We start from the raw sequence: 55,530 nt of genomic DNA on the forward strand, positions 1-55,530 counted from the left end.
CGGTCATCATCCTGACGACCAACCTCGGTACCCGTGACGTGGCCAAGGCCGTGTCGCTGGGCTTCCAGGCCTCCGAGGCCGAGGAGTCGTCGTACGAGCGGATGAAGATCAAGGTCAACGACGAGCTCAAGCAGCACTTCCGCCCGGAGTTCCTCAACCGCATCGACGACACGATCGTCTTCCACCAGCTGCGGCAGAGCGAGATCCTGCAGATCGTCGACATCTTCACCGCGCGGATCGAGGGCCAGCTCAAGAACAAGGACATGGGCCTCGAGCTGACCGACACCGCCAAGAAATACCTCGCGGCCAAGGGCTTCGACCCGGTCCTCGGCGCCCGCCCGCTGCGCCGGACCATCCAGCGCGAGCTGGAGGACACCCTGTCCGAGCAGATCCTCTTCAACGAACTGCGCCCCGGCCAGATCATCGTGGTCGACTGCGAAGGCGACCCGGAGAAGGTCGAGAAGGCCAAACTGGTCTTCCGTTCGGCGGATCGCGCCGTGACGGTCCCGGACACCGTGCCGGCCGACCTCACCGAGGAATAGCCGCTTCCGGACGGAGTGGCCGGGTCACCCGGCCACTCCCCCGGGTGCGACACTGAGCAGTGACTGAGATCTATCCTCCGATCGAACCGTACGCCGCGGGCATGCTCGACGTCGGCGACGGCAACGCCGTCCACTGGACGGCCTCCGGCAACCCGGACGGCAAGCCCGCCCTGGTGGTGCACGGTGGGCCCGGTTCCGGCAGCAGCCCCGGCGCCCGCCGCCTCCTCGACCCGGCCCGCTACCGGATCGTCCAGTTCGACCAACGCGGATGCGGCCGGAGCACCCCGCACGCCGCGGACCCGGCGACCGACATGCGCCACAACACCACCCGGCATCTGATCGCCGACATGGAACAGCTGCGCGACCACCTGGGCATCGACCGCTGGCTGCTGCACGGCGGCTCCTGGGGTTCCACGCTGATCCTCGCGTACGCGCAGCAGCACCCCGAGCGTGTCTCCGAGATCGTCATCGCGGCCGTCACGATGACCCGCCGCTCCGAGATCGACTGGTTGTACCGGGGAGTCGGCCGCTTCTTCCCCGAACAGTGGGAACGTTTCCTGGCCGCGGCACCCGGCACACCCCGCGACGGCGACATCGTCGGTGCCTACGCCCGGCTTTCCGAAGACCCCGATGCGAGGGTACGGGAGAAGGCCACCGCCGACTGGTGCGCCTGGGAGGACGCCGTCCTGTCCGGGGAGACCGGGGGCGCGTCGAACCCGTACAGCGACCGGCCGTCCGCCGCCCGGCAGGCCTTCGTCCGGATCTGCGCACGCTACTTCGCGCACGGCGCCTGGCTGGACGAGGGCGCCCTGCTCCGGGATGCCGGCCGGCTGACCGGCATCCCGGGTGTCCTCGTCCACGGGCGCCTCGACATGGGCGGTCCGCTCATCACGGCCTGGGAGTTGCACCGGGCCTGGCCCGGTTCGGAACTGATCGTGGTGGAGAGCGCCGGCCACCTGGGCAGCCCCACGACCCGCGATCATGTGCTGCGCGCCCTGGACCGTTTCGCCGCGCTCCCTTGATGCCGCCGCGCTCCGGCCGCCGGCGGCGATGGTGCCTCGTGTCACCGGGTGCGGGCCGTGATGTCCCCGTGGGCGGTGGTGGCGCGGATGGTCAGTGCGGCGGACGCGCCGACGGTGTTGCGCAGGCCGTTGTGGACCCGCCCGTAGGCGGTGCCCGCGTCCAGCGTGGCCGACGTCTCCGGGGCGGTGCCGACGGTGATGTCGCCCTGCTGGGTGCTCAGCGTCACCGCGCCGGTGACCGCCTCGTCGATGCGCAGGTGGCCCTTCTGGGTGCTGATCTCGGCGGGCCCGCCGAGCCGGCCGACGGTGATGTCACCGGCCTGCAGGGTGAGCCGGGCGGCCGCGGTCTCGTCAAACTTGACCGTGCCCTGGGCGACGTCGACGGTCACGTCGCCCAGGCGCCCGACGCCGCGCACGTCCGCGGCAGCCGTCGTGGCCTCGACACGGGAGCCGGCCGGCAGCTGGACGGTCACCTCGACGGAACCGGACGAGCCGAGGAACCGGTTGGCCGGCTCGGCGGCGGCGACCCGCAGCACGCCCTCGTGGAAGGTGACCTGGATCCGCTCGGCGGCCCGAACGTCCCGGCTCTTGCCGGCGTCGGCAGGCCGGACGTCCACGACGGTGTCGGCCCGCTCCGCGGCGATGATCTGAACCCGGCCGGCCGGGATGCCGAAAACGGCGGCGACCGGGGCGGGGGTGGCGAACGTCTGCATTGTCGTCTCCTTCGATCAGTTCTTGTCGGCAGTTCTTGTCGGCAGTTCTTGCCGGCAGTTCTTTCTGACAGAGGAAACGCTACGTTGCCTTCTCCCATATCGAAACGAACATCTTCCACGGAGTTGCCGTTTCAGCAGCTCAGAGCAGTGCAATCGTTGCAACGGTCCTATTCTCAACGCAACGATCCCCATCGGATCGTTGCAATGGATGAGAATCGAACGCTACGGCGGCCGCCCCGCTCGAGATTCACCCGGCCACCGCGCGCTCCACCGTTTCGCGACGGCAGATCAAGGACAGAAGACCCCGATCATCGGGTACGGGAGATAGCGTTCGCCCAACGAACGGGGGTTCGCCATGAAATCCACTCTCCACCGTAGGGTCAGCACAGTGGTCACGGCCGGTGCGCTGGTGTTGGTCGCCGGGGGCGTCTCGGCGGCCACGGTGCACGCCAAACCACTCCGGGCCGAGGTCGCCACCACCGATCAGGTGCTGGCCAAGCCACTCCGGGCCGAGTGAAGCCGCTCGACACGGCGCCTTCCTCCCCGGACCGACGACAGCCTCTCGACGCGGAGCCTTCCTCGGGCCGGGTGACAGCCTCTCGACACGGGGCTTCCCTCCCGGCACCTCGACGTGGTGGTGACCGGGCCCGGCCATCGCCTCCGATCGGGGTGTGAAGGTCGGACTACGATCCGGTCATGACATCTCCCGCGGTGGCCGACGGTTACCGGCTCGTCGACGGGCCGCCGCCCGTCGACGACTACCTGGTGATCCGGGAACGGTCCGGCCTGAGCCCGCGGCGTCGCGACCAGGCCGAGGCTGCGGTCCGCGGGTCCTGGGCGGCGAAACACGTCGTCGAGGAGAGCAGCGGGACCCCGGTGGCGATGGGGCGTGTCCTGGGCGACGGCGGGTGGTACTTCCACATCGTCGACATGGCCACCCTCCCCGAACACCAGCGCCGGGGCCTCGGTGCGGCGGTGATGGCCGCACTGCTCGCCGACATCCGCAGCAGCGCACCTCCGGGCGCCTACGTCAACCTGCTCGCGGACCCGCCGGGCCGAGCGTTGTACCTGGCCCACGGCTTCACCGACACCGCCCCCTACTCGATCGGCATGGCAAGACTCGTCTGAGTGGCGCTTCTCGACCCTGTCACCCGAAGGCGTCTCGCAGCGTCACCCGGAGGCGTCTCGCAGCGTCATCCGGAGGTGTCTCGCAGCGTCATCCGGAGACGTCTCGCAGCGTCATCCGGAGACGTCTCGCAGCGTCATCCGGAGGTGTCTCTCGGATCACCCGGAGACGTCTCTCAGCGCGACTCCTCGGCGGCGCCTCTCAACGCTGGTGCCAGGAGGTTGACGATCGTCAGGGCGGACTACTCGCAGCCGACTGGATCCCCGCATTGCAAGGAAGCCGGGCAGGCAGCACGGAAGCCGAACGCGGCAGAGGGAGCCGGACCGACAGCGAGGGTAACCGGGCGCAGCAGAGGGAGCTGGACAGACGGCGAGGGGACCGGACACAGCAGAGGAAGCCGAACCACGGCAAGGAGTCAGACGGACCGGCCCTGCGGCGCATGGTCCGGCGGAACCCAGCTGTCCGCACGCGGAGTCGACCGGGCTCGACGGTCGGAGCGTGGAGCCGACGCGGCCCAGCCTGGATCAGGCCGGCTCGGTGGCGAGAGACCTTCGCCGGGCGGGACCGACACCGCCCGCGCTTTGTCAGGAGAAACCACAGCGACCCGGTCCTCGGCGGGCCGACCAGCTCCGACGTGACCACCGCCGGACGGAACCGAACGCTCACAGCTCCCGGCAGACGGATCCAGTCGGACATGACCGTCGACGGGTGAAGCCGGACGGGCCGACCCGGGTGAGCCCGGTGCCGGGTCGGCCGCGGGCGGAGCAGCTGCCGGGTCGGCCGACCCGGGTGAGACCGCTGCCGGACCGGCCGACCCGGGCGGGGCCGCGGGCAGACGGCCTGACGGGGCTGTGTGGACCTGAGCTCCGTCGCACTGCACCGTCAGCACGGTGCAGGCGTGCGCCGACTCGCCGTCGATCAGGACCGTGCAGTCGCCGCAGGCGCCGTCGGTGCACGCGGGCTCGCCTCGAACCACCGTGACCAGGGGCGTCGTGAGGCTGACGTCGACGGCGACCGGGATCCGGTCAAGGGTCAGGTGCACCCGCATCACGCCTCCTCCCGCGCCTGGGTGAGCGCCCGCCGGGTCATGGCGCGCAGCAGCAGGCGCAGGTGGGGCCGGTCGGCCGCCGGCAGGTGCAGGAACGTCGCGTCCTCCTCGGCGGCCCGTTCCGCGGCCGTCGTGATCGCCCGGTCGCGGAACGGGCCGCCGATCAGCGCACGTTCGGCGGCCCGTGCGCGGACCGGGCAGGGGCCGGCGTTCACCAGGCCGATCGCCGCGTTCACCACCACGCCGTCGGCGACGGTGACCGCCGCCATCGCCGCGGTTTCGGCGTAGACGGCCCGGGGGCCACGCACCTCGGCGTAGCCGGTGCCGGTCCGGGGTGGCAACGCGTCGAGGTGCAGGCCGGCCAGCAGTTCGTCGGGTCGCCGGACGGTGCTGAACGGGCCGGTGAAGAAGTCGCCGGCCGCCACCGGGCGGATCCCGTCCGGTCCGGCGAGTTCGAGCCGGGCGCCGAGCATCGCCGCCAGCACGGTCCACTCGGCGGCCGGATGCGCATAGGCCAGACTGCCCAGCATCGTGCCCCGCGCCCGGATCGGCGGATGCCCGATGTGCCGGACGATCCGGCGCAGCAGTACACCCAGCCGCCCACCGACCGCCTCCGTCTCGAACGTCCGGTGCCGCACGAGTGGCCCGATCCGCCAGCCGGTGCCGGTCTCGGCGAGCGAGTCGAACGCCGCCACCCGGTTGATGTCGACCAGCCTCGCCGGCTGGTTGGCGCGGCGGGCCAGGTCGAGGACCAGGCTCTGCCCTCCGGCGAGGACGGCCGTGTCGCCGTCGGCCAGGGCGGCGATCGCCTCGTCCGGCTCCTTCACCACGATGTAGTCCTGGACGGTTCGTCCGGCCACGGTCTCCTCCATCCCGACAGGTGTGCGTGGAGGTCTGCCCGGCTCCGGCGAAAAGATGCTCACTCGAACAGGTGATTATTTCGCCGTTCCCCGGTGCCGCGGCGCCGCTCTGCCGGACGTCGGCGTCACCGGTTGCGCCCTCCGGCCGCCACCGGACCCACGTCGACCGTAAACCCGTCCCCAGGGGCCGGGTGAAGCCCGCTTCCGCTCGTACCCCGGATGTTTGGTCTTGTCGGGTGTGCGGCGGGGCCCGGAACCGCTTCCGCGTTATGGAGCCGTTACCCACACGTATTTGACGGGGCCGATGCGTCGGCGTTGACTCTGAGCAAACGTGATGGTTCCCGTCTGAATGTGTTCGGTTCGGCCCGGCAGCGAGGGATCGCGCGGGCCGGACCCCTGCGTGAGGAGACCGACCAGATCATGCGAAGCGACACCCTGACCTGGCCGGCCGTGTACGCCGCCACCGACGACCTTCGGGTGCATCACGAGTTCGGCCGCTCCGTGACCGTCCTGTCCGGATCGTCGCCGCTGTTCACCTACACCTACACGTCGGAGCCGGCCCTGCATCCGGTCCGCTCGCTGTCCGGCGACATGATCACGCCGTACGGGGTGCGCTGGACTCCCCCGGCCATCCGCCGGCACCCGAGGCTCCGGCCGTCGACCGGGCGGCGTGCCCTCACCGAACTGTCCACCGGCGGCCGCACGGTGACCGCCGCGCACCGGCTGGACTGGGGCGATCCGGACGGCCGGCCGGTGCTCGACGAGTGGCGGGCGCTGACCGCGCGGCTGGCGGACGACGACCGGTGGATCCTGCTGTTCGAGAGCACGCTGACCAATGTGTCCGGCCGTTCGTACAGTTTCGACGCCGCCACGAGTGGCCCGCGCCGCCGCCGAGCAGACGCCGGCGTCGAAGCCGGAGACTGGGACGGGCCAGGTCTGGTACGCGTCGGAGACGACGTCAACCCGTCGACCGAGATCACCGTCGCCGACGGCCGCACGGTCGCGTTCCGGCACGCGCTGGTCATCGGCCCCGGCACGCCGGACCTCCTGGCCGCCCTGGGCCGGACCGCCCTCGACGAGATCTGAGACGAGGTTCCGGCCCACTCCGCGAACGGAATCGGGGTCAGCTGACCGCCGCCATGGTCGTTTCCGGACGCCAGCCGTGCCACGGCGTCCGGTCCACCGCCGCGGCGAACTCGGCCGTCCAGCGCGGATCGCAGTACCGGGAACCCGGCCGCCCATTACCCGCGAAGTGGAGCACGGCCGCCAACCGGTACGGGCGGAACGTGAAGTAGTTCCACTCGTCGTCGATCCGCCGCCATCGCTGCTGGAAGACCACGTTCAGCCCGTACTGCTCGTGCGTCGACCAGCGACCGGAGGCGATCAGATCCGCGGCGGCCATCGAGCAGTGCTGCACCGCCGACCGACCGGCGTCCACCGCCCGCCACGCCTCCAGGTCGATCAGCATGACACCCGCGTCGAAGGTGCCGTCCGCACCCAGCGGGTCGTTGACCGCACCGACCGGGGCGCCCCGCAGGTCGAGGTCCCAGAGCCGGCCGAGATCCGCGCGTACCAGAGTGTCCGCATCTAAATAGATCACCCGGCGGTCGGTCAGCACCGACGGCAGCAGGCACCGGAAGTAGTGCGGCCGGGCCACCAGGTCGTCCGGGTCGCGCCGCGTCACGTCCTGCCACCGCAGTTCGACCGGTCCGGCCGCCACGGCGACCTGGTCCCGATCCGTCTCGGACACTCCGGTGTGCAGCACGGTCAGCGTCACGGGCCGCCCGGAGCGCTGGGAGCGTCCGAGGCTCTCCACCAGCACCGCCAGGAAGGGCAGATGTCCGCGGTCGACAGCGGTCACGAGCCGAACGTCCCGCTTCTTGAACATATGAGAAATATATCCGCCGAAATTCGCTTAAGCGCTCAAACACCAGATCACGGACCGCCGCCGGGCTGCGCGGTCTCCCCGTACCGGACCTCTGCCGTGTCCGCCGCGGGGCGGACGAGCCACCTACACTCCTGCGGGTGATTGAAGACCTCACCGACCGTTTCCTTCGTGACATGGCTCGCCTCGACCCGTGCACGGCCGTGGTCGAGGCCGGCGAGCAGGAGGTCGACGGGCTCACCGACTACAGCCCGGACGGCCATCAGGCCCGCGCCGACCTCGCCGCCCGCACACTGCGTGACCTGGCGGAACTCCCCACGACCGGCCCGCTGCACGCGCATCTCACCGAGCGGCTGCGCACCCGTGTCGCCTTCCACGAGGCCGGCGAGGATCTGCGGGAGTTGCACGCCGCCGCCACCGGGCCGTTCGCGCTCATCCGTCAGGCCGTCGAGGCGGCGGTGCCCGGCCGCGACACCGGGGGCGCGGCCTTCGAGGACGGCTGGGCCCGGGTCCGCGCGCGCCAGGCCGCGATTCCTTCGGCCCTTGCGGGGTACGCGCAGAGTCTGCTGCTCGCCGCCGACCGCGGTAACCTCCCGACCCGACGCCAGGTCGAGCTGGTGACGCAACGCTGCCGCACCTGGGCCGGCGACGACATCGCGCTGGTCCGACGGTACGGCGACGGCCCACAGCGGGCGTCGCTCGAGGCGGCCGCCGCGGACGCCGCTCACGCGTACCAGAAGATGAGCGGGATCCTGACCGCTGACCTGGCACCGCGGGCGCGCAGCGCGGAGGCTTTCGGGGCGCACCGGTACGGGCTCTGGGTGCGGACGTTCCTCGGCGCCGAACCGGATCTGGACGAGCTGTACGACTGGGGCTGGGACGAGTTCACCGCGATCGAGGCGGAGCTGATCGCCGAGGCGAAGGCGCTGGGCGGGACCGTGCCGGAGGTGCTGGACCGGCTGGACGCCCCGGACGCTCCGGGCACCGTGCACGGCCGGGAGGCGTTCGGCGGATGGCTGCAGGAGCTGCTGGAGTCCACGATCGAGCGGCTGGACGGCACCCATTTCGACATTCCGGCGCCGCTGCGGCAGCTCGAGTCGCGGGTGACCACCACGGGCGGCATCGCCTACACCGGGCCGTCGCGTGATCTGACCAGACCCGGCCGGGTCTGGTGGAACCTTCCCGAGGGGCAGACGAGTTTCCCCACCTGGATCGCCTACAGCACGGTCTACCACGAGGGCGTTCCCGGACATCACCTGCAGATCGGCGCCGAGGTGTGCCGAGGCGGGATCGGTCAGCGGCTGAACCTGCTCGGCGGGTTGGCGGGCTGCCAGGAGGGCTGGGCGCTGTACGCCGAACGACTGATGGACGAGCTCGGCCTCCTCGACCAGCCGGGGGCCCGCCTGGGTTATCTGTTCATGCAGTTGCTGCGGGCTGCCCGGGTCGTCCTGGACATCGGCCTGCACCGGGGACAGTGGTCGCCCGACGACGCGCTGCGGCTGCTGCGGGACCGCTGCCACCAGGGCGAATATGCGTCTTCGGAGCTGGCGCGTTACCTGGGCCGGCCGGCGCAGGCATTGACCTACAAGGTCGGTGAGCGGGTGTGGCTGGCCGGCCGGTCCGCGTTCCCCGGTGATCGGCGGGCGTTCCACCGGCGGGCGCTGGAGGTGGGCTCGCTGGGTCTGGAACAGTTGGCGAGTTCATTGTCTTCATAAGTTCCGGCTTTCTTGTTACATCCACGAACGTCACTCTAACCTGATCCGAGGAAAGCGCTTTCCCGCAGCATCCTTCTGTCGACGCCAGGTCACGACTGCCACCGGATCGGTGCCGGCGGATGCCACGACAAGGACAGGTGAGGCGAACATGAAACGATCGGTCGCACTGCGACTGTCAGCAGGCATCGGCGCGGCCGCCGCAGCGGCCGCCATCACGATCGCCGCGGCCACCCCCCAGCCCGCGCTGGCCGTCGGCACCGCCACCGGCTACGCGTCGGCGAACGGCGGCACCACCGGCGGCGCGGGCGGCACCACCGTCCGGGCCACCACCGGCACCCAGATCCACCAGGCACTGTGCACCCGGGCCAGCAGCAGCACCCCGATCACCATCGAGGTGCAGGGCACGATCAACCACGGCAACACCACCAAGGTCTCCGGCGACAGCTGCAACACCGCCGCCGACAAGATCGAGCTCAAGGAGATCAGCAACGTCACCATCATCGGGGTGGGCACCGGCGCGATCTTCGACCAGCTGGGCATCCACGTCCGCGACTCCAGCAACATCATCATCCAGAACGTGACCGTGCGGAACGTGAAGAAGTCCGGCTCACCGATCTCCAACGGCGGCGACGCGATCGGCATGGAGAGCACGGTCCGCAACGTCTGGGTCGACCACGTGACCCTGGAGGCGTCCGGCGGCGAGGACGAGGGATACGACGGCCTGTTCGACGTCAAGGACAACGTCCAGTACGTCACGCTCTCCTACGCGATCCTGCGCAACTCCGGCCGCGGCGGCCTGATCGGCTCCAGCGAGACCGACACCGCCAACGGCTACATCACGTTCCACCACAACAAATACGAGAACATCGACTCGCGTACGCCGTTGCTGCGCGGCGGCATCGCGCACATCTACAACAACCACTACGTGAGCCTGAACGAGTCGGGCATCAACTCCCGGGCCGGCGGCCGCGCCAAAGTCGACAACAACTACTTCCAGAACTCGAAGGACGTGCTCGGCACGTTCTACACCAGCGAAGCCGGATACTGGCAGGTCAGCGGCAACATCTTCGACAACGTGACCTGGTCGTCGCCGGGCAGCGAGAACAACCCGGCCGGCCCGAACCCGGTGTCGAACACGACGGTCAGCATCCCGTACGCGTACACCCTGGACAACGCCTCCTGCGTCCCGACGGTCGTCGCCCAGACGGCCGGGGCGAACACCGGCCTGAAGACGTCGACGGGCACCTGCGCGACCACCACCTCGTCGCCGTCGACCTCCCCGACCGGGTCCGCCTCCCCCACCGGCTCGGCCTCCCCCACCGGTTCCGCCTCGCCGACACCGACCGCCACCAGCGGTACGAACCTGAGCATCGGTGCCGGATCGGACGGCTCGTCCAAGGCGAGCGGCACCAGCTACGGTGACGTCCGCGACGGCAGCCTGACCACATACTGGTCACCCACCGCGGCGACCGGACAGATCTCCATCAAGTGGTCCACGGCCACCCGCATCTCCCGCGTGGTGATCCGTGAACCGTCCGGCACCAGCGGCACGATCGGCTCCTGGCGCCTGCTGAACACCGACACGGGCGCGGTCCTGGCCACCGGTTCGGGCGCGGGCACGATCAGCTTCACCGCCGCGTCCCTGACCAAGGTCACGTTCGACATCACCAGCTCGTCGTCGACGCCGCGGGTGGCCGAGTTCGAGACCTACGCCTCCTGAGCAACCTTCACCCCTGATACGGCCGTGCGCGATGGCTACCGATTCCCAGCCGTCGCGCACGGCGCCCCTCAGGTTCTTGACCATACGGTCAAGAACCTGCTAGTTTTGCTGGGCACGCCGCGCTGCGGAAATGGCGTGAGAATCGACTTTCGTCATCCCTTCCTTCAGCATGCCCGGAATCGAGGAAACTAGCGATGAAAAGCAACGAAGAGATCGTTCGTGAAGCCTACCGACTGGCCGAGGGCGACATCCTCGACAGCAACGGTTTCCGCGCCCTTTTCACCGAGGACGGAACGTTCAACGACATTCCGAATGCGATTACCTTCCGCGGTGACCAGATCCCGCAGGCGCTGACAGGATTGGCCGCCGTCTTCCCCGACATCCACCGCGAGCTGCTCGGGGTGCACGCGATCGGCGACGTGGTCGTGGTCGAGCTCCGCATCCAGGGAACACACCGCGGCGGGTTCCCGACCCCGGTCGGCGAGATCCCGCCGACCGGCAACCGGATCGACGTGCCGACCGCCGACTTCTGGTTCCTCCGCGAGGGAAGAATCGAGAGGTTCGACTGCTACAACTCGGCGAACGTGTTGCTCGCCCAGATCGGCGTCACTCCCGACTTCACTGCCGCCATCAAAGCCGCCGCATAGTCATAGATCGCTTCGGGGCTGTCGCATATTCAGCGCATTCCTTCGTATTCGGATATGAGCCGCACAGGCATATCCCACCTCGCCGCAAAAAGCACCCGAGCCCGTGACCGTCAAAGGCTGATTTCTGGCTCAGCTCCGACTCAGCTCCGACTCGGCCCCGGCTCAGCCCCGACTCAGCCCCGGCTCGCCTCACGAGACGCGCCGAGTCTGGGGAAGGACAACGTGGCGCCCCTGCCGACGGTCGACCACCCGGCCTGCCGAAGCCGCAGAGTCCACCCGTGAGCTGTCGACGGCCAAGACTCCGTCCTGACCGTCAGTTCCCGACCAGCTCAGCCGTCATCCACGGTCCTACCGGGCGGCGGGCGGCGGGCAGCGGGCAGCGGGCAGCGGGCAGCGGGCAGCGGGCAGCGGGCAGCGGGCAGCGGGCAGCGGGCAGCGGGCAGCGGGCAGCGGGCAGCGGGCAGCGGGCAGCGGGCAGCGGGCAGCGGGCAGCGGGATGACCATAGACAACGGCTCTGACCTGCCAGCCGTCCCCCACGGTTGCTTTCCGCTCATCAACCGACCGTCAACGACGGCTCCGGGCTACCCAGCCGTAGCCCATGGTCGGTTGCGGGTCTCAGATGGACCGTGGCCGACGGCTCAGCCGGCTGAGCCGTCGGCCACGGCTGCCCTGGATGCTCACCTCAGCCGCCAACGACGGCAGGGGCGAGTCGGCCGTCGTCTACGGCCCCTCGAGCAACCGTCACCCCCGTGACCCCCGACAAACTCGGCCCTCACCGACGACCCCGCCCAGCCCACGGCTGCCCAGCCCACGGCCACGGCCACCCAGCCCACGGCCGCCCAGCCGACGCCATACGACCGCTGGCGACGGCCGGGCAACCCGAACACCGGCGGCAATCCATCGACGACTCACGCCAGACGGCACTGCGGACAGCAATGGTCGTCGACTACAGCTCCCGACAACGATCGTCCAGCCCTGGACGACGGCTGAACACTCGAGGCCGAACAACGACGTACGGCAGGCAGGCGCGACCGACCGGCCGTTGATCATGGCTAGGCGGGAGGGACGCGACGCGCGACTGACCTTCAAGCCCAGCTCAACGCGAAGTACAGGGTGCGACCGCCTTCAACCACTGCTCGACCACCCCCAGCTCGACGTGACCTGCGACGTGTGGCCGGCCCTTGACTGTCGCTCGACGCGAGGCGCGACATGCGGCGGTGGCGTGTGGCCGACCATCGACCGCGGCTCGGCGGGAAACGCCGCGCGAGGTGCGGCTCGGCGGGAAACGCCGTGCCAGGTGCGGTTCGGCGGGAAACGCCGTGCGAGGTCGGCTCGGGCACCGGGGCCGCGAAGGACCGCCGCTACAGGTCGGACAGCCAGCGATGGCCCGGGTGCACCCGGGCCAACAGCTCGGACAGCGTGGCACGCTGCGCCGGGGACAGGCGCGGAACGGCCGCGGTGAAGTCGGCCTGGTCCTTGCGGCGCGCGTGTTTCGCCTTGAACAGCAGGACCAGTTCCGGGGCCAGGTAGGGGATGCCGTCAGCCGTGTGGTGGATGATGTCGCGGTACGGGAACCGGACCGTCTCGTCGCGACGGCAGATCCACGTGTCGCCGTCGTGGGGTTCGCGGAACACGTCCAGCAGATAGTCCCCGGTCGCGGGGTCGCGCAGCCACGTCTGGTGGGTGCCCGCGATCTCGCCCTCCGTGGCATTCTCCCAGATCCGGCCGTTGCCCACCGCGTCGAACACGTACCCGGGCAGCCGGCCACGAACGTCGGCGAACCGCGCGGCCGGAACGGCGATCTCGACGTCCCCATGATCGCGTGTCTGCCTGCCGTGGAACAGGTCGAGTGCCCAGCCCGCCGCCACGTACCACGGTGTCGTCGTGCCGGTCAGGTGCCGGGCCACCTCAGCCGGGGTCCAGCAGGACGACCACCGGGCGTCGAGGGCGTCGATCTCCGCCGGCGACAGCAGGACGCCGCGGGCGGGCAGCTGCGAACTCACCCCGGAAAGTTAACAAAGTCCATCTGCTTCCACTGTGGACGCTATCTTGGCGCGATGGACTTCGCTCGTTACGCCGCGGACAACGCGGTTCCGCTGGCCACGCTAGACCCGCACGCGCCGTTCGACGATCTCGAACCGTTCGCGGATCCGCTGGCGGGCGCCCGGGTCGTCGCGATCGGGGAGAACTCGCACCTGGTCAGCGAGTTCTACCGGCTGCGGCACCGGCTTCAGCGGTTCCTCACCGAGCGTCTCGGGTTCGGCGTCTACGCGCTGGAGTCCGGGTTCACCGAGGGTCTCGCCGTGGACGCCTGGGTGCGCGGCGAACGCCCGGTCGAGGAAGCGATCAACGAAACCGGCATCACGTACAATATGGGCAAAAATCGGGAATTTCGAGAGCATCTCGAATCGTTGCGCACGGCCACTCCCCCGACCCGATTCTTCGGTCTCGACGTGCCCGGCTCGACCACCTCGCCACTGTCCGCTCTCGAGAGCATCCACCGCTACCTGCAGAAAGCCGACCCGGACGCGATTGTCACCGTCGAACGGCTGATCACCGCGATCAGTGTCTTCGCCGGCGAGCATGCCCTGCCCGCCTACGCCGCCTACGGCGCGCTGACCCCGGACGACCGGAACCGGATCACCGCCGACTACGCGGAGCTCGCCACCCGCTTCGACGCGCTGGAGTCCGACTACCGGGAGGCCACCGGCGACGACGCCTACGCCACCACCCGTCACGAACTGCGTCTCGCCCTGCTGCTGGACCAGGCGATGCGCCAATACATCGCCGCGACCGAGGGCGTCCACCCGAAGCTCGCGCCCCGCGACCGGGGCATGGCCGAGACCGTGTTCTGGCTGCTGGACCAGCTCGGACCGGACACGAAGATCATCGTCGCGGCGCACAACAGTCACATCCAGCGGACGCCGCTGCAGACCCCCGCCTTCGCGCTCTCCGCGGCCGGGCGTCATCTTTCCACCAGACTTCATGACGGGTACGTGGCAATCGCCGTCACCTGCACCTCCGGCACGACGGTCGCGCACCGGCCGGACGCGGACGCCCCCGGCGGCGTGGCGATCACCGGCGCCGAGTTGGCCGCGCCGGAACCGGGCAGCGTCGAGGAGCCCCTGGCCGGGCGGCTGTGCGCTCTCGACCTGCGTCCCGCGCGCACGGCCGGACTCACCGGCGCCCCGGACCGGATCCGGGTCCTCGACCGCTACCAGCCGACCCCGGTCGTCGACGCGTACGACCTGGTCGTCAACATCCCGTCGATCCACCCGACCGCCCAGGTCACCAACTCCTGAGATGGAACGGCTCTCGTTCGGGGCGGCGGCCGCCGACTACGCCGCACACCGGCCGGATTACGCACGGGACGCGGTGCGCTGGGCCGTGAACCCGGCGCCCGGCACCCGGGTGCTCGATCTGGGCGCCGGAACCGGCAAACTCACCGCCGTCCTGGCCGCGACGGGCGCCACCGTGACCGCGGTCGAGCCGGACCCGGCGATGCGGGCCGAACTGACCCGGGCACTCCCCCGGGTGACGGCGCTCGCGGGCAGCGCCGAGTCGATCCCGCTGGCGGACGGCGCGGCCGACGCCGTACTGGCCGGCAATGCCCTGCACTGGTTCGACATGACCGTCGCCGGACCGGAGATCGCCCGGGTCCTCGCACCCGGCGGCGTGCTGGCCGGACTCTGGAACGTCGTCGACGACCGCGTCGCCTGGGTGGCCGGCCTGGCGCGGGTCGCCGGTCCGGACGTGATCGGGCCACGGGACACGCCGGCCGCTTGGCGGGACGCTACTTCAGGCGTACCCGGGGAAGGATCGTGGTTCGGTGACGTCGAACGGGCGATGTTCGGGCACGGGCAGCGCCGCACGGCTGACGCCCTGGTGGCGACACTGGCCACCAGGGCGGGAGTCTTGACCATGCCGGAGGTGCGGCGGCGGATGGTGCTCGACGGGATCCGCGGCTATCTGGCGTCGCGGCCGGAGACCGCGAACGGCGAGTTCACCCTGCCGATGCTGACCTGCGTGATCCGGGTCCGCCGCCGCTGACGACGGCTCAGGCCTCGGCGTGGGCCTTGCGCAGCGCTGCCAGGAAGTGCTCGGCGGACTGGGCGCCGGAGACGCCGATCCGGTCGTTGAGGACGAAGAACGGGACGCCACTGATGCCCAGCTGGCGGGCCTTGCGGATGTCCGCGTCGACCTCGGCGCCGTACTTCTGGCTGTTCACCACGTCGGTGGCCTCGGCGGCGGGCACGCCCACCTCGGTCGCCAGCCGGACCAGGGTGTCCGGGTCGTCGACGACGGCGGCGTCGGACAGGTGCGCCTTGAGCAGCGCCTCGTGCATGGCGTCACCGAGGCCGTGCTGGCCGGCCAGGTGGGCCACCCGGTGCGCGTCGCGGGTGTTCACCGAGCTGGCGTTGCCCAGGTCGTAGCTCAGGCCCTCGGCCTCGGCGAGCTGGGTGACCTGGTGCTGCATGGCGCGGACCTGGGACGGCGGGGCGCCGATCTTCTTGCCGAGCATCTCGCTGACCGGCTCACGCTGTCCCTGCGGGATGGTCGGGTCGAGCTGGAAGCTGTGCCAGGTGATGCTGACGTCGTCCTTGTGCTCGAAGCGCTCCAGCCCGGACTCCAGGCGGCGCTTGCCGATGTAGCACCAGGGGCAGACGACATCGGACCAGACGTCGATGCGGATGGTCACCAGCACACTCCGTTCTCACAGACCGGGGCGTCGTCGGCGCCCTCAAGGATGATCAGCTGCGGCAGCTCCTCCACCGGCGGTTCCTCCTCGAGGACCGGGGTGGTGGTCTCCGGGATCTCCGACATGGCCGCTCCTCGGCTTCGGGGTATTCTGACCCACAGGTCAAGTTACCCGGCAACAGTAGCAGGCATCTTGACCACGGGGTCAAGATAAGGGGGGTCATGCGCGCCGACGCACAGCGCAACGCCGACAAGCTGCGCACCGCCGCGACCGCACTGTGCCGGGAACGCGGCCTACAGGTCTCCCTCAAGGAGATCGCCCGGCACGCCGGCGTCAGCCACGGCACGCTCTACAACCTGTTCGGCACCCGCGAGGCCCTGATCGACGAGGTGATCGGCGACATCGCCGCCAAGCGTCTCGGTGACGCCGCCCGCCGCGCCCAGGCCTGCGACGACGCGTGGGAGGGTTTCGCCGGATACGTGACCGAGGTCTGCGAACTTCAGGCCACCGACCCGGCCCTGGGCGACGTGCTGACCCGCCGCTGCCCCCAGGCCGTCCGCCTGATGGCCGTCTGCGACAACACCGCGGCGGCCGCCGCGAGCATCATCGACCGGGCACGATCAGCGGGTACGCTGCGCGCCGACTTCACCACCGAAGACCTGATCTTCTTCCTGGCGTCGAACGCGGCGCTCGCCCGCGCGGCGGAGTCCACCGGCGCGCCCGGCTGGCGGCGCAGCGTCGCGTTCCTGCTGGACGGGCTGCGCACGGCGGCCGCCCACCCGCTCCCCACCGCCCCACTCAAACCAGCCCAGCTCCACCACATGCTGGTCGGCGAACCGGCCGCGAGCTGAGGAAATCTGCGCGCAGGTTTAGCGTTTGGTAGCAGGCGCTATCAAGGGGTGCGCAACCACCCATCTCCCCCCTTCTCCCCTCAGAAGCACCCCGGGACCGGATGACCTCTTCCGGGAGGGAGCCCAGAAGTTGATCATTTTGGGAGCGCTCCGAAGGGGGGTGGGGGTTAGCAAGATCCACAGGGCGCATCAGTAAAGTCATGCCATGCCTAATCCCGGAGACATGATCGGCGGCCGTTACCGGATGGACGGCCGGATCGCCGCCGGCGGTATGGGTGAGGTCTGGCGCGCCACCGACACCGTGCTGAACCGCCCGGTCGCGGTGAAGACCCTGCTCGCCGGGTTCACCGGCGACCGCAGCCTGCTCACCCGCTTCGAGCACGAGGCGCAGACCATGGCCGCGCTGCGGCACCCCGGCGTCGTGCAGGTCTACGACTACGGGTCGAGCGGCAACCAGGCGTTCCTGGTGATGGCCCGGGTCGACGGCGACGCGCTCAACAACCGGCTGGCCGAGCGGGGCCGGCTGAGCGTCGCCGACACCATGTCGATCATCTCCAAGGCGGCCCGCGCGCTGGGCGCCGCCCACGAGGCCGGGATCGTGCACCGCGACGTCAAGCCGGGCAACCTGATCATCGAGCCGAACGGCAACGTGGTCCTCGTCGACTTCGGCATCGCCCGGTCCGCCCAGTCGGTCGACCTGACCGGTGTCGCCGAGGTCATCGGCACCGCGCTCTACATGGCCCCGGAGCAGGTGGCCAAGGAGACGATCACGCCGGGCGTCGACATCTACGCGCTGGGCTGCGTGGCCTACCACTGTCTGGCCGGGCGCCCGCCGTTCACCGGCGAGACCCCGGTGGCGATCGCCATGCAGCACCTGCAGGACCACCCCGCGCCGCTGCCGCCGGACGTGCCGCCGGCCGTGCTCGCGGTGATCGCCACGGCGATGGCCAAGCAGCCGCAGGAGCGGTTCCCGACCGCCGAGGCGATGGCCGAGGCGGCCGAGGCCGCGGCGAACGGGCGTCCGCACCCGTCGACGCGGGCGTTCGGCGCTCCCGGGGCCGGATACCGCACCGGGACGCAGGGCTTCGGCGGGGCGACCCGGCCGCAGCAGCAACAGCCGTACGGTCCGGGGCCGGGCTACAACACCGGATCGCAGGGCTATCAGACCGGATCCCAGCAGCGCCCGGGCTACCAGACGGGCTCGCAGCAGCGACCCGGTTATCAGACCGGTTCCCAGCAGCAGCCCGGCTATCAGACCGGTTCCCAGCAGCGCCCGGGCAACGCCCCGTGGGCCGCGTCGGCGGCCGTGCCGCCCCGGCCCGCCGCCCAGGGCGGGGCCTACCAGACCGGTTCGCTGGCCGCGCCCGGATACGACGACGGCAACGACTACCGGCGTGGCGGCGCAGGGTCGGACACCGCGCAGCGCTGGCCGATGGTCCTCGCCGGGGTGGTCGTGGTCGGCCTGCTCGGCATCGGTGTGGCCGCCTTCGCCGGCGCGTTCGACGGCACGGCCGACCCGGTCGACACGCCGCCCGCCGTCGTCACCACCACGACCGACGACGAGCCGACGACCGAACCGCCGCGCCAGGACGACTCCGGGAACGACGAGGACGACTACACGCCGACCACCAAGCCGACCAAGAAGAGCCCGAAGCCGACGACCCCGCCGACCACGGAACCGACGACCGAGCCCCCCACCACGGAGCCGACGACCGAGCCCACCACCGAGCCGACCACCGAACCGACGGAGGGTGACGGGGGCGAGGACGGCGGGGACGGCGGCACCGGCCAGAACCAGAATCAGAACGGCTGACCGTCGCGCAGCGCACCGAGCAGATCCGCGAGCGGCGCCTCCCGGGCGGAAGCGAAACCCGTTCCCGCCCAGAGATGCGCCGTTCCGGTGTCGCCGGCCGCGGCGGCCGCGGCCCGCAGTCCCGCGGTCAGGTGGTGCACCGCGGGATAGGCGATCGGGGCGTCCGCGGAGTACTCGTCGATGAACCGGTTCCGCAGGCCGCGGGCCGGCTGACCGGTGAACGCCCGGGTCACCGCGGTCTCGGTGAACTCCCCCGAGGTCAGGGCGGTCCGGTGTACGGGCCGGGTGCCGGCCTCGTCCGCGAGCAGGAACGCCGTGCCGCACTGGACGGCGGCGGCACCCGCACGGCGGAGGGCGGACACCTCGGCGGCCGTGCTGACACCCCCGGCGACGACCACCGGGACGTCCGTCACCGCCCGCACCTCGGCGAGGACCTGCGCCGCCGTCGAGTCGCCCCGGTAGGACTCCGGGTGGGTGGTGGCGGAGTGGCCGCCGGCCGTGCCCGCCTGGGCGATCAGTCCGTCCGGCGCCACCCGCAGAGCCTCCACCGCCTCCCCCGCCGACGTGACGGTGATCAGCACCGTGGAGCCCGCCCGCTGCAGGGCGCCGACCACGGAGGACGGCGGCACCCCGAACGTGAAAGTGACCAGAGGCGGTGCGTAGGCGACCGCCACCTCCACCTTCCGGGTGAAACCGTCGTCGTCCTCTTTCGGCAGGGGTGGGAGGGGTAGCTCGTACCCGATGAATTCCTTCCGCAGACGGAGCCGGAAGCGCTCCAACGGCCCGGTGTCGCTCGGCGGTGGCGTCGGCACGAAGATGTTGAGCCCGAAGGGCGAACCGGCCACCGCCCGCAACTCGTCCTCGACCGCGCCCGGCGTCTTGTATCCGGCGGGGAGAAAGCCCAGCGCACCGGCGCTCGCCGCGGCGAGGACGAGTTCGGGAGTGGACGGGCCGCCCGCCATCGGGGCTACCACGACCGGGGGGATCTGCAAGCGCATGGAACGACACTATTTGCTTCGGCGCGCGATCCTTGAAGGCATGCGCAACCCGTTCCCTGTCCGGACCACCGGCCACCGCATGCCGCGTCCGCGCCTGTCCGCGCACCGCACCGCCGCGGACATGATCGCCTCCGCCGTCGCGCCGCTCGGGCCGGCCTGGCACGTGGTCGGCTGGCCGGATCCGCGACGCCCCGGCGAGGACGTCGAGTTCCTCGTGGTCGGACCGGTCGGCCTCTTCCTGGTGACCGTGGTCGATCACGGCACGGCGCGGGCCAGCGTGGCCGGTGACGTGGTGCAGATCGATCAGGAGCGCCCGCCGTACGTACCGCGGGTGCGTAAGGCCGCCCGTCTGGCGCAACTCACCCTCTCGGAGGCGGTCTCCCGATCGGTTCCGGTCACCGCGGTGCTGATGTTCGCCGGTTCCGGGCTGCTCAGCGTCTACAACCTTCCGGCTGACTGCCTGCTCAGCACGGAGCAGGAACTCCACCGTCTGCTGCGCGCCGGCGGCACCCGGATCGGACCGGAGACGGCCCGGAAACTGGCGCGGGTGGCAACTCATCTGGCATCTTCCGGATCTCGGGCGATTCGACCCTGACATCTCTGGGTAGGAGATCAGTTGTCCTGATTTGCCGGATCGAGGAGGTCTGATGAGTGCAGTCGCCAACCCCGCCACCGTGCAGGAGTGTCTGCGGGTCGGTACGGGTTTCTCGCAGGGTGACCGGAACTGGATCACCGAGCTGTTCGAACCGCTGGACACGCGGCTTGCCTCGTTCCATGCGGACGCCACGGAGCTCGAGATCTCGGTGAAGGATCGCAACGCCGCCGGGCAGAAGGTGACGCTGGAGTGCTGGATCAGCGGCCGGGACAAGGTGGTCACCACCTCGTCCGAGGACGACCTGCACGCGGCGATCATGGATGCCCGCGACGACCTGCGGCGACGACTCAACGACGCGAAGACCAAGCAGGAGCCGCGCCACAACCGTCACCTGCGTGAGGTCGCCCAGCCGGAGCCTTCCGAAGAACTTCTCTGATCGTGTACGCGGAAACGACCGCGGCCGCCTCTTCCGGCGGCCGCGGTCGTTTCGTGTCACTGCGTCTTCACCGTGTCCTTGATCCAGGACGCGATGTTGTCGGTCCGGGCGGCGCTCTCCGTCGCGGAGTGCGGGCAGCTCGGACCGTTGCTGACCACGGCCACCAGCACCGGGGCGCGGTGCTTCTTCTCGATGAAGTACGGGCCGCCCGAGTCGTACGGGCACGGGGTGGTGTCCGCGGCGGGCGCGTAGCCCTTGACCCCGACCACCGTGTCCGTCACCTCGACGACCTGCAGCTTGCCGGTGAGCAGCCGGGTGGACGGTGTCGGGTTCACACTGGTGGTGGACCCGTACCCGGTGAGCCGCAGAATGTCCCCGACGTCGGCCGGGGACGTCCCGACCTTGATCGGCTTGATGCCGCGGACCGGCCGTTCCAGCTTGGCCAGCGACACGTCGGCGGTCTTCGACTGCCGGACCGCCACCACCTTGACCTCCACCCCACCGCTGCCGGTGAGATCGGTACGGCCGACGGTGGCCGTGGTCAGATCGGCGACCGGGTACTCCTGCCGCACCCCGTCGAAGGTGCGGAAACAGTGCCCGGCGGTGATCACCCACTGCGGTGCGACCAGGGCGCCGGAGCAGGCGCTGTTCCGGCGGCCCCCGTCCGCGGTGGGGATGCCCGTCATCGTGAGTTTGGTGGAGAACCGGTACTTACCGTCCGGCACCGGCTCCCCGTTGGCGATGGCGTGTGCCGGCGCGGCGACGGCCCCGAGGATCAGGGCCGCCCCCGCGGCGATCACACTGGCTTTTCGCAACATTCATCGACCGTAATGCCAGCGAGCAAGATCGGCATCTGGAGTTGGTCCACTACGGACGGTCAGCAAGCGTGTGACGAGGGACGATGTGAACGAGTACGTGACGGCCGGCTTCGTGGCCGGCGGTCTGTGGCGGCCGCCCCGGGTGCCGTCACCGGTGCTGGCGGTGGAGGTGCCGACCGGGCGGGCCGCGGAGATCGCCGGCTGGTTCGACCACCCGCACCCGGTCCGCGACAACCTGACCGCCCGCACCCCGCCGCTCGCGGGGCAACACCTGGGGTTCGAGGTTCTCGGCCACGAGGCGATGGGCGGGCAGTTCCACACGTGGCTCTGCTACAACAAGGAGCTCCGCGTCGGCGCGCACGGCCTGCTCACCACCCTCGACGAGGCGGACCGGACCGCCGCGCTCGGCGACGGCGACGACCAGATCACCTGGTTCGCCGTCCGCCTCACGGCGGTTCAGGGTTTCCGCAGCATTCGGTGAGCACGGCCAACTGCCGGAAGGCCCGGAGGACCAGTTGCGCATAGCCGTGGGTCTGCAGCGCCCCGGGCACCAGTGAATGGCCGAAGACACGGATGCAGGTGGCACCGGCCTCCCAGTCCGCAAGCGTCTTCTGCTGCACGGCCAGGCCTGTCGACGCCGGCCGCCAGTCGGTCATCCGGTCGAAGGATCGGGACGCCCGTGCGACCAGCGCCTGGGTTCCGCGTCGCCCGCGCCGAGGGCACGGGCGATCGCGTCGACGTCATCCGGGCTGAGCGAGCCCTTTCCCCGTCCTTCCCACCGCTACCGTCACCAGCGGTGCCGCCGGCTGGCTGTCGATCGCCGCGGGCAGCAACATCCCGGCGGACGTCCTCACCGCGGGCAGCAACATCCCGGCGTCCGCCCTCACCGCGGGCGGCGCCTTCGCGGGCGCGGTCGGACTGCTGCCGGCCGTGGCGCACTACGCCCGCGGATCGTGAGCCTCACGGCTTCCAGCCGGTGACCGCCGCCCACTCCTCGGCAACCGTGACGACCAGGTCCACCACCGGGTCCTTCAGGTCGGTGTAGACGTCGACGTCGGGGATCTCGGCGGCCAGAGACTGCTTGAAGCGGGCGTACGCCGGCACCGCCCGCGGGTGGGCGCGGAACCAGTCGCGGAACAGCAGGGCCAGGCGCTCGTTCGGGGAGCCGGCCAGGCGGCAGTGCAGGTTGACCGGGGGCAGGCCGGGGGTTCGACGGTTCCAGTAGCGTTTCACCCAGAGCGACTGCGGGTCGTCCGAGCCGGCCGGCACGTGATCGTGCTGGTACGGCATCCGGGTGAAGCCGAGCGTCGTGAGCGGCCCGTCGAAGGCTGCCGCGGCGGTGTTCAGGTCGGCGACGCTCAGCTGCAGGTCGTAGATCGGTTTGGCGGCCATGCCGGGGATCGAGGTGCTGCCGATGTGTTCGACGCGCAGGGCGGCCGGGCCGAGCAGGGCGGCGATCTCCCCGGTCAGGGCGGCGGCGCCCTGCTGCCACTGCGGATCGTGATCGACGACGATGGGTGTGGACACCCCCAGCACCCTAGACATGTTTCGTCGTCAGGGTGCGAAGCCCGTCCGCGTGGTGATTTCAGGCGCGCTGGACGCCCCAATTCACCACACCCGTGGCGGTGTGTTGATTACGGGCGCGCTGGACGCCCCAAATCACCACACCCCTGGTGGTGTGGTGAATACGGGCGCGCTGGACGCCCCAAATCACCACACCCCTGGCGGCGTGGTGAATACGGGCGCGCTGAGCGCCCGAAATCACCACAGAGGCAGACCCTGACTGCGAAAGACGTCCAGCGTGCCGTCCTCATCCGATCACGACTCGCTCCGGGCCGTGGCGCGGCGATGCGGGTCCGCATCCCGCATCCCGCCGCCGGCCGAACCGGCAAGCCGATGATCGTTACCATGCCCGGATGGCTCTGCACGACGACCAGCTGGCCGCGATCGCCGACGTCGCCGCGATCGGGGCGCCGGTGTGGCTGCGCGGCGGCTGGGCGATGGACTTCTTCCTCGGCCGGATCACCCGCGAGCACCGGGACGTGGACTTCTTCGCCTGGGCCGCCGACGCCCCGCGGATCATCGAGAAGATCACCGCGATGGGGTACGCGCTGCTGCCGGAACCGCCGCACGACCAGCAGCTGGACTTCCTCCGCGACGGCGTGGACCTGAGTTTCGCCCTTGTGGACCGGGACGAGGCGGGACACGTGGTGGTGGCGGGCGGCCCGTGGGCGGGCGAACGGTGGCCGGACGGCATGCTCGACGGGCCGGCCGCGACCCTCGGGGGCATCCGGTTCGCGGTCGTCGACCCGTACGCCCAGATGGAGATCAAGCGACGCATGCCGGAGTGGGTCCCGGGTCTGCCGAGGCGGCCGAAGGACGCCGAGGATGTCGCCCGGCTGGCCGCGGCTCTCGGGGTTGTCGCAACCGATTAGTTGCTATACCGTCGGTGACATGGCATTCCCCGACCGGATCGAGCGCACTCTGCACCTGCCGCACCCGCCCGAAAAGGTGTGGGCGGCCCTGACCACCGCCGCGGGGCTGGGCGCCTGGTTCGGCCACTCGGCCGAGGTCGACCTGCGCGTCGGCGGGCTGATCAAGCTGGCGTGGGACAGCGGCGACGCCGCGACGCTGACCATCGAGCGCCTCGAGGAGCCGCGGTTCTTCGGCTACACGTGGCGGATCCAGGGCCTGCCGGAGGGCGATCCGCGGCGCACCTACGTCGAGTTCACCCTGCGGCCCAGCGTCGCCGGGACCACGCTGATCGTGGTCGAGACCGGCTTCGCCCAGTTGCCTGACTCCAGCGCCCACGCGGGCAACACCCAGGGCTGGCGGCACGAACTGGGCGAGTTGGTGGCATACCTTGACGGACGACTCTGAATTCGTCGCCCAGGAGGTCTTCACCGCGCTGGCCGACCCGACCCGGCGGGCGATCCTGGCCGCGCTCTCCACCGGCGGCCCGGCGACCGCGACCGACCTGGCCGGGAGCCTGCCGATCAGCCGGCAGGCCATCGCGAAGCATCTCGGCCTGCTCGCCGACGCCGGCCTGATCACGGCGGTGCGGGGTGAGCGGCGCCGGATCCGCTATCGGCTCGACTCCACACCGATGAGGGTGGCGCAGCGGTTCCTCGCCGCGCTGGCCCGGGACTGGGACGGCCCACTGGCCGCCCTGAAGGAGCATCTAGATGACGATATTTCCGGACATCGTGACGCGGGCGGAGTGGCAGAAGGCTCGCGCGGAACTGCTGATCCAGGAGAAGGACCTGACCCGGGCACGTGATCGGGTCAACGAGGCCCGGCGCCGGCTGCCGATGGTACGCGTCTCCGACGACTACCGATTCTTCGGCCCGCATGGCGCGGTCACGCTCGGCGACCTCTTCGACGGCCGTGACCAGCTGATCGTCCACCACTTCATGTTCGCTCCGGACTGGGAGACCCCCTGCCCGAGCTGTTCCTCGGCCGCCGACGGCATAGCCGGCCTGCGCCTGCTGCACGCCCGCAACACCACCCTGGTGGCCGTCTCCCGGGCCGCCTACCCGAGGATCGCCGCCGTCCAGCAGCGGATGGGCTGGACCTTCCCGTGGTACTCGTCGGACGGCGAGAGCTTCAACCGCGACCACCTGGCCACCCGCGACGACGGCGAATGGCCCGGGATCAGCGTCTTCCTGCGCGCCGGCGACGAGGTCTTCCACACCTACTCGACCTACCTGCGCGGCATCGAGGAGTTCCACAACCAGTACCCGTACCTGGACCTGACCGCCCTCGGCCGCCAGGAACACTGGGAGAAACCGCACGGCCGCGCCACTCCCCTGGGCCGCCAGGTGGGCGGCCCAGGGATGCGACTGCCTGACGAGTACTAGCCCGCCTCCGGGTGCTCCGTGACGTTCTGCAGGTAGAGCGCCTCACCCAGCTTCTCGATCAGCGCGAGCTGAGTCTCCAGGTAGTCGACGTGGTGCTCCTCGTCGGCCAGGATGTCCTCGAAGATCCGCGCCGACGTGACGTCACCGATCGACCGCATGTACTCCAGGCCCCGGCGCAGGCGGTCGACCGCCTCCACCTCGACCTTCATGTCGCACTCGAACTGCTCCTTGACCGTCTCGCCGATGCGCAGCGCGAACAGCTTCTGGTAGTTCGGCAGGCCCTCGAGGAACAGGATCCGGTCGGTGAGGACCTCGGCGTGCCGCATCTCGTCGATGGACTCCGCTTTGGTGTGTTTCGCGAGCACGGTGTATCCCCAGTTCTCCTGCATCTTGCCGTGCAGGAAGTACTGGTTGATCGCGGTCAGTTCCGCGGTCAGCTGCTCATTCAGGAACTCGATGACACGAGCGTCACCTTGCATGCCGATTACCCCCGTTAGGATTGCTCGGGGAAATCGTACATTTCTGGCAAACTAGGCGACGGCAGAAAGCGGCGTGTCGGCGGTTTCCTCCTCGATCAGGTCAGCGATCCGGTCCAGGCAGCTGCCGCATCCCGTCCCTGCTCCGCAGGCGTCACCGACCGCTTCCTCGGAGCGGGCGCCGCAGCGGATCGCGTCGCGCACATCCCGTTCCCGGACGCGGTGACAAATGCAGGCGAACATAGGGCAGCGTTCCTTTGTTTTCGGTAAGCCTTACCTTTCTGAGGCTGCCCTAACGTGACGAATCCCGCAAGATCCTGAATTGCGACGTGCAACACCTGTGAGCGTTTCGGTCACCCTGGGTGAGAATCAGAAAACCCCTTTGGGGGTACGACCTACGCACTCCCGGAAAAACCACACCTCCCGTGGCTGACTCGCGAGCGGCTGCCCACTCACGGTCCGTGCCGCGTCCTCCGGCGGCTGTGGGCGGTCACCCTACGTGGCTCGCCGCTACGCGGGAAGAGCCGGGTAGTCGGTGTATCCCCGCTCCCCGCCGCCGAAAGCGGTCTTCCGGTCCATCTCGTTGAACGGCCCACCAGCCGCCAGCCGGGCCGGCAGATCCGGGTTCGCCAGGAACAGCGTCCCGAACGCCACCAGATCGGCCAGACCGTCCTCGATCAGCGCCAGACTCTCCGGCCCGGTCGGCTTCGTGTGCGGGTTCAGGATGAACGCACCGGCCCACCGGTCCCGCAGCCGCCGGGTCAGCCCCCGGTCCGGGCTCTCGATCAGGTGCAGGTAGCCGATGCCCGCCGCGGTCAACTCGTCGAGCAGCGTCGCGTACAACTCATCGGTGTTCTCCTCCACGATGTCGTGGTACGACCGGTCCGGTGAGATCCGGAACCCGACCCGGTCCCCGCCGATCGCCGTGGCCACCGCCCGGGCCACCTCAGCCCCGAACCGCACCCGCCCCTCGATCGAGCCGCCCCACGCGTCGTCGCGCAGGTTGGCGTTCGACGACAGGAACTGCTGGATCAGGTATCCGCTCGACCCCTGGATCTCCACCCCGTCGAACCCGGCCGCGATCGCGTTCCGGGCCGCCCGCGCGAAACCCTCGACGACCCGCGCGATCCCGGCCTCGTCGAGCGCGACCGGCACCGGAAACCCGACCGCCCCGGCAGCGGTGTAGACCTTCCCGTCCGCGGCGACCGCCGACGGCCCGACCGGCAGCAGCCCGTCCGGCAGCAGACTCGGGTGACTGATCCGCCCGGTGTGGGTGAGCTGCGCGAAGATGACACCGCCCGCCGCGTGCACCGCGTCGGTGACCGTGCGCCATCCCGCGACCTGCTCGTCCGAGTGCAGCCCCGGCGTGTCCGCGAACCCCTGCCCCTCGGGCGACGGCTGGGTGCTCTCGGTGACGATGAGTCCCGCGGAGGCCCGCTGCGCGTAGTAGGCCGCCTGCAACTCCCCGGGCACCCGCCCCTTCGCCCGGCTGCGTGTCATGGGCGCCATCACGATCCGGTTGGCCAGCTTGAGGCCGCCCAGATCAAACGAGTCGAACGCGTGAGCCATCCGTCGATCCTCCACGGGTATGGTCGGGTCCCCCAACCTAGCCTCCAATGATCAACAGCTCGTTTCCCCTCGGGGAACGGTCGGCCGACCTGTCCTGCCTGCAGGGCCGGGCCCGGTTGTCCGCCTACGGGATGATCGTCCCTGCGCTGAACGAGCGTCAGGCCGCTGCCGGCGGGGGCGGGAGCTCCAGCGCCGCCAGCCGCGACCGGTCGGTCAGTGAGGTGATCCGGGTCATCCGGCCGTTCTCGACCGTGCAGCGCATCAGGCCCACCGGCTGCCCGGCCGGGTTCCAGGCGAGGATGCCGGCCTGCCCGTCGACCAGGACACGGCGTGCCCGGAATCCGGTGCGGCCACCCCGCTCGACTGCCCGGACGACCTCGGCGCTGCCGGTCCGGACCGTGACCGCCCGCGCCCCGTGGGTCTCCCAGATCACGTCCGGGTCGAGCACCTCGAGCAGCGCCGCGAAGTCCCCATCCCGGGCCGCGGCGAGGAACGCCTCGACCACCGCCCGCTGACGGCGCCGGTCCGCGGCCGGGCCGGTGGCCGCACCCCGCACCTTGCGCCGGGCCCGGCTGGCGGTCATCTTGGCGGCGTCCGCGGATCTACCGATCACCGGCCCGATCTCGGCGAACGGCATCGCGAACAGATCGTGCAGCACGAACGCGATCCGCTCGTCCGGTCGCAGCGACCCGAGCACGGTCAGCAGCGCCAGCCCGAGCGCCTCGGCCCGGATCGCGTCCCCTTCCGGATCGTCGTCGGCGACCACCGCGACCGGCATCGTGAACGGCACCTCGGCCTTGGCCGACCGGGACCGCAGATGGTCGATGCTGAGCCGCCCGACCACGGTGGTCAGCCAGGCGGCCACGTTGTCGATGCTGCCCGGCTCCTGCCGGGCGAACCGCAACCACGCCTCCTGCACCACGTCCTCGGCGTCGGCGCGGCTGCCGAGCACCCGGGCCGCCACCGCCGTCAGCCGCTCCCGGTGCCCCTCGAACTCGTCGGCCATCGTCTGTTACCTCTCCTCGTCGGCTCCCGTCATCACTGCGACGAGCCCGGCGGGGCTCAGGTAACCGCCCGAGGAGGACCCCGTGAACACCCTTCTATGGATCATCACCGGCCTGCTGGCCGCCGCCTTCACCATCGGTGCACTCAGCCAACTGCTCCTGACCCGGGAGAAATACCGCACCCTGGGCCGCGGCCAGCACTGGGTCGACGACTTCGACGCCACGCAGCTGAAAACCATCGGCGCCGTCAAACTCCTGGGCTGCGCCGCCCTGATCGTCCCGCCCCTGACCCCGGTAGGAGCCTCAGCTCTGGCCCTGTTCATGGCGGGCGCCGTCACCACCCGCTTCCGCCGCCACGAGTGGACCTACCTCCCCGGCGACCTGGCGTACCTGTCCCTGTTCCTCTTCGTAGCCTGGGGCCGCTTCTCCACAGGCAGCAGCTAGACACCTTTCGTCGTCAGAGCACGAAGCCCATCCGCGTGGTGACTTCGGGCGCGCTGGACGCCCGAACTCACCACACCCGTGGGAGCGTGTTGATTACGGGCGCACAGCACGCCCAAACTCACCACACCCATGGAGGCGTGTTGACTACGGGCGCACAGCACGCCCAAACTCACCACACCCATGGAGGCGTGTTGATTACGGGCGGGAGGGGCGGCTGAAGTCACCACGCGGAACCTGATGACGAAAAGTGTCTGGCCTCCCGCCTGTGTGCATGTGCGGATGCGCCTGTGTCACCGGCGGAGCAGGGACCGCTTGAGGCTCTCCGGCATCGGATCGTCGACCAGCGGATCCGGCCGGTCCGCCCAGCGGGTCCACACGCGATCGCAGGCGCGGCACCACAGCGGTGTCTTGCAGACGCGCTTCTGGTCATCCTCGCGAAGGCACAGAAGAAACCCGAGCAGCCGCAGATTCCCCTCGCAAACCGGACAGGTTTCATCCTGCTCCACGGGGTCTGTCACGCCGCCAGCGTGGTCCAGCCTTCGCCGCCCGTCAAGCCGAAACGGCCGTCAAGCCGAAACGGCCGGGCCGGAGTTCGCGACCAGGGCCAGCGCAGCATCGATGTCCGCGGCGACGTGCGTGGGGCGGTACGCCCGTTCGGTCCACTCCCGCCCGTTCGCCACCCAGACGGTGGTCAGCCCCAGCGCGGCGGGTCCGGAGACGTCGGCGCCGGCCGAGTCGCCGACCATCCACGCGCCGTCCAGCGGCACACCCGCCCGCCGCGCCGCCAGCTGGAAGATCTCCGGCGAGGGTTTGCGGCAGCCCGCCTCCTCGGAGATCACCCACGCGTCGGCCAGCCGGTCGAGGCCGGAGTTGACGAGCTTCGCGTGTTGCTGCGCGGTCCGCCCGTTGGTGACGATCACTTTCGGCCACGGGATGGCGCGCAGGGCCGCGGCGACCGCGGGGGCGAGCGTCACCCGGCCCGCCCCACCGTCGTCGAGCAGCCGTGTGACGGCCCGGCCGTCCACTCCGGGAAACCGGGCGTTCATCGCCTCGGCCACCGCCGGGCGGGGTGTGAACCCGCTGCCGTCCACCTCCATCACCCACCCGAGGTCGCCGGGCGGCAGGTCGTACTCGTGCAGGAACGCGACGACCGCCTCCCGGAACGCCGCGTCCCGGTCGATCAGTGTGTTGTCCAGGTCCATCATCAGCAGTGCCACGATCCCCGCCTCGTCCTCCGGCCCCGCCGCCCGGAGCGGCCACCCCGAGTCTCACCCGTGGTCCGGCCGGGCCGGTTCCGGCGCCACCATCATGGCCCCGGCGACGCCGGCGACAAGTGCCACGGATCGATGCGTGAGCGGCGGTAGCAAGCGTTCGTAGACAGTGTCTACGCCCGGATCGGGTGCCCGAACTCCTTCGCCAGCGCCTCCAGGTCGGGTTCGCCGTACGTCGTCACCATGTCGGCGAACCGAACCGCCTTGTCGGCGCCGAAGCGGGCCACGCTCGCCGCGAAGGAGGCCGCCGTGACGAAGCCGGGGGTGCCGCCCTTGCTGTGGAACTTGTCGGCGTACATCACGATCTCCTCCTCCGGGGTGTCGGCGAGGTAGTCGGCCACCGGCAACGGCAGGCCCTGCTGTACGACGTCGTCGCACGTCACGCCGACGCCGGTGTGGTGGGCGCAGAAACGGCTCAGCACGTCCGGCAGTTCCAGCCCGTGCAGCCACTGCTCGCCGAGCACGCCGTGCCGCACGTAGTGCTCGCCGGCCGCCAGGCGGTAGACGCCGATGTCGTGCAGCAGCGCGCCGGCCCGGACCAGGGCGAGGTCGACGCCGGGCGGGGCCACCTGTTCGGCGATGCGGCAGACGATCCGGCAATGGGTCCAGACGAGGTCGAACGCCTCGGCACTGGGGGCAGCCTGTTCGTGCAGCTCACGGATTTGCTGGTCACTGGGAACGATCACCATCCCATGATCCCAGACCGTACGGGGCAACGAGGAATTTACATACATGAGACCGTGGCGGGCATGGCCCACCTCTCTCGCATCGGCGAGGCGGCCGCGATCAGTACCGCCGCGATCGTCGCCGCCGCCGTCGCCGTCCCGACCGGAGCATCCGCCACCCCATCGATCACCTGGTCCGCCTGCGCCGAGACCGAGCTGTCCGGTTTCGACTGCGCGGCCTACGAGGTGCCGCTCGACCACGACGAGCCGCGCGGCGCCACCACCACGATCGCCCTCGCCCGGCGGCCCGCCGACGATCCCGCGCACCGGATCGGCACGCTCTTCGTGAACCCGGGCGGTCCGGGCGGCGCCGGGCGCGGCATGGTCACCCGGGCGGCCGACATCGCCTCGCCCGCGGTGCTCGCCCGTTTCGACCTGGTCGGTTTCGACCCGCGCGGCATCGGGGGAAGCGACCCGGTGCAGTGCCATCCGACCGAGGAGGAGGCGGCCGCCGTCCTGGACCGGGTCACCGGTGTGCCGCTGACCGCGGCCGAGATCAGCGAGACCCTGGCTGCCCGGTACGAGTACACCGAGGCCTGTAAGGCGAACATGGGCCCGCTGCTCACCCACATGAGCACGGTGAACGTGGCGCAGGATCTCGACCGGCTGCGCCGCGCGGTGGGCGACGACAAATTGACCTACCTCGGGTTCTCCTACGGGACGCTGCTCGGCGCCACCTACGTGAACCTGTTCCCGCAGCGGGTCCGGGCGGTCATCCTGGACGGCAACGTCGACCCGGAGCAGCGCACCGATCACCGCCTGGAGAACAAGTTCGACCGGGCCGGCGGGTTCGAGATCGCCCTGTCCGGTTTCCTGGCGGCCTGCGACGAGGCCGGTGCGGCCTGCCCGTTCGCGGGTGACGCCCGGGTGAGGTTCGACGCACTGCGCGAGCGGTTCCGGCAGGGTCCGGTGACGATCCCGGGACTCGGCGAACGCACGATCGACGATTTCACCGAGTTCATCGGGGAGACGCTGTACGACATGGCCGAGTTCCCGGAGACGGCGGCGACCCTCCAACTGGTGTACCAGGTGGTGTTCGGCCAGTCCGCCAGGAAGATCACCGACGTCACCTTCCCGAAGTCGTCCGGACTCCCGTCGGACGACGCGTACGGGTTCAACTCGCTGGACGCCTCGCTCGCGGTGAACTGCTCGGACAACCCGCTGCCCCGGAACCCGGCCGCCTATCCGGCGATCGCGGACCGGTTCGAGGCGGCGCACCGCACGTTCGGGCGGGCCGAGGCGCTGAGTGAGGCCGGCTGTGCGAACTGGCCGCGGATCACCGAGCGTTATCACGGCCCGTGGAACAAGCGGACCGCGAACACGGTGCTGCTGCTGAACCCGACCTTCGACCCGGCTACGCGGTACGACTTCGCGCTCCGGATGAACCGAGAGCTCGGCAACGCGCGGCTGCTGACGCTCGACGGGTTCGGGCACACCACCCGCTACAGCCAGTGTGTGACCGACTGGAAATCCCGCTATCTGCTGAACGGCGACGTGCCCCCGGCGGGCACTCGGTGCACTCAGGACACCCCGCCTTTCCCGGGCTAACCAGAAAGAACACCCCGCGGCGCCGGCCCTGACAGGGCCGGCGCCGCTCTGCGTTCACAGCGTTCTTTGAGCTTCCTCTGAGGTTCGCAAACCTACCCAGGCCCTAGGAAAGGGCTTACCGTAACCATTCAAGTTCATCGATGAGTCACCCGCTGTTCACCTTGAGTACCAGGAGGTCGCACCACTATGCCCCGGCTCGCACTCTTTGCGATAGACCTTGTCGCGGTGTCCATCCTGGTCTTCGGCCTGTACTTCCCCCGTCACCGCCGCCGTGACCTGGTCGTCGCGTACCTCGGGGTGAACGTCGGCGTGCTCGCCGTCGCCGGCTCGCTGAGCTCCAGCACCGTCGGTGCGGGCCTCGGCCTCGGCCTGTTCGGCGTACTCTCGATCATCCGGCTGCGCTCGACCGAACTCGACCAGCACGAGGTGGCGTACTACTTCTCGGCCCTCGCGCTCGGCGTCCTCGGCCCGCTCAGCGGCGGTCCCGCCTGGCTGGCCCCCTCGCTGATGGGCCTGATCCTGGTGGTGATGTTCCTCGGCGACCACCCGCGGCTGCTGCGCACCTACCACCGGCAGACGCTGGTGCTGGACACCGCGATCGTCGAGCAGACGGCACTGATCGCCAAACTCGAACAGGTCCTCGGCGCCCGCGTCCACAAGGCCACCGTGGAACGGGTCGACCTGGTCAACGAGACGACCATCGTCGAGGTGCGGTACTCGTACCCCCAGAACCGCAAGGCGGACGCCCTGGCCGGAGCGCACCGATGAAGGTCCTGGATCCCATCTCGCTGGCCGAACTCACCGAGAAGGCCGCACTGCAGACCCGGGTCGACCGCAAGTACGTGCTGCCCCGCGACGCCGCCCTGCAGATCATGGGAACGGTCGATCCGCGGACCCGGGTGCTGGAGATCGGCGGCGAGCGCGCCTTCCGCTACCGGTCGGTCTACTTCGACACCCCGGACCTGATCAGTTTCCGCCTCACCGCGCATCGCCGCCGGCGCCGATTCAAGGTCCGGACCCGGACGTACGTGGACTCGGCCGCCTGCTGGTTCGAGGTCAAGACCGAGGGGTACCGGGGCGGAACGGTCAAGGACCGGCTGCCCTACGAGCTGGACCACCAGGACAGCGTCGAGGCCGGGCTCCCGTTCGTCGAGGAGATCCTGGGCAGCGCCTATCCGCTGGTCCCGACGCTGGTCACGCACTACCGGCGGACCACGCTGTACCAGCCGGCCGGGAACTCGCGCGCCACCGTCGACGTGGACCTGAGCTGGACCTGCGCCGACGGCATCGGCCTGTTCCTGCCGGACATCGCGATCGTCGAGACGAAGACCAGTTCCGCCGCTTCCCCGATCGACCGGTTGCTGTGGGCCCGTGGGCACCGCCCGGTCAGCATCTCCAAATACGCCACCGGGCTGGCCGCGCTGCGCCCCGAGCTGCCGGCCACCCGATGGAGTCGCACTCTGAGGCGACATTTCCGCTAGTCACCATCCACGTAAGGAAGAATCGTGCGAAGACTCCCCCATCTCGCCGCCGTCAGCGCCGCCGCCCTCGCCGTCCTCGTGGTGCCGGCGGCACCCGCCCTCGCCGCCGGCCCCGCCGCGGCGGCGGCGCTCGCCGCCAACGTGGCCGACCACGACGTCGCCGCCGACCACACCTGGTCCGAGTCGGACGTCGCCGCGGTCACGCTGACCGGCACCTCCGCGACCACCACCAGCTCCAACGTGACCGTCTCCGGCAGCACCGTCACGGTGAACGCCGCGGGCACCTACCGCTTCGCGGGCTCCCTCACCAACGGCCAGATCGTGGTGAACAGCACCGGCTCCGGAGTGGTCCGGCTGATCCTCAACGGGGTGACGATCACCAACAGCACCACCGCCGCGATCAACGTCACCGCGGCCACCCGGGTCCTGGTCCACCTGCAGTCCGGCACCACGAACCGGCTCACCGACGGCACCACGTCGGTGGACGGCGCGCTGGTCTCCTCGTCGGACCTGACCATCGACGGCCCCGGCGCGCTGGTCGTCACCGGCAACGCCAACGACGGCATCGCCGCCAAGGACGGCCTGGTGATCACCGCCGGGACGATCACGGTGACTGCCAAGGACGACGCGATCCGCGGCAAGGACTACGTGGTCGTCGACGGCGGCACGATCACCGCGACCGGCAGCGCCGGCGACGGGATCAAGGCCGACAACGAGGAGAGCGCCACCGCCGGGTACGTCTGGATCGGCGGCGGCACGGTCAGCGCCACCGCGGCCGACGACGCGATCACCGGCCAGACCGACGTGCTGGTCAACGGCGGCACGATCACCGCGCGGACGTCGGCCGGCAAGGGCCTCAAGGCCGGCACCCTGGTGGCGATCAGCGACGGCCAGGCCACGGTGACCGCCACCGTCGACGACGGTCTGCACTCGGACGGCAACATCACCGTGGACGGCGGCAGCACCACCATCTCCAGCGGCGACGACGGCGTGCACGCGGAGAACATCGTGACCGTCGCCGGCGGCTCGGTGAACGTCACCAAGTCGGTGGAGGGCATCGAGGGCCTCAAGGTGTACTTCACCGGCGGCACCGCCGGCGCCACCGCCTCCGACGACGCGGTCAACGCCTCCGACCCGGCGTACGAGGAGATGCAGAACTCCCCCAATGCGCTGATCCAGGTCAGCGGCGGAACGGTGCTGGTCAACGGCGGCACCGACGGGCTGGACTCCAACGGCGCGCTCACCCTGACCGGCGGCAACGTGGTGGTCACCGGCTCCGCGACGCGCGGCGGCGGTGAGGGCGGCCTGGACTCCAACGGCGCGCTGACCATCACCGGCGGGACCGTGCTGTCGGCGGGCATCAGCGCCTCGACCAGCACACTCCCGACCGCGGGCCAGGGCTGGGTGCAGGTCACCTTCAGCGCCAACCAGGCGGCCGGCACGATCGTGCACCTGGCCACCACCTCGGGCACGCAGATCGCGACCTACCAGTCGACGAAGGCGTTCAAGAGCGTGGTCTTCTCGTCCAGCCAGATCACCCGGGGCACCGTCTACGCGGTCCGGACCGGGGGCAGTGTGTCGGGCACGGCCGTCGGCGGCGGCCTCTACACCGGAGGCACGTTGTCCGGCACCCAGGTCACCACGGTCACGGCAGGCGTGCGGTCGTAAGGGGTACGCGGTGAGAGCACTCCCGTGCTCTCACCGCTTCCTCACGGCATCGTCCAGTCGATGACAGCGCCCGCATAGATCCACTTGGTGGACTCGACGCCGACGACCATCACCCGGTCCCCGCGCCGGATCCGCCCGCTGCGCCACGCGTCGTCGAGGAAGAGCGGCACCGCGGCGCACCCGACCGCCCCCATCACCGGCAGGCTGTCGATCACCTTGCCGTCGAGGGCCTTCCAGGCGCCCTGGTCCAGGCCCTGGTCGGTGAGCGAGTCGCGCATCCAGCCGACGTTGCCCTCCGGGACCAGGCAGAGGTCGACGGTCTCGACGTCCACCTTCGCCGCGGCGAGCGTCGCGCCGATCCCCTCGATCACCATCTGCGGGGTGAAGTCGCCCGCCCCGACCACGTCGACCCGCAGGTCGACCAGGCGTTTGGCCTTCAGCTGCTCGGCGATCGGCGCGTGCGTGCCGCCGCCGACCGCGTGGATGCCCGGTTTGCGGTCCCCGCCGATGCAGGCCGTCGCCCCGGCCGAGACCCCGCCCGGCCCCTCCCCGGCCCGCATCACCAGCGCGCCCGCGCCGTCGCCGAACATGTAGACCGGGATCCGCTCGCGCATCCGGATCCTCGCCGGGTCCTGCCCGAGGAACACCGGGATCAGCACCGGCGAGATCGCCTCACTGCCGATCAGCAGGGCGGTCCGGTACGTCCCGTCGGCGAGGAACCGGCGGGCGATCTCCATGGCCTGGACCACCCCGGCGCCGCCGGACCGCAGCTCCATGGTGGCGCACCGGACCAGGCCCAGCCGCTCCTGCACCAGGTTGACCACCGGCGGCAGCACGTAGTCGGGGGTGCCGGTCGCCAGGATCATCAGGTCGATCTCGGCGGCGTCCACCCCGGCCGACTCCAGCGCCCGCTGCGCCGCCTTCAGCGCCATGTCCGAGTTGTTCTCGGACTGTGCGCCGGTGGCCGGGTCGGCGATCCAGTGCCGGCTCGTGATCGCCAGCCCCTCGAGGACGTCGGCGGGCAGCGGGCCGACCAGGCGTTCGATCTCCGATGTCGGGATCGGATCGCCGGGCTGATAGCCGCCGGTCCCGATGACGTGCACGTTCGTCATGCCGGCACCTCGGCCCGCTCCGGTGTGCCGGCCTCCATCGCGTCCACCGCCATCCGGTGGATCACCAGGTCGACCAGGTTGTCCACGGTGAACAGGCTCATCACCCTGCGGGCCTTCAGGGTGCCGCGCAGCTCGTCCGGGTCGATCTGCGGCATCACCCGCAGCAGCTGGGCCAGGCCCTTCTCGGTGATGATCTCGTCGGCGTCGCCGAACTCCTCGTCCGGGATGCCGCCCTGCACGTACTCGGCGAGCTGGGCCGCCTGGATCTTCACCTTGAGCGCGCGCTCCAGGCGGAACAGGATGTCCAGCAGGTCGATCGACTCGGCGCTGAGATCGTCGAGCAGGGTCGCGTCGGGGGTGACCTCGTCGGGCTCGGCGCCCAGACCGTCCACCACGGCGGTGGTGACGATCTCGGTGATCTCGTGACGGTCCATTGGTCTCTCCTTCTGTTGTCAGGGACGGCCCACGCCGAGGCCTCTGTAGTCAGCGACGGCCCACATCGGGGCCTCTGTTGTCAGCGACGGCCCACGCCGAGGCCTCTGTTGTCAGGGACGGCCCGCACCGAGTACGGCCGCCGCGCCGCCGTCCACGGTGAGCAGCGAGCCCGTCATGTACGACGACTCCGGCCCGGCCAGGAACCGGACCGCGTCCGCGATCTCCTCGGTCGTACCGAGCCGGCGCGCCGGAATCTGCTTTCTGATGCTCTTGCCGCCGTCCCCCTCGACCAGGGCGGACACCAGGTCGGTGGGGACGAACCCGGGCAGCACCGCGTTCACCCGGACACCGAACCGGGCGGCCTCCAGGGCCGCGCAGCGGGTGAAGGCGTTGACCGCGCCCTTGCTGGCGGCGTAGTTCGACTCGCCGATCCAGCCGCGTTCGCCCATCACCGACGAGACGTTCACGATCGCACCGGCGCCCTTCGCCATCAGGTGCGGCAACACCGCCCGGGTGCAGTGGAAGACCCCGCCGAAGTTGACCCGCATCACGTCCAGCCAGGCGTCCATCGCCATGTCGTAGAGCAGCGCGTCCTGGCTGACACCGGCGTTGTTGACCAGGATGTCCAGGCCGCCGAGCTCGCGGATCACCTGCTCGGTCATGGCGCCGACCTCGCCCGCGTCGGCCACGTCCCCGGCCACCGTGATCGCCCGGCCACCGTGCTCCTCGATGTCGCGGACCACGGACTTGGCGGCCCCCTCGGAACTGCGGTAGTTCACCGCCACCGCCACACCGTCGCGGGCCAGCCGGCGGCACACGGCGGCGCCGATGCCGCGGGAACCACCGGTGACCAGCGCCACCTGACCGGAAATGGTCATCCTCGGACCTCCCTGCGCAGCACCAGGCTGATCTCGGTGCTGCCGATCGACGTGCTGTTGACCACCGCGAGACCGGGACGGCCCGGGTGCTGGAGGGCGAGCGCCGTGCACAGGGCGCCGCCGGCCCCGACCGGATCACCGAGGACCCGCCGGGGCGAGAGCAGTTCGGGACCGCCCCCGGGGAACAGGCGCCGCAGCGCCCGGGACTCCGGGCGGGCCAGCGCACCCCGGCCGGTGGTGGCCAGCCACACCGAGCCGACGTCGGACGGCTGCGCACCGGCCTCGGCCAGAGCCGCGCTCATCGCCCGGAAGGTGGCGTCGCCCAGCCGGCTGCCGGGCTCCCGTCCCACCCGTCCGCTGCTGATCCCGCTGCCGGCCAGGGTGCCGAGGATCCGCGCGCCCCGGTGTTCCGCCGCCGACCGTCGTTCCAGGACCAGGCCCACACCGCCCTCGACCACGGTCAGGTCCAGGCCGGAGGAGGCGTACGCGTACCGCACCGACGGCGTGAGCACGTCGGTGGCCACGCACAGCAGCGTCTCGGCGTGGCCCATCCGCAGCAGGTCGGTCGCGTACATGCAGGCGGCCGGCCCGCTGGCGTGCCCGACGGTCAGGGTGGAGGTGGGCCCGTACAGGCCGAGGTGCAGGGCGATCTGCCCGGCGGCCTGGTTGTAGACGGTGTTCGGGAAGACGCCCGGGTCGGCGGCCGCGTGTCCTTCGGTGAGCACCGGCAGGCTGAACCGTTCCATCGCCTCCATCGGCCCGGTGCCGGTCCCGAAGATCACCCCGACCGACTCGGTGCCCGTCGTGAGGCCGGCATCGGCGAGCGCCCGGGCGGCCACCACCACGCTGACCATGCTCAGCCGGTCCATCCGGCGGCGTTCCTTACGGCTCAGGTAGGGGTCGACGTCCAGGTCGAGCATCGGGTCGTCCGGCGTCCGGCCGTCCCGCCAGGCCGCACGGACCTCGTCGGTGCTCTGCCCGGACGGGGTGAGCACGGCGGTGCCGGTGATCACCACCTCGTCGGTCACCGGGACCGGCGGCGCGGCCACCCTCCCCGGCCGGGCCAGCACCAGGGCCGCGTTGGCACCGGCGAACGCGAAGTTGTTCGACACCGCCACGTCCGTGGTCAGCGGCAGCGCGCCGTCGAAGACGTAGTTCAGATCGCACTCCGGGTCGCGTTCCCGGAAGTTCGCGGTGGGCGGCGCCACCCGGTCGGCCAGGGCCCGCGCGGTCACGATCGCCTCGACCGCGCCGGCCGCGCCGAGCAGGTGCCCGATCACCGACTTGGTGCTGCTCACCAGCAGACGGTCGGCGGCCTCGCCGTACGCCGCCCGGATCGCGAGGGTCTCCGCCACGTCGTTCTTCGGCGTCCCGGTGCCGTGCCCGTTGACGTAGCCGACCTGCTCCGGCCGCACACCGGACAGTCGCAGCGCGGACTTTATCGCGCGGGCCGCCCCGGAACCGTCCGGACGCGGCGCGGTCGGGTGGAACCCGTCGGCGGACAGCCCGTACCCGAGGATCTCGGCCACCGCGGGCAGTCCCAGCCGGTCCGCGGTCGCGGCGCGCAGCAGCAGCACCATGCCGCTGCCCTCGCCCAGCGAGAGACCCTCCCGGTTGCCGGAGTACGGGGCCGCCGGTGTCGGCGAGAGCGACTCGAGCGCGTTGAACCCGGCGAGCACCACGTCCGGCAGCGCGTCGGCGCCGCCGGCCAGCACCGCGTCGGCCCGGCCCAGCCGCAGCAGGTCGACGCCGAGCCCGATGGCGTTGGCGCCGGACGCGCAGGCGGTGTTGAGGGCGAGTACCGGCCCGGTGATCCCGAACGCGGTGGCCACCCGCTCGGCGATCGGCTGCGGCGTCACCAGCCGGGCCAGTTCCGGATCGCGGTCGCGCAGCCACGCCCGGCCGGAGAGCAGACCGCCGTTGCAGGTGCCGAGGACCAGGCCGATCCGCTCGCTGGCCACCGCACCGGCGGGTAGGGCGGCGAACGCCTCCGCCGTGGCCATCAGCGCGAAGTCGAGGGCCCGCTCGCGGAACCCGGACGGGCGCTGGTACTCCCAGCGGGCCGCGGGGGAACTGTCCGCCTCGCCGCCGATGTAGGAACCGCCGTAGCCCTCCAGCGGCCGGATCCGGACCCGGCCCGTGCGGGCGCCCTCCCAGAGGTCGGCGGCGGCCGGTCCCTGGGCGGTGACCGCCCCGAGTCCGGCGACGGCGACCCGGTCCCAGTTCACGGCGCGCCCACCACCAGCGCGACCTGCTGGCCCTCGAGGCCCCGGGCGATCGCCACCGCATGGCGTACCGGCGTCTGGCGGGCGGTCCGCGGCAGGTCGGTCAGCGGGCACTCCGGGTCCTGGCGGCGCAGGTTCGCGGTCGGCGGGATCGCCCCGGTGCCGACGGCCAGCGCGGCCACCCCGGCGTTCAGCGCGCCGGCGCCCGCGACGAGATGACCGGTGACCGGTTTGACGCCGCTCACCGGCGGCTGACCGCCGGCGCCGAACACCCCGGCCAGAGCCCTGGCCTCGGAGACGTCACCGAGTCCGGTGGCGCAGGCGTGCGCGGCCACGTACCCGACGTCGGACGGGTCCAGCCGGGCCTCCCGCAGCGCCGCCCGCACCGCGGCCTCCAGCGGGGCGCCGTCCGGGGCCGGGCAGAGCAGGCCGGTGCCGTCGAAGGTGCTGCCGAACCCGGTGACCTCCGCGTGCACCCGGGCGCCGCGACGGGTCGCCGACCCGTGTTCCTCCAGCACCAGCCAGGCCGAGCCATCACCCAGGACCGAACCGGAGCGTTCCGTGTCGTACGGCCGGAAGGCGTCCTCCTCCCGGGAGGTGGAGAGCACGCCCAGACCCTCCATCTTCGACAGGGTCCACCAGGACGCCGCGTCGTCGAAGCCCCCGGCGATCGCCACGTCACTCTCACCGCGACGGATCGACCGGAACGCCCGCCCGATCGCGGTCAGCCCGGCGTCCGCGGTGCCGTGGAAGTACGCGTTGGCACCGCGTACCCCGAACAGCTGGGAGATGTGGAACAGCGCGGCCGACTGCAGTCCTTCGACGTAGAACAGCGGATAGAACGCCGAGCGCGCGTTCTCGCCGAGCAGCAGGTGGTCGGCGGTGCCGTCGGCGGTCCGCGCCACCAGGCAGGCCTCCAGGAAGTGGTCCGGGTTCGACACCTCCTTGTTGCCGCCGACGAACACCGCGGCCCGCTCCGGGTCGCAGCTCTCCAGCGCCCCGCCCGCGTCCCGGACCGCCAGCACCGCACCGGCGATGGCGAGCTGGTCGTTGCGGGTGGTCGCCTTGAGCATCCGGCGCGGCGCGTAGTCACCGGCGTGGAAGTCCGGCAGTTCGGCGGCGTACCGGATCTCCAGCGAGGACGCGTCGTACCCCTTGATCGGGCCGATCGCGCTGCGCCCGGCGAGCATCGACGCCCAGCTCTGCTCCCAGCCGGTGCCGGCCGCGGTCAGCAGTCCGACACCGGTGATCACGACGCGTCTCATCGCAGCACCAGGCACGCGTTGGTGCCGCCGAACGCGAACGCGTTGACCAGGGTGGCCCGGACCCGCCGGGCGCGGGCCTCGTTCGGGGTGTAGTCCAGGTCCAGCTCCGGGTCCGGGTGCCGCAGGTTGACGGTGGGTGGCACCAGCTGCTCGCGTAGCGCGCCGATCGCGGCGATCAGGTTCACCCCGCCGGCCGCCGACGTCAGGTGACCGGTCATCGACTTCGGTGAGCTGATCGACAGCTCGTGGGCGTACGCCCCGAACAGCGCCTTGATCGCGGCGGTCTCGCTGGCGTCGTTGCCGGGTGTGCCGGTGCCGTGCGCGGCGATGTAGTCGATGTCCCGCGGGTCCAGCCCCGCGTCGGCGATGGCGTCGCGCATCGCGGTGATCGCGCCACCGCCGTCCGGCGGCGAATCGGTGATCCGGTACGCGTTGAGCGTCGACCCGTACCCCGCGAGCTCTGCTTTGATCTCCGCGCCCCGGGCCAGGGCCGCCTCCCGTTCCTCGAGCACGACGACGGCTGCGCCCTCCCCGAGGACGAACCCGGTGCGGGTGGCGTCGAACGGCCGGCAGGCCGCCTCCGGCTCGTTGTTGTGTTCCGTGGTCAGCGCCCCGAGCAGGGAGAACCCGAGCACGTCCATCCAGGTGGTGAGCGCGTCGAAGCCGCCGGCCAGCATCACGTCGGCGTCGCCCTCCTGGATCCGCCGGTACGCCTCGCCGACCGCGTGGGCGGAGCCCGCACACGCGGTGCTGACGCTGATCATCGGACCGGCGGCCCCGGCCAGCCGGGCGACCCAGGACAGCGCCACGTTCTGGCTGCGCAGCAGCACGTCCCGCGGGCTCTGCCGGGGGATGTCCGCGCCCCGGCTGCGCACCAGCCGGTACGCCATGTCGACGGCCTCCTGCAGCTCCGGACGGCCGACCGTCCCGCCGAGCGCGACCCCGCAGCGGTACGCGTCGCCGTCCATCACCCCGTCGCCGGCGTCCTGGACGGCCTCCTGGGCGGCGGCCACCACGAACGAGGCGGCCCGGGAGAGGTGGCGTCCGGGCACGCCCTCCGGTGCGGCGAAGTCACGGACGTGACCGGCGATGCGTACCTCGAAGGACCGGGCGTCGAAGGAGGTGAGCGGGCCCACCCCGTTGCGGCCGGCGGCCAGCCCGGCCCAGGTGGACGGGGCGTCGTTGCCCAGCGGCGTGACCGCGCCGAGCCCGGTGACCACGACCCGGTTCATGCGGCGCCGACCAGCATCGCCTGGGCGACCGCGTAGTCGCCGGTGTGCGACAACGTGATCTCGACGCGGCAGCCGCGGGCGTCGGCCAGGGCGCGGACGGCACCGTGCAGGCGTACCGAGGGGCGGCCGAGCGCTGCGTTGACCACTTCCACGTCGGTCCAGCGCATCGCCGGGCCGAGGCCGCTGCCGAGGGCCTTGAGGACGGCCTCCTTGGCGGCGAAGCGGGCGGCCAGATGAGGGTAACGGTCCCGTTTCGCCCCGCAGTAGTCCCGCTCGGCCGGGGTGAAGAGGTCGATGTCGGCGGTCGCGTGCTCGGTCAGGAGACGGCGCAGCCGCGACACCTGGACGATGTCGATTCCCACCACGTTCTTGCCTCGCTCTACGGTTCGATTCGGTGCTGCATGCACTGAACGCTCGACCGCGGGCCGTTGTACGGCGAAGCCGGAAATTTCCACCTCGCATCGCTCACAGCAAAACTTCAGCCCGGTGCAAGCTGGTCATTCAGCTGACAACAATAACTTTCACCGGTATAGCCGACATTTCGCTGATTTCTCTCATACCCGTTTTATCACTCCGTAAATAAGATCAAATCGGGCGAATACTGAGAAGAACGTCACTATCGACCACCGTGAGCTTGGCACCCGGCACATCGACGTGGTTACCGTCGTGGCCGTCCCGCAGTACGGCGGGCACCGAGGGCGGATCGCCGAATCCTGCCGCCGCCCCCGGACGCGACTCGACGGCAGGAGCGGGGGACCCAAGATTCTCGGCGCGTGACGACGCGCCTCGGGGTGAAGCCGCGTGATGCACCGGCCGGGCCACTCTGCCCGAACCCGACAGCTCACCTCGTAGGCGTGGAGGAAACCCATGTCTCGGATCGGTAGTAGACGAACGCGCCTTGCCCTGGTTCTGATCACCGCGGGCGTGACCGGAGCCGGCGTCCTGACCGGCGCAGCCCCGGCGAACGCCGCCACGGTGAACTGGGACAAGATCGCCCAGTGCGAGTCCGGCGGCCGGTGGCACATCAACACCGGCAACGGGTACTACGGTGGCCTGCAGTTCAGCCGCAGCACGTGGAAGTCCAACGGCGGCGGCAAGTACGCCGCCACCGCGAACAAGGCCAGCAAGAGCGAACAGATCACCATCGCACAGAAGCTGTACAAGAAGCGCGGACTGAGCCCCTGGCCGGTGTGCGGCAAGAAGGCCGGCGTCTACAAGAAGACGACCACGAAGGTCACCGCCCGCAAGACGGCCACCAAGACCACGGTGAAGGCGACCGGGAAGACCTACGTGGTCCGCTCCGGCGACACACTCGCGTCGATCGCCAAGAAATTCAAGGTCAAGGGCGGTTGGCGTACGCTGTACCGCCTCAACGACGACCGCCTGAAGAGCCCGAGTCTGATCTTCACCGGTCAGCGGATCCGGCTCTGACGGTGTTCTGACGTCCGCTTCGTGACGTCGACTTCGTGACGTCGTTCTCTGTGACGTCGGCGGGGTGGGGCGCCACTCCCCCGGGTTCCCCGCCCGCCTTCTCTTCTCCTCAGATGATCGCCTCTCCTCAGATGATCGCCTCTCCTCAGATGATCGCCCGGATCAGCCGGGACGCGTCCGCACTGGACGGGCGATCACTGACCTGCCCGTCCCCGATCTCCACCAGCCGCCAGCGCCCGTCCGTGCGCCGCACCAGATCCGCGGTCACGAACGGCGACGCCAACTCCCGGATCGCCGCCGCCACCACGGTCAGATCCACGTCACCCGGCAGCCGGTCGGGCGAATCCGGGTGCGCGCTGACCAGCCGGCACTCCCCGTCCACCCACCAGGTCCGGGCCTCAGCCCCACTGAAATCCTCGAACCGCCGCAACACGAACCCGCCGGTGAACTCGTCGTCGCGCAACTCCCGGAACCGCCGGGCCACCCGCCACGCCGCGTCGACGTCGGTCACGTCCGGGATGAAACACGCCTCGTCCCAATAGTGTTTCATCGACTTCGTCCAGTCCCGCAGCACGGCCGCCCCCTTGCCGAGCCCCGCGCACGCCTCCAGGAACCCGTCCCGCCCGTCCCCCTCGGTCCACACACTCTCCGGCGTGCAGTCCTGCGCAGCCGGATACCACCCCGGCAGCTCGTGCCCCCGCCGGTAATCCTCGGCCCCGGTCCGCAACCGCACCCCACGCCGCTCCAGAGCCGCCGCGAACCCGGCGTAATCCCCACTCCGCAGCATCCATCCGCGATAGACGGCGCCGTCCCCCGCCGGCACCCGCGCGACAGCGGCGTCCGCGGCCTGCGCCGTGCCCCGGGTCAGCGCATCGTGATCGACCACCGCGACCGGCATCCCCGCCGCCCGGGCGGCCGCCGCCTCCCCCGCGAAATGCTCATCAGGCCGTCGGGGACGCAACACGTCGCAGGGAACCAGCAGCATGCCGAGATCATGCCAGGGCCAGCCTTCCGCACACCCCTGAACCCACCCGGCCGTGCACCCTCCGCCAGCACACCCGCCCTCGACGCGGAGTCACCCCGTACCGCTCCACCGCCGCCCTCACGCGATGGGCGCCTCGGTCTGAGCCCTGCGTCGATCGCCGGTGGGCGGCGCCGCCCCTCACGCGATGGGCGCCTCCCTCAGAAGGGATCGCGGGGAGCCCGGCCTCGTACCCTGGACCGCGGCATGCAACGCCAGAGACGGCGTGGCCGGACGATGCCGGCTGACGGCGTGCCGAACCGCGGTGAGCAGTTCAGTACGGGTGAAAGGTTTCTCGAGCAGGTTCGTATCCGGGTCGAGAAACCCCTTGTCCGCAAGGAAAGGGGTGGCATACCCGGACATGAACAACACCTGGGCATGCGGCTGGACGGCACGGATCCGCCCAGCGAGCTCGGATCCGAAGATCCCCGGCATCACCACGTCGGTGAGCAGCAGGTCGACCGACAGATCCGGCTCCGATGCCACGGTGACCGCTTCGGCGGTGCTTTCAGGAGCCACGACACGGTAACCGGCGGCCAGGAGAAGCCGACGACACACTTGGCGCAGTGCCGGTTCGTCCTCGAGGAGGAGCACCGTCTGACCGGACCCGTGAAGATCGACGGGAGTCTCGTCGGCCGCGAGGGCGTACGCGGGACGTTCAGTGACCGGCAGCATGATGTCGATGGTGGTCCCGACGCCCTCATCGGAGGTGATCCCGACGGTGCCGCCCGCAGACGTGACGATGCCGTAGACCATGGCCAGGCCGAGACCGGTGCCGCGCCCCGGCGCCTTGGTGGTGAAGAACGGCTCGAAAACCCGATCGATCACCTCCCGAGGCATTCCTGTGCCGGTGTCGCTGACCCTCAACCGGACGTATTCTCCCGGCGTCGACGAGGGGAAACCGGACACGTACTCCCCGTCGACCACGACATCCGCCGTCTCGATGATCAGACCGCCACCGTCCGGCATCGCATCACGCGCATTGACGGCCAAGTTGACCAGAATCTGTTCCAACTGTCCCGCATCGATGAGGACGGGTTTGCATTCCGCGGAACAGCGCGTGTTCAGGACGATGTGCTCACCGAGGGAACGGAGCAACATCGCCTCGACGTCTCGTACCACCTCGGAGACGTCGACGACGACGGGCCGGGCGACATCCTGCCGGGCGAAGGCCAGAAGCTGCCTGGTCAGGCTCGCACCACGGTGGGCCGCACGTTGAATCTGCGTCCCGTCCCGGTGGAGGTCGTGCAGCCAGGAGACGTCCGCCGGATCGCCCCCGGACGAGGCCAGGCGTTCGGCGGAGATGTCGGTGATGAACTCGGCGAAGTTCATGATGATGGAGAGAAGATTGTTGAAATCGTGCGCGATGCCCCCGGCGAGCTGGCCGAGGGACTCCATCTTCTGAGCCCTCTGCAACTGGTTCTGCAGACGCTCCCCCTCGGCCTCCTCGCGGAGTCGTTCCCTTTCTGATTCCATTCTCAATCGTTCGCTGACGTCGCGGACCGCAGCGGAGACGAGAAGTCCGGAATCCGTACTCAGACCACTGAGACTGATCTCAGCCGGGAAAACGGTGCCATCCTTGCGCCGCGCGAGAAGCGGCTCTCCCCCACCCATGGCACGATGCTCCGGAGCGGTGAAATAGCGCTGTCTGATGGCACGATGCCTCTGCGTCATGTGCTCGGGAAGAAGGATTTCGACGCGCCGTCCCGCCAATTCGCCCCGATCGTATCCGAAGAGGTGGGAGGCCTGCCTGTTGGAGAAGACGATGACTCCCTCCTGGTCGACCCCGAGCATCGCATCAGGAGCGGAGTCGATGAGCTGCTCGAAAAGAGCATCGCCGACCCTGGTAGATCCCCTGTTCGATTTTCGCCGCCGTGAACCGGACAATTCGATCCCCCTGACCGGTCGCGCCGACCGCACTTCCCGGCGATTCCACATCAAGCTGAATGCAATACTGTGAGGATTTCCGCCAGGCGGCCCCGCAGAGGCTGGCAGTGGAGAAAATCTACCCTACGGAATCTTCCGCGTCCGCGATTCCAGAAAAGCATATCCTCAGACAGATCGGCGCCGCGGAACACCGGAAGACTGTGCCCTGTATCGAACGTGCCTCCCCCAGCGGGCCGCCAGGCGGCGACCGTGCAATGCGGCTTGGAAGTTGATCAAAGCTGTGACCAGCAACTATGCGGTCCCCTTCGCCGTGGCGATTCGTCGGCCGTTGGCGGTGACCGGTGACCGGTGACCGGTGACCGGTGACGGTCGCATCAGTGCGGCTCAGCCGTTTGTCGCAGCGTGGGGCCACGTCCAAGGTCAACTTAGGCTGGGCGGCATCGCGCGACTGCCGGCCGTCGCCCACGGTCGTTTCCGACTCGCGGACCGACCACAGCCAACGGCCAAGCCAGCCGAGCCGTCGACCACAGCTACACGAGAGGCAGAAAACAGCCACCGACGACGGCTCCGCCCCTCCCAGCCGTCACCCACGGTCGCTTCCGACTCGCAGACCGACCACAACCGACGGCCAAGCCAGCCGAGCCGTCGACCACAGCTACACGAGAGGCAGAAAACAGCCACCGACGACGGCTCCGCCCCTCCCAGCCGTCACCCACGGTCGCTTCCGACTCGCAGACCGACCGTGGCCGACGGCCGGGGGTGGCCGGAACGCCACCGAACCCATTCCGATCTTGGCGACGGCCCCGGGGAAGCCGCGAGTGGCTGAACGGCGCCGACGCACGAGGCGCCCGGAGACGGCACCCGGCAGACGTGATCGCAGCCGCAGCCGAGTCGACGGTCGCCTCCGTCGCCGCCGCACACCAGAACGGGTGGCCAGCGCCCGGCCCGGACAACCAGCCGATGCCACCTGGGGAGCGGCGGAGCGGGCACGATCAGGCGACGGCGTGCTCTCACATCGAAGCGGAGACCCGGACCTTGACGAGGCCGCATCGTCGCATCCCATCGACGGCGGACGGGGCGCGCGCAGCGTACCCCCTAATGTGACGACATGCTGGAGCCGCCGCAGGACGTCGATGACGCCGCAGTGCTCGCGGCCCTGGCCGCCGGATGGGGTGTGCGCGCCGGGCGGGCGGACTATCTGCCGGTGGGTGCGGGCAGCCACCATTGGACCGCCGATGGACTGTTTCTGAAGGTCGACCGGGAGTCGGCGGCGGTGCGCCGGTCGCTGGAGACGGCGCGGGCGTTGCGGCTCGACTTCGTGCTGGCGCCGTTGCCCACACGGGACGGCGGCATCCTGCAGCCGGTGGCCCCCGGGTGGACCATGGCAGCGTTTCCGCTGGTGGACGGGGTTGCTGGAGAGTTCGGTCCGCATCCGCCGGAGGACCGTCCCGAGATCGCCGCGATGCTCACCGAACTGCACCGGTCCACGCCGAGGGTCGCGCACCTGGCGCCGCGCATCGCCCTGCGCCTACCCGGACGCAACGATCTCCTGACCGCGCTGGCCGAATCGGATCGTCCGTGGACGTCCGGTCCGCAGGCCGAACCCGCCCGTGCCCTGCTGCGCCGTCACGCCGACCGTCTCCACGGCTGGCTGGCCGATTTCGATCGGCTCACGGCGACGCTTCCGCCACCGGACGCGTGGGTGGTGACGCACGGCGAGCCACATCCCGGCAACGTGCTGCGCACCGCGGACGGCCTCACACTGATCGACTGGACGACGGTCGGGATCGCCCCACCGGATCGGGATCTGTGGATGCTCACCGACGCGTTCGCCGACCTCGCGACGCCGGTCCGTGAACCGTCCCCGGTCGCGTTCTACCAGCTCGGATGGATCCTCGCAGACGTCGCCGCGTTCACCGCCGACCTGCGCCGCCCGCACGGTGACGGCCCCGACGAGGCCGCGGCCCTGCGATACCTCGGCGGCTATCTGGAAGGCTGATCGTGGAAGGTCGCCGTCCCCCGACCGGCGCCCAGATCGAGCACCAGCCGATCCCAGCCCGCCGGATCCAGCACGGTCGTGCCGTGGAACTGCGCCCCGGCGAAATGCGCCACACCGCCCGCGCAGCCGGTCAGGTCGACATCGATCAGGGTGGCCCCGGATAGCCGCAGGTGCAGCCCCTCCCACCGGCCGGGCCGCAGCCGCGCCGCGATCACCCGCTGGGCCCTCCGGCGGGCCTCGATCTGCCGGTCCTGCTCAGCGGTCCGCCGCGCGGTCAGATCAAACCGCAGCGGGGTACGCAGGAAAGCACTCACCGCGTCGACCACCGCCTGGCGCCGGCCCGGGTCCGCATCCCCGATCTCGGCCAGCGCCTCCGGGTCCGCGCGCAGCTCCCACTCCGGTCCCGCAACGATCACGCCGTCGCGCACCTCCCAGCCCCACGGCAGGGTCACGTCGTCAGCGGCTGTCCGCGCCCCCTGCAGCTCGACCTGTGGTGAATCCAGATGAGTCGTCCCGCCGAACCGGACGTCCCGGAAGTCCGCGGCAGCCGCGAACCGGGCCTTGCCGAACCAGGCCGTCCCCGCGAACACGGCTTCCCGGAACGACACCGGCGCCCCGAAACGCACACCGTCGCCGCCCTCGAGATATCCCTGGTACTCACCCATCACCACGGCCACCGGCCACCGCGGGTCGGCCTCGTTGAGCTCGTCCCAGGGCTGCGGCCGGATGTCGTCGACCGTGTCCCAGGCCTCGTCGTCCTCCCAGAGCTCCTCTTCGCCCCGCCCGAACCAGGCCATGTCCCGGAATTCGGCCCCGGCGAACGAGGTCTCACCATGGAACCGGGCCCGCCCGAACACCGCGAGAGTGTCGAACCGGGCCCGCTCGAAATGCGTCTCCCCGTCGAACACGGCCCGCGCGAAGATCGCCTCCCCGTCGAACACCGCCCCGGCGAACGAGGTCCGCCCCTCGAACCGGGCGTCGGCGAAGTTCACCGCCCCGAACCGCCCACCGGCGAAGTCCACGTCACGCAGCGTCGCACCGGAAAGATCCAGCTCGACACCTTTGAGAGCGGTCAGCGCCCGCACCGCGGCCCGCTTACGCGCACCGTCACCGCCCTGGTCCCGCAGCACGGCGACATAGTCCGCCGCCCGCTGGTGATCACCCGAACTCACACACTCACAGTAATCGACGATCAGCCGCCGTCCGATGTGACCCGTTGCACTCACGGCCGGGGCTGCGCTCCCTCTCCGCCTCCGGAGCCGCGCGCAGGGTGGCGACCGTCTCGTATCCCAGAGCCTGCCTGCGGATCAGAACTGGCCGGGTGTCTCCAGCCGCCGGTAGAAGGTCATCCGCGGCGGCTCGGTCGCGCCGACCGCCTCGACGAGGCGGTGGGTGTCCGGCTGGGTGGCGAAGAACTGATGAAAACCCGCCTCGTCCGGCCATTCATCGATCACGATAACCTCGCCGTCCCCGGCGGCGAACATGTGCCGGGTGCAGCCGAGCGCCTTGCCCGCCTCGGCGATACCGTCCATCAGCTCCGGTTCGGCGGCGGCGAACCGTTCGAGGGCGGCGGGATCGCCGTCCAGGCGCAGAACCATGATGACCGACATGTGACCTCCGGGGGCCGGACGAATGGACTCCGGTCAGGATGATCGGCGGCCCACGCCGGGGCGGTGTGTCCGGCCGGCGTTCACCGGCCCGGGTGACGGGCCGGTGTCCCCGGATCGACGGCAAGGCCGGGCACTCCCCTAAACGTGCCCGCCCGACCCGGCGCAAGGTGCCGGCCGACTCGGCAAGACCGAGCGCTCCCCGAAACGCGCCTTCCCCACCCAGCGCAAGGAGCCGGCCCGCTCGGCCTGGACGGGTGAGACGCGGCCTACGAGCCGGGCGGGGAGTCCGCACGGGCAGCAGTCCGCTCGGTCGGCCGGGCGGACCGGCGCATCACGCCTCCGCTCGCGGCGACCAGCGCCGCCAGGATCACCGGGATCCACAGGGCAGCGGACAGGCCGACCACGGTGGCCGCGGCTCCGATGAGAATCGGCCCGACGAGGAAACCGACGTACCCGATGCTCACCACGGTGGACAGGTCACGTCCCGACCGCTGCGCGTCTCTGCTGCCCACGATGGAGAACACCTGCGGGGCGATGCAGGACAGCCCGAGTCCGAGCAGGCCGAACCCGGTGACCGCGGCGACGGGGCGGTCCAGCAGGAGCCCCACACCGAGCCCAGCGGCGGCGACGATCCCTCCGGCGCGGACCAGCGTGACCGGTCCCAGGCGGGCCACCAACCGGTCGCCGAAGACCCGGCCCACGGTCATCATGATCGAGAAGGCCGCATAGCCGTACGCCGCAAAGCCCGCCGTGGACAGCAGGTCGTCCCGTAGGTAGACAGCACTCCAGTCGGCCGCCGCACCCTCACCGACCAGGGTGCAGAGCACGAGCACGCCGAAGTAGAACACCAGCAGCGACCGTCCCCCGGACGGTCCACCGGCACCCGATTCCGTCTCCGCCGGCGGACCGGTCATCCGGGACGGCAGCACCCACGCGGCCACCCAGCCGGCCAGGAGCAGCACCCCCGCCCCGCTCACCAGGAAGGTCGTGCCGACGCTGACGCCCTCGTGCGCGAACCGGCCGCCGATCAGGGCGCCGGCGAACCCGCCGATGCTGTAGATCGCGTGGAACGAGGACATGATCGGGGCACCCCAGGCGCGCTGGACCTCGACCGCGTTGGCGTTCATCGCGATGTTGAGCGTGCCGTGGGCCGCGCCGAACAGGAAGACCGCGCCGCACAACCAGGCCGGCGAACCGGTGAACCCGGCGGCGGCCAGCAGCACCCCCTCGGCCACAGCGGCGACCACCAACAGGCGGGAACTGCCGACCCGGTCGGAGGCACGGCCGAGCAGGGCCAGTCCGAGAATGCAACCGGCGGCGAAGGAGAGCAGCACGAAAGTCAGACCGCCGTCGGACAACCCCAGCTTCTCCTTGATCGCCGGGATGCGCGCGGTCCACACTCCCAGCGCCGTTCCGAACAGCAGGAAGGCGAGCGAGGTGGCTGTTCGCGCCCGGCGCAGGCGTCGACGTCCGGTCGAACCCGTTTCCATCGACTCCTCCAGATTTCGTCGCGCTGAACAGGCGAAACCGCCATCGATCAAGGAGATTCCGGAACGCCACCCCCGGCCGTGCGACTGGACCTCCGGCAGAACGGCGGACACTCACCGAGCACGGCTCATGGTTCCAGTCGGTAGCAGGTGTCAGCGGCCTCGACTGCGGTCATGTCGGCGGCGGTGAAGGCGTGGCCGGTGAAACGTTCGACCGCCACCAGTCCTTTCTGAGCGCGGTCGAACGGGACGGCGAAGTCCAGGCCGGCCACGAACTCGGACGCCTCCGGCGGGGTCCGGTCGTCGCCCCACGGTTCGAAGGCGGCCAGCAACTCGCCGCGCTCGGCGAAGGAGAGACGGGTGAGGGCGTTGACGTTCCAGAACATGCTGGCCGCCCGGCCGTGGACCGACACCGCGCGCAGCACCGACCGGTCGGCGCCCTGGTAGCCGTTCTCCTCCACCACGACGATGGCATCACCGGCGTCCAACGCGGCGATCCACCGGGGTACCGGTCCGCCGCGACCTCTCATCAAGGCTTGTCGTATCCGGTCGAGCGGTTCCGGCCGGTCCGGGTCGGCCCCGAACGCACGCAGCACACCGGCGAGTGGAAGCCCGGTCACGACGGTGACCGTCGCAGCCATGCCGAGAGCGGTGCGGCTCACCCAGCGGTAGGCATGCTCCGGTGGCACCGGCCGTACCGGCTCGGGTTCGCCGCGGAGCCGGTGACCGAGCCTGTCGAAGCGGCGATGCACCATCTGCGACACCGCGACGGCGATGGCCTCGACGGATATGGCAGGCGCTACGGGTGAGGTGGCGGGCGCTACGGGTGGTGAGGTGGCGGGCATGGCCGGGACCGCGGGCACGCCGATCGCGGCCGGAACCGCTGAGGCGGCTGGAGCAGCAAGCACCGCCGGCGTGGTGCGGTCGGCCCAGACGACCAGCCGGTAACGCTCGTAGGCGGCGTCCCCGTCGTCGCGGCCGCGGGCGTGCACGCGGACCCGGTAGGCGCCGGGCCAGGGCGGGGTCACGCCGGCCGACGCGGGCCCACCGACGCGGGCCGGCACGGAACCCCCGATCGCGGCTGACGACGGACCGCTGGGGTGGGCCGGTGTGACCAGCGATGCCCCGCCCTCGGTGGCATGCCAGCTCACCTCCACGACATCGGGCCAGTGCGGGTCCACCTCGGTGGGTGCTTCGGCGAGCACGACGAACTCGACGGAGACGGTGCCCTCGGCGATCCTGGTCCGGATGACCACGCCGCCAGGGACGACGGCGACCAGGCCGTTGCCGGAGAAGTCAGCGTCCGGGCAGGTCCCGTCCTCGGACAGGCCGAAACGGTGTCCCGCCACGACAGCCTGGGTGTAGGCCTGCTGGGGCAGCAGATATTCGGCACGGATCTTGGCGCGGAGCGCCTGCGGGTAGGCCGCGGGCATCGACGACTCTCGCAGCAGCAACACGGCCACGCCGATCGCGAGGCCGACCGTGGCGGGGACCCGGGCGATGATCGGGGCCGGGCCCACCTGATGGATCACGCTGCCCGCGACCGTGACCGCCAGAGCCAGGTGAGCGGCACCGTGCCGGCCGGCGATGGCGGCCTCGTCAACGCCGCTCGACATGTCACTGAGCAGGGCCGCGACGGCCGGGTCGGTGGCGACCACGCGGGCCAGAGCCACCATCCGGGCAGCGGCACCCGGATGGATCCGCTCCAGCAGGGCCGCCGCCTCCGCCGCCTCGCTCTGCAGGCCGGGCATGGAGGTCACCCCCAGGTATCGACCATCGGGCGGTGGACCGGTCACTCCCTCGGCCAGGCCCGCCTCGGCACTCCAGGTCTGGCCGGCGAGATGCAATTCGAGTGCGCCGAGCAGTCGTTCCGCAGGCAGGGCGCCGACCGCCCGCAGCTCCTCGACGGCCGGATCGTCCGCAACGGGATGCGGCGAGGTCGGCGGGGCGAGGGAACCGGCCGGACCCGTGATCAGGGAGCCCAGCCGCGGTGCCGGTGACGGCCGCGCAGGCCGGGGAACGATCGTCGCGGAAGCCGCGACGGCCGGACGCGGTGACGGCCTCGCGGGCGTCACCGCTGACGTCCGTCCGGAGGAGTGGGGGGCATCTTTCCCCTCCGACACCCCCAGGCGACCCAACATGCGGGCGGGCACCGCCGGGATCCGGGCGATCAGGCCCGGCATCATCGCAGCCGTGAAGGCAGCCAACTCCTCATGCACCGGTCCATGATGGACGAGGGGTATGACAACTTCAGTTGGCGACAGCCTGCCGCACGCTGAGGACCCGGGCGAACACGAAGGTGAGCACACCGGCCACTACGACGGTGAGCAGGCCGACCCGGAGGCTGGTCAGGTCGGCGACGAAGCCGACGAGCGGCGGCGAGACCAGGAAGCCGACCCGCAGCAGCCAGCTCACGATGGTCAGGCCGGTGCCGTGCGGCAGCCCGGGGAGTTCGTCGGCGGCGTGCATGGCGGCCGGCACCAGCGTGGCGAACCCCAGGCCGGCCAGGGCGAACCCGATCAGCGCGGTGGCCACCGTCGGGAACGCCAGGGCCCCGCCCATGCCGAGGGCGGCCAGCGCGGCGCCGACGCGGGCGACCGTCCGCTGTCCGAAACGGTCCACCACGCGGTCGCCGGCGAGACGTCCGGCGGTCATCGCCGCCTGGAAGACCACGACGGCCAGTCCCGCGGTGGCGGCGGCCGCGTTCAGATAGTCGCTGAGGTACAGCGCGCCCCACGACGCTCCCGCGTCCTCAACCAGCGCACCGCACGCGGCCAGCACACTCAGCGCGGCCAAGATGCGAACGACCGTGCCGCTGTACCGACGCCAACCACCCGCAGAAGACGAAGAGGACGTAGAGGATCCCGACGAGACCGGAGAGGAGTCACGGTCCGCGTCGTCGGGGCCGCTGAGCAGGAAACGGTAAGCAACCAGCGCGACCAGACTGAACGTCACCGCTGAAATGGCCAGGTGCACGGAGAGCGACAGATGAAGCCCGGCTGCGGCCGAACCCATCAGCCCGCCGATGACAGCGCCGATGCTCCACACGCCGTGCAGCGAGTTGAGGATCGATCGCCCGTACGAACGCTGCACCCGCAGCCCGTGCGCGTTCTGCGCGACGTCCACGACCGAGTCCAGGGAGCCGACCAGGAACAGCACCCCGGCGAACGCGATCCAGTTCGGCGCGGCCGGGATCGCCAGCGTGATCAGGGTGGTCAGCACGATGCCGAAGGCGCCGACCCGCGCCGAGTGATAGCGCCGGATCACCACCGCGGCGAACAATCCTGAGATCAAAGCCCCGACGGGGTACGCCGCGAGCGCCGTCCCGAGGACCGCGTTGCCGACCCCCAGCGACTCTTTGATCTCCGGGTACCGCGGGACGATGTTGAAGAAGACTGCGCCGTTGGTGAGGA

At 70.7% G+C, this 55,530-nt stretch carries 58 protein-coding genes and 1 riboswitch (1 of these 59 only partly in view); of the genes, 26 read left to right on the top strand and 32 right to left on the bottom strand.

The window, feature by feature from the left end:
- The coding region (locus QSK32_RS36350; RefSeq protein WP_285474487.1) for a ClpB D2-like domain containing protein at positions 1–542 on the top strand (542 nt) is incomplete at its 5' end.
- A gap of 59 nt (positions 543–601) precedes the next feature.
- Positions 602–1,564 carry a prolyl aminopeptidase gene (gene pip / locus QSK32_RS36355; protein WP_285474488.1) on the top strand — a complete coding sequence of 321 codons (963 nt, stop codon included), beginning with the start codon at positions 602–604 and terminating at the stop codon, positions 1,562–1,564.
- Between the two features lie 41 nt (positions 1,565–1,605).
- On the opposite strand, the gene QSK32_RS36360 is transcribed toward pip, so the two are convergent.
- Positions 1,606–2,277, bottom strand: a complete 672-nt coding sequence (locus tag QSK32_RS36360; protein ID WP_285474489.1) for a DUF4097 family beta strand repeat-containing protein — start codon at positions 2,275–2,277, stop codon at positions 1,606–1,608.
- A 388-nt stretch (positions 2,278–2,665) separates the two neighbouring features.
- Between QSK32_RS36360 and QSK32_RS36365 the strand changes: the two genes are divergently transcribed.
- Together QSK32_RS36365 and QSK32_RS36370 are read left to right on the top strand one after the other, a co-directional pair.
- Positions 2,666–2,794: a hypothetical protein gene (locus QSK32_RS36365; RefSeq protein ID WP_281179165.1), complete on the top strand. Its 129-nt coding sequence runs from the start codon at positions 2,666–2,668 to the stop codon at positions 2,792–2,794.
- 179 nt (positions 2,795–2,973) lie between these two features.
- Positions 2,974–3,405, top strand: a complete 432-nt coding sequence (locus QSK32_RS36370; protein WP_285474490.1) for a GNAT family N-acetyltransferase — start codon at positions 2,974–2,976, stop codon at positions 3,403–3,405.
- A gap of 1,045 nt (positions 3,406–4,450) precedes the next feature.
- Here the strand turns inward: QSK32_RS36370 and QSK32_RS36375 are convergent.
- Complete coding sequence (locus QSK32_RS36375; RefSeq protein WP_285474491.1) at positions 4,451–5,311, bottom strand: FAD binding domain-containing protein; 861 nt, start codon at positions 5,309–5,311, stop codon at positions 4,451–4,453.
- 420 nt (positions 5,312–5,731) lie between these two features.
- On the opposite strand from QSK32_RS36375, the gene QSK32_RS36380 reads away from it, so the two are divergent.
- Positions 5,732–6,397 (top strand): DUF6807 family protein, encoded by a 666-nt coding sequence (locus QSK32_RS36380; protein WP_285474492.1) that lies wholly within the window; start codon positions 5,732–5,734, stop codon positions 6,395–6,397.
- Positions 6,398–6,434: 37 nt separating this feature from the next.
- On the opposite strand, the gene QSK32_RS36385 is transcribed toward QSK32_RS36380, so the two are convergent.
- Entirely contained in the window at positions 6,435–7,199 is a 765-nt protein-coding gene (locus QSK32_RS36385) for a glycosyltransferase family 8 protein (protein WP_045748295.1), read from the bottom strand.
- 137 nt (positions 7,200–7,336) lie between these two features.
- On the opposite strand from QSK32_RS36385, the gene QSK32_RS36390 reads away from it, so the two are divergent.
- From QSK32_RS36390 to QSK32_RS36400, 3 genes are all read left to right on the top strand, one after another.
- On the top strand, positions 7,337–8,911 hold the full coding sequence (locus QSK32_RS36390; RefSeq protein WP_285474493.1) for a DUF885 domain-containing protein: 1,575 nt from the start codon (positions 7,337–7,339) through the stop codon (positions 8,909–8,911).
- A 148-nt stretch (positions 8,912–9,059) separates the two neighbouring features.
- Positions 9,060–10,631, top strand: a complete 1,572-nt coding sequence (locus QSK32_RS36395; protein WP_045748297.1) for a pectate lyase family protein — start codon at positions 9,060–9,062, stop codon at positions 10,629–10,631.
- A 194-nt stretch (positions 10,632–10,825) separates the two neighbouring features.
- Positions 10,826–11,278 carry an ester cyclase gene (locus QSK32_RS36400; RefSeq protein WP_285474494.1) on the top strand — a complete coding sequence of 151 codons (453 nt, stop codon included), beginning with the start codon at positions 10,826–10,828 and terminating at the stop codon, positions 11,276–11,278.
- Between the two features lie 348 nt (positions 11,279–11,626).
- Here the strand turns inward: QSK32_RS36400 and QSK32_RS36405 are convergent, their stop codons facing one another.
- Together QSK32_RS36405 and QSK32_RS36410 are read right to left on the bottom strand one after the other, a co-directional pair.
- Complete coding sequence (locus QSK32_RS36405) at positions 11,627–11,788, bottom strand: hypothetical protein (protein WP_285474495.1); 162 nt, start codon at positions 11,786–11,788, stop codon at positions 11,627–11,629.
- A gap of 852 nt (positions 11,789–12,640) precedes the next feature.
- The gene (locus tag QSK32_RS36410) at positions 12,641–13,282 is read right to left on the bottom strand and encodes a nucleotidyltransferase domain-containing protein (protein ID WP_285474496.1); all 642 of its coding nucleotides are present in this window, start codon (positions 13,280–13,282) and stop codon (positions 12,641–12,643) included.
- A 54-nt stretch (positions 13,283–13,336) separates the two neighbouring features.
- Between QSK32_RS36410 and QSK32_RS36415 the strand changes: the two genes are divergently transcribed.
- Together QSK32_RS36415 and QSK32_RS36420 are read left to right on the top strand one after the other, a co-directional pair.
- Positions 13,337–14,581, top strand: coding sequence for an erythromycin esterase family protein (locus tag QSK32_RS36415; RefSeq protein ID WP_285474497.1), 1,245 nt, complete (start codon positions 13,337–13,339; stop codon positions 14,579–14,581).
- 1 nt (position 14,582) lies between these two features.
- Positions 14,583–15,329: a class I SAM-dependent methyltransferase gene (locus QSK32_RS36420; protein ID WP_285474498.1), complete on the top strand. Its 747-nt coding sequence runs from the start codon at positions 14,583–14,585 to the stop codon at positions 15,327–15,329.
- 7 nt (positions 15,330–15,336) lie between these two features.
- Here QSK32_RS36420 and QSK32_RS36425 read toward each other — a convergent pair whose 3' ends face one another.
- Entirely contained in the window at positions 15,337–15,978 is a 642-nt protein-coding gene (locus QSK32_RS36425; protein ID WP_285474499.1) for a DsbA family oxidoreductase, read from the bottom strand.
- On the bottom strand, positions 15,975–16,103 hold the full coding sequence (locus QSK32_RS36430; RefSeq protein ID WP_281179045.1) for a hypothetical protein: 129 nt from the start codon (positions 16,101–16,103) through the stop codon (positions 15,975–15,977). The genes QSK32_RS36425 and QSK32_RS36430 overlap by 4 nt, the downstream gene beginning before the upstream one ends.
- Before the next feature lie 96 nt (positions 16,104–16,199).
- On the opposite strand from QSK32_RS36430, the gene QSK32_RS36435 reads away from it, so the two are divergent.
- Positions 16,200–16,829 (top strand): TetR/AcrR family transcriptional regulator, encoded by a 630-nt coding sequence (locus QSK32_RS36435; RefSeq protein ID WP_285474500.1) that lies wholly within the window; start codon positions 16,200–16,202, stop codon positions 16,827–16,829.
- Positions 16,830–17,034: 205 nt separating this feature from the next.
- A complete protein-coding gene (locus QSK32_RS36440; RefSeq protein ID WP_285474501.1) occupies positions 17,035–18,642 on the top strand; it encodes a serine/threonine-protein kinase in 1,608 nt (535 codons plus the stop codon).
- Here the strand turns inward: QSK32_RS36440 and QSK32_RS36445 are convergent.
- Positions 18,630–19,640, bottom strand: a complete 1,011-nt coding sequence (locus QSK32_RS36445) for a nitronate monooxygenase (protein ID WP_285474502.1) — start codon at positions 19,638–19,640, stop codon at positions 18,630–18,632. The genes QSK32_RS36440 and QSK32_RS36445 overlap by 13 nt on opposite strands.
- A gap of 40 nt (positions 19,641–19,680) precedes the next feature.
- Between QSK32_RS36445 and QSK32_RS36450 the strand changes: the two genes are divergently transcribed.
- Positions 19,681–20,235 (top strand): hypothetical protein, encoded by a 555-nt coding sequence (locus QSK32_RS36450; protein ID WP_052720220.1) that lies wholly within the window; start codon positions 19,681–19,683, stop codon positions 20,233–20,235.
- 52 nt (positions 20,236–20,287) lie between these two features.
- Positions 20,288–20,671, top strand: a complete 384-nt coding sequence (locus QSK32_RS36455; RefSeq protein ID WP_045740943.1) for an HPF/RaiA family ribosome-associated protein — start codon at positions 20,288–20,290, stop codon at positions 20,669–20,671.
- 56 nt (positions 20,672–20,727) lie between these two features.
- Here the strand turns inward: QSK32_RS36455 and QSK32_RS36460 are convergent, their stop codons facing one another.
- Complete coding sequence (locus QSK32_RS36460) at positions 20,728–21,489, bottom strand: S1 family peptidase (protein ID WP_045740942.1); 762 nt, start codon at positions 21,487–21,489, stop codon at positions 20,728–20,730.
- Positions 21,490–21,574: 85 nt separating this feature from the next.
- On the opposite strand from QSK32_RS36460, the gene QSK32_RS36465 reads away from it, so the two are divergent.
- Entirely contained in the window at positions 21,575–21,970 is a 396-nt protein-coding gene (locus QSK32_RS36465; protein ID WP_285474503.1) for a hypothetical protein, read from the top strand.
- Here QSK32_RS36465 and QSK32_RS36470 read toward each other — a convergent pair.
- The gene (locus QSK32_RS36470) at positions 21,936–22,145 is read right to left on the bottom strand and encodes a Scr1 family TA system antitoxin-like transcriptional regulator (RefSeq protein WP_045740940.1); all 210 of its coding nucleotides are present in this window, start codon (positions 22,143–22,145) and stop codon (positions 21,936–21,938) included. The two genes, QSK32_RS36465 and QSK32_RS36470, sit on opposite strands and share 35 nt — an antisense overlap.
- 304 nt (positions 22,146–22,449) lie before the next feature.
- Entirely contained in the window at positions 22,450–23,016 is a 567-nt protein-coding gene (locus QSK32_RS36475) for a GrpB family protein (RefSeq protein ID WP_285474504.1), read from the bottom strand.
- Positions 23,017–23,405: 389 nt separating this feature from the next.
- Here QSK32_RS36475 and QSK32_RS36480 point away from each other — a divergent pair, with 389 nt between their 5' ends.
- Genes QSK32_RS36480 through QSK32_RS36495 form a run of 4 tightly spaced genes read left to right on the top strand, consistent with a single transcriptional unit; the run spans position 23,406 to position 25,349 of the window.
- On the top strand, positions 23,406–23,924 hold the full coding sequence (locus QSK32_RS36480; protein ID WP_285474505.1) for a nucleotidyltransferase domain-containing protein: 519 nt from the start codon (positions 23,406–23,408) through the stop codon (positions 23,922–23,924).
- Positions 23,925–23,943: 19 nt separating this feature from the next.
- The gene (locus QSK32_RS36485) at positions 23,944–24,369 is read left to right on the top strand and encodes an SRPBCC domain-containing protein (protein WP_285474506.1); all 426 of its coding nucleotides are present in this window, start codon (positions 23,944–23,946) and stop codon (positions 24,367–24,369) included.
- Positions 24,353–24,769, top strand: coding sequence for an ArsR/SmtB family transcription factor (locus tag QSK32_RS36490; RefSeq protein WP_285474507.1), 417 nt, complete (start codon positions 24,353–24,355; stop codon positions 24,767–24,769). The genes QSK32_RS36485 and QSK32_RS36490 overlap by 17 nt, the downstream gene beginning before the upstream one ends.
- Positions 24,675–25,349 carry a DUF899 domain-containing protein gene (locus QSK32_RS36495; protein WP_285474508.1) on the top strand — a complete coding sequence of 225 codons (675 nt, stop codon included), beginning with the start codon at positions 24,675–24,677 and terminating at the stop codon, positions 25,347–25,349. The genes QSK32_RS36490 and QSK32_RS36495 overlap by 95 nt, the downstream gene beginning before the upstream one ends.
- Here the strand turns inward: QSK32_RS36495 and bfr are convergent.
- The 4 genes from bfr to QSK32_RS36515 form a co-directional block, all read right to left on the bottom strand.
- Positions 25,346–25,828, bottom strand: coding sequence for a bacterioferritin (gene bfr / locus QSK32_RS36500; RefSeq protein ID WP_045740935.1), 483 nt, complete (start codon positions 25,826–25,828; stop codon positions 25,346–25,348). The two genes, QSK32_RS36495 and bfr, sit on opposite strands and share 4 nt — an antisense overlap.
- Positions 25,829–25,879: 51 nt before the next feature.
- Positions 25,880–26,068: a (2Fe-2S)-binding protein gene (locus tag QSK32_RS36505; protein WP_045740934.1), complete on the bottom strand. Its 189-nt coding sequence runs from the start codon at positions 26,066–26,068 to the stop codon at positions 25,880–25,882.
- Between the two features lie 267 nt (positions 26,069–26,335).
- Positions 26,336–27,394, bottom strand: coding sequence for an alkene reductase (locus QSK32_RS36510; protein ID WP_285474509.1), 1,059 nt, complete (start codon positions 27,392–27,394; stop codon positions 26,336–26,338).
- Positions 27,395–27,551: 157 nt separating this feature from the next.
- Complete coding sequence (locus tag QSK32_RS36515) at positions 27,552–28,400, bottom strand: sigma-70 family RNA polymerase sigma factor (protein ID WP_045740932.1); 849 nt, start codon at positions 28,398–28,400, stop codon at positions 27,552–27,554.
- A gap of 82 nt (positions 28,401–28,482) precedes the next feature.
- Here QSK32_RS36515 and QSK32_RS36520 point away from each other — a divergent pair, with 82 nt between their 5' ends.
- Positions 28,483–28,842, top strand: coding sequence for a DoxX family protein (locus QSK32_RS36520; RefSeq protein WP_045740931.1), 360 nt, complete (start codon positions 28,483–28,485; stop codon positions 28,840–28,842).
- Positions 28,843–29,132: 290 nt separating this feature from the next.
- On the opposite strand, the gene QSK32_RS36525 is transcribed toward QSK32_RS36520, so the two are convergent.
- The 3 genes from QSK32_RS36525 to QSK32_RS36535 all read right to left on the bottom strand — a co-directional run bounded on the left by QSK32_RS36525 (position 29,133) and on the right by QSK32_RS36535 (position 30,802).
- Entirely contained in the window at positions 29,133–29,360 is a 228-nt protein-coding gene (locus QSK32_RS36525) for a hypothetical protein (protein WP_285474510.1), read from the bottom strand.
- Between the two features lie 48 nt (positions 29,361–29,408).
- On the bottom strand, positions 29,409–30,059 hold the full coding sequence (locus QSK32_RS36530; RefSeq protein WP_285474511.1) for an HAD family hydrolase: 651 nt from the start codon (positions 30,057–30,059) through the stop codon (positions 29,409–29,411).
- A gap of 167 nt (positions 30,060–30,226) precedes the next feature.
- On the bottom strand, positions 30,227–30,802 hold the full coding sequence (locus QSK32_RS36535) for an HD domain-containing protein (RefSeq protein WP_285474512.1): 576 nt from the start codon (positions 30,800–30,802) through the stop codon (positions 30,227–30,229).
- A 60-nt stretch (positions 30,803–30,862) separates the two neighbouring features.
- Between QSK32_RS36535 and QSK32_RS36540 the strand changes: the two genes are divergently transcribed.
- The 4 genes from QSK32_RS36540 to QSK32_RS36555 all read left to right on the top strand — a co-directional run bounded on the left by QSK32_RS36540 (position 30,863) and on the right by QSK32_RS36555 (position 35,535).
- Positions 30,863–32,386: an alpha/beta hydrolase gene (locus QSK32_RS36540; RefSeq protein WP_285474513.1), complete on the top strand. Its 1,524-nt coding sequence runs from the start codon at positions 30,863–30,865 to the stop codon at positions 32,384–32,386.
- 225 nt (positions 32,387–32,611) lie between these two features.
- Positions 32,612–33,154, top strand: coding sequence for a DUF4956 domain-containing protein (locus QSK32_RS36545; RefSeq protein WP_245673845.1), 543 nt, complete (start codon positions 32,612–32,614; stop codon positions 33,152–33,154).
- Positions 33,151–33,867, top strand: coding sequence for a polyphosphate polymerase domain-containing protein (locus QSK32_RS36550; protein WP_045740750.1), 717 nt, complete (start codon positions 33,151–33,153; stop codon positions 33,865–33,867). The genes QSK32_RS36545 and QSK32_RS36550 overlap by 4 nt, the downstream gene beginning before the upstream one ends.
- Before the next feature lie 24 nt (positions 33,868–33,891).
- Positions 33,892–35,535, top strand: coding sequence for a carbohydrate-binding domain-containing protein (locus QSK32_RS36555; protein ID WP_052720196.1), 1,644 nt, complete (start codon positions 33,892–33,894; stop codon positions 35,533–35,535).
- 41 nt (positions 35,536–35,576) lie between these two features.
- Here the strand turns inward: QSK32_RS36555 and QSK32_RS36560 are convergent, their stop codons facing one another.
- The 7 genes from QSK32_RS36560 to acpS all read right to left on the bottom strand — a co-directional run bounded on the left by QSK32_RS36560 (position 35,577) and on the right by acpS (position 43,047).
- Complete coding sequence (locus tag QSK32_RS36560; protein WP_285474514.1) at positions 35,577–36,647, bottom strand: 3-oxoacyl-ACP synthase III family protein; 1,071 nt, start codon at positions 36,645–36,647, stop codon at positions 35,577–35,579.
- Positions 36,644–37,081 (bottom strand): acyl carrier protein, encoded by a 438-nt coding sequence (locus QSK32_RS36565; protein WP_045740748.1) that lies wholly within the window; start codon positions 37,079–37,081, stop codon positions 36,644–36,646. Before QSK32_RS36565 ends, QSK32_RS36560 begins: the two co-directional genes overlap by 4 nt.
- Before the next feature lie 111 nt (positions 37,082–37,192).
- Complete coding sequence (locus QSK32_RS36570; protein ID WP_045740747.1) at positions 37,193–37,960, bottom strand: SDR family NAD(P)-dependent oxidoreductase; 768 nt, start codon at positions 37,958–37,960, stop codon at positions 37,193–37,195.
- Positions 37,957–40,188 (bottom strand): beta-ketoacyl-[acyl-carrier-protein] synthase family protein, encoded by a 2,232-nt coding sequence (locus QSK32_RS36575; protein ID WP_285474515.1) that lies wholly within the window; start codon positions 40,186–40,188, stop codon positions 37,957–37,959. The genes QSK32_RS36570 and QSK32_RS36575 overlap by 4 nt, the downstream gene beginning before the upstream one ends.
- Positions 40,185–41,450 carry a beta-ketoacyl-[acyl-carrier-protein] synthase family protein gene (locus tag QSK32_RS36580; protein WP_045740745.1) on the bottom strand — a complete coding sequence of 422 codons (1,266 nt, stop codon included), beginning with the start codon at positions 41,448–41,450 and terminating at the stop codon, positions 40,185–40,187. The genes QSK32_RS36575 and QSK32_RS36580 overlap by 4 nt, the downstream gene beginning before the upstream one ends.
- Entirely contained in the window at positions 41,447–42,682 is a 1,236-nt protein-coding gene (locus QSK32_RS36585; RefSeq protein WP_285474516.1) for a beta-ketoacyl-[acyl-carrier-protein] synthase family protein, read from the bottom strand. Before QSK32_RS36585 ends, QSK32_RS36580 begins: the two co-directional genes overlap by 4 nt.
- Positions 42,679–43,047, bottom strand: a complete 369-nt coding sequence (acpS, locus tag QSK32_RS36590; protein ID WP_045740743.1) for a holo-ACP synthase — start codon at positions 43,045–43,047, stop codon at positions 42,679–42,681. The genes QSK32_RS36585 and acpS overlap by 4 nt, the downstream gene beginning before the upstream one ends.
- Positions 43,048–43,376: 329 nt before the next feature.
- Positions 43,377–43,551: riboswitch (cyclic di-AMP (ydaO/yuaA leader) on the top strand.
- 55 nt (positions 43,552–43,606) lie between these two features.
- On the opposite strand from acpS, the gene QSK32_RS36595 reads away from it, so the two are divergent.
- Positions 43,607–44,113: a LysM peptidoglycan-binding domain-containing protein gene (locus QSK32_RS36595; protein WP_285474517.1), complete on the top strand. Its 507-nt coding sequence runs from the start codon at positions 43,607–43,609 to the stop codon at positions 44,111–44,113.
- A 145-nt stretch (positions 44,114–44,258) separates the two neighbouring features.
- Here the strand turns inward: QSK32_RS36595 and QSK32_RS36600 are convergent, their stop codons facing one another.
- Entirely contained in the window at positions 44,259–45,098 is an 840-nt protein-coding gene (locus QSK32_RS36600) for an ATP-grasp domain-containing protein (protein ID WP_285474518.1), read from the bottom strand.
- A gap of 177 nt (positions 45,099–45,275) precedes the next feature.
- Positions 45,276–47,072: a PAS domain S-box protein gene (locus tag QSK32_RS36605; RefSeq protein ID WP_083448827.1), complete on the bottom strand. Its 1,797-nt coding sequence runs from the start codon at positions 47,070–47,072 to the stop codon at positions 45,276–45,278.
- Between the two features lie 1,057 nt (positions 47,073–48,129).
- Between QSK32_RS36605 and QSK32_RS36610 the strand changes: the two genes are divergently transcribed.
- The gene (locus QSK32_RS36610) at positions 48,130–49,020 is read left to right on the top strand and encodes an aminoglycoside phosphotransferase family protein (protein WP_285474519.1); all 891 of its coding nucleotides are present in this window, start codon (positions 48,130–48,132) and stop codon (positions 49,018–49,020) included.
- Here the strand turns inward: QSK32_RS36610 and QSK32_RS36615 are convergent.
- The 5 genes from QSK32_RS36615 to QSK32_RS36635 all read right to left on the bottom strand — a co-directional run.
- The gene (locus QSK32_RS36615) at positions 49,005–50,192 is read right to left on the bottom strand and encodes a pentapeptide repeat-containing protein (protein ID WP_285474520.1); all 1,188 of its coding nucleotides are present in this window, start codon (positions 50,190–50,192) and stop codon (positions 49,005–49,007) included. The two genes, QSK32_RS36610 and QSK32_RS36615, sit on opposite strands and share 16 nt — an antisense overlap.
- 135 nt (positions 50,193–50,327) lie before the next feature.
- Complete coding sequence (locus tag QSK32_RS36620) at positions 50,328–50,630, bottom strand: hypothetical protein (RefSeq protein WP_285474521.1); 303 nt, start codon at positions 50,628–50,630, stop codon at positions 50,328–50,330.
- Between the two features lie 266 nt (positions 50,631–50,896).
- Positions 50,897–52,120 (bottom strand): MFS transporter, encoded by a 1,224-nt coding sequence (locus tag QSK32_RS36625; RefSeq protein WP_285474522.1) that lies wholly within the window; start codon positions 52,118–52,120, stop codon positions 50,897–50,899.
- A 125-nt stretch (positions 52,121–52,245) separates the two neighbouring features.
- On the bottom strand, positions 52,246–54,192 hold the full coding sequence (locus tag QSK32_RS36630; RefSeq protein WP_285474523.1) for a DUF6461 domain-containing protein: 1,947 nt from the start codon (positions 54,190–54,192) through the stop codon (positions 52,246–52,248).
- A 175-nt stretch (positions 54,193–54,367) separates the two neighbouring features.
- On the bottom strand, positions 54,368–55,530 hold the 3' portion of the coding sequence (locus QSK32_RS36635) for an MFS transporter (RefSeq protein ID WP_285474524.1). It continues 70 nt past the right edge of the window; 1,163 of the gene's 1,233 nt are visible here — the last part of the coding sequence; its start codon lies off the right edge, out of view — the gene reads right to left on this strand; its stop codon occupies positions 54,368–54,370.

It is taken from the genome of Actinoplanes sp. NBRC 101535, assembly GCF_030269225.1.
Lineage (GTDB): Bacteria > Actinomycetota > Actinomycetes > Mycobacteriales > Micromonosporaceae > Actinoplanes > Actinoplanes rectilineatus.

Bases quoted from the DNA above. Each gene is read 5' to 3' on its own strand.
- QSK32_RS36360 (WP_285474489.1), bottom strand. From the start codon at position 2,277: ATGCAGACGTTCGCCACCCCCGCCCCGGTCGCCGCCGTTTTCGGCATC.
- QSK32_RS36370 (WP_285474490.1), top strand. From the start codon at position 2,974: ATGACATCTCCCGCGGTGGCCGACGGTTACCGGCTCGTCGACGGGCCG.
- QSK32_RS36380 (WP_285474492.1), top strand. From the start codon at position 5,732: ATGCGAAGCGACACCCTGACCTGGCCGGCCGTGTACGCCGCCACCGAC.
- QSK32_RS36385 (WP_045748295.1), bottom strand. From the start codon at position 7,199: ATGTTCAAGAAGCGGGACGTTCGGCTCGTGACCGCTGTCGACCGCGGA.
- QSK32_RS36395 (WP_045748297.1), top strand. From the start codon at position 9,060: ATGAAACGATCGGTCGCACTGCGACTGTCAGCAGGCATCGGCGCGGCC.
- QSK32_RS36400 (WP_285474494.1), top strand. From the start codon at position 10,826: ATGAAAAGCAACGAAGAGATCGTTCGTGAAGCCTACCGACTGGCCGAG.
- QSK32_RS36415 (WP_285474497.1), top strand. From the start codon at position 13,337: ATGGACTTCGCTCGTTACGCCGCGGACAACGCGGTTCCGCTGGCCACG.
- QSK32_RS36420 (WP_285474498.1), top strand. From the start codon at position 14,583: ATGGAACGGCTCTCGTTCGGGGCGGCGGCCGCCGACTACGCCGCACAC.
- QSK32_RS36430 (WP_281179045.1), bottom strand. From the start codon at position 16,103: ATGTCGGAGATCCCGGAGACCACCACCCCGGTCCTCGAGGAGGAACCG.
- QSK32_RS36435 (WP_285474500.1), top strand. From the start codon at position 16,200: ATGCGCGCCGACGCACAGCGCAACGCCGACAAGCTGCGCACCGCCGCG.
- QSK32_RS36440 (WP_285474501.1), top strand. From the start codon at position 17,035: ATGCCTAATCCCGGAGACATGATCGGCGGCCGTTACCGGATGGACGGC.
- QSK32_RS36445 (WP_285474502.1), bottom strand. From the start codon at position 19,640: ATGCGCTTGCAGATCCCCCCGGTCGTGGTAGCCCCGATGGCGGGCGGC.
- QSK32_RS36450 (WP_052720220.1), top strand. From the start codon at position 19,681: ATGCGCAACCCGTTCCCTGTCCGGACCACCGGCCACCGCATGCCGCGT.
- QSK32_RS36455 (WP_045740943.1), top strand. From the start codon at position 20,288: ATGAGTGCAGTCGCCAACCCCGCCACCGTGCAGGAGTGTCTGCGGGTC.
- QSK32_RS36460 (WP_045740942.1), bottom strand. From the start codon at position 21,489: ATGTTGCGAAAAGCCAGTGTGATCGCCGCGGGGGCGGCCCTGATCCTC.
- QSK32_RS36470 (WP_045740940.1), bottom strand. From the start codon at position 22,145: ATGACCGACTGGCGGCCGGCGTCGACAGGCCTGGCCGTGCAGCAGAAG.
- QSK32_RS36480 (WP_285474505.1), top strand. From the start codon at position 23,406: ATGGCTCTGCACGACGACCAGCTGGCCGCGATCGCCGACGTCGCCGCG.
- QSK32_RS36485 (WP_285474506.1), top strand. From the start codon at position 23,944: ATGGCATTCCCCGACCGGATCGAGCGCACTCTGCACCTGCCGCACCCG.
- QSK32_RS36495 (WP_285474508.1), top strand. From the start codon at position 24,675: ATGACGATATTTCCGGACATCGTGACGCGGGCGGAGTGGCAGAAGGCT.
- bfr (WP_045740935.1), bottom strand. From the start codon at position 25,828: ATGCAAGGTGACGCTCGTGTCATCGAGTTCCTGAATGAGCAGCTGACC.
- QSK32_RS36505 (WP_045740934.1), bottom strand. From the start codon at position 26,068: ATGTTCGCCTGCATTTGTCACCGCGTCCGGGAACGGGATGTGCGCGAC.
- QSK32_RS36510 (WP_285474509.1), bottom strand. From the start codon at position 27,394: ATGGCTCACGCGTTCGACTCGTTTGATCTGGGCGGCCTCAAGCTGGCC.
- QSK32_RS36515 (WP_045740932.1), bottom strand. From the start codon at position 28,400: ATGGCCGACGAGTTCGAGGGGCACCGGGAGCGGCTGACGGCGGTGGCG.
- QSK32_RS36535 (WP_285474512.1), bottom strand. From the start codon at position 30,802: ATGGTGATCGTTCCCAGTGACCAGCAAATCCGTGAGCTGCACGAACAG.
- QSK32_RS36540 (WP_285474513.1), top strand. From the start codon at position 30,863: ATGGCCCACCTCTCTCGCATCGGCGAGGCGGCCGCGATCAGTACCGCC.
- QSK32_RS36550 (WP_045740750.1), top strand. From the start codon at position 33,151: ATGAAGGTCCTGGATCCCATCTCGCTGGCCGAACTCACCGAGAAGGCC.
- QSK32_RS36560 (WP_285474514.1), bottom strand. From the start codon at position 36,647: ATGACGAACGTGCACGTCATCGGGACCGGCGGCTATCAGCCCGGCGAT.
- QSK32_RS36565 (WP_045740748.1), bottom strand. From the start codon at position 37,081: ATGGACCGTCACGAGATCACCGAGATCGTCACCACCGCCGTGGTGGAC.
- QSK32_RS36570 (WP_045740747.1), bottom strand. From the start codon at position 37,960: ATGACCATTTCCGGTCAGGTGGCGCTGGTCACCGGTGGTTCCCGCGGC.
- QSK32_RS36580 (WP_045740745.1), bottom strand. From the start codon at position 41,450: ATGAGACGCGTCGTGATCACCGGTGTCGGACTGCTGACCGCGGCCGGC.
- QSK32_RS36585 (WP_285474516.1), bottom strand. From the start codon at position 42,682: ATGAACCGGGTCGTGGTCACCGGGCTCGGCGCGGTCACGCCGCTGGGC.
- QSK32_RS36600 (WP_285474518.1), bottom strand. From the start codon at position 45,098: ATGCTGCTGGTTCCCTGCGACGTGTTGCGTCCCCGACGGCCTGATGAG.
- QSK32_RS36605 (WP_083448827.1), bottom strand. From the start codon at position 47,072: ATGTGGAATCGCCGGGAAGTGCGGTCGGCGCGACCGGTCAGGGGGATC.
- QSK32_RS36610 (WP_285474519.1), top strand. From the start codon at position 48,130: ATGCTGGAGCCGCCGCAGGACGTCGATGACGCCGCAGTGCTCGCGGCC.
- QSK32_RS36620 (WP_285474521.1), bottom strand. From the start codon at position 50,630: ATGTCGGTCATCATGGTTCTGCGCCTGGACGGCGATCCCGCCGCCCTC.
- QSK32_RS36625 (WP_285474522.1), bottom strand. From the start codon at position 52,120: ATGGAAACGGGTTCGACCGGACGTCGACGCCTGCGCCGGGCGCGAACA.